Origin of the sequence: Methylocystis sp. B8 (genome assembly GCF_005771425.1) — a bacterium.
GTDB lineage: Bacteria > Pseudomonadota > Alphaproteobacteria > Rhizobiales > Beijerinckiaceae > Methylocystis.
Window position 1 is genome coordinate 897,501 of sequence record NZ_VBTZ01000001.1, and the last position, 55,098, is coordinate 952,598.

The 55,098-nt window shown below is 61.7% G+C and carries 53 protein-coding genes, 1 tRNA gene, 2 rRNA genes and 1 pseudogene (2 of these 57 running past the window's edge); 27 read left to right on the forward strand and 30 right to left on the reverse strand.

Going from position 1 to position 55,098, the window contains the following annotated elements:
- From FEV16_RS04280 to FEV16_RS04290, 3 genes are all read left to right on the forward strand, one after another.
- Positions 1-1,491: ribosomal RNA gene (locus FEV16_RS04280) — 23S ribosomal RNA — on the forward strand (it extends 1,327 nt beyond the left edge of the window).
- A gap of 72 nt (positions 1,492-1,563) precedes the next feature.
- Positions 1,564-1,679, forward strand: a 5S ribosomal RNA gene (rrf, locus tag FEV16_RS04285).
- 136 nt (positions 1,680-1,815) lie between these two features.
- Positions 1,816-1,892, forward strand: a tRNA-Met gene (locus tag FEV16_RS04290).
- A gap of 24 nt (positions 1,893-1,916) precedes the next feature.
- Here FEV16_RS04290 and FEV16_RS04295 read toward each other — a convergent pair.
- The 3 genes from FEV16_RS04295 to FEV16_RS04305 form a co-directional block, all read right to left on the reverse strand.
- On the reverse strand, positions 1,917-2,123 hold the full coding sequence (locus FEV16_RS04295; RefSeq protein ID WP_138166319.1) for a hypothetical protein: 207 nt from the start codon (positions 2,121-2,123) through the stop codon (positions 1,917-1,919).
- Entirely contained in the window at positions 2,104-2,820 is a 717-nt protein-coding gene (locus FEV16_RS04300) for a hypothetical protein (protein ID WP_138166320.1), read from the reverse strand. The genes FEV16_RS04295 and FEV16_RS04300 overlap by 20 nt, the downstream gene beginning before the upstream one ends.
- A gap of 118 nt (positions 2,821-2,938) precedes the next feature.
- Positions 2,939-3,331: a DUF983 domain-containing protein gene (locus FEV16_RS04305; protein WP_246657163.1), complete on the reverse strand. Its 393-nt coding sequence runs from the start codon at positions 3,329-3,331 to the stop codon at positions 2,939-2,941.
- Between the two features lie 142 nt (positions 3,332-3,473).
- On the opposite strand from FEV16_RS04305, the gene FEV16_RS04310 reads away from it, so the two are divergent.
- The gene (locus FEV16_RS04310; protein WP_246657164.1) at positions 3,474-5,735 is read left to right on the forward strand and encodes a ComEC/Rec2 family competence protein; all 2,262 of its coding nucleotides are present in this window, start codon (positions 3,474-3,476) and stop codon (positions 5,733-5,735) included.
- A 113-nt stretch (positions 5,736-5,848) separates the two neighbouring features.
- Here the strand turns inward: FEV16_RS04310 and lexA are convergent, their stop codons facing one another.
- Positions 5,849-6,559, reverse strand: a complete 711-nt coding sequence (gene lexA / locus FEV16_RS04315; RefSeq protein WP_138166321.1) for a transcriptional repressor LexA — start codon at positions 6,557-6,559, stop codon at positions 5,849-5,851.
- Between the two features lie 218 nt (positions 6,560-6,777).
- On the opposite strand from lexA, the gene gltX reads away from it, so the two are divergent.
- Both gltX and FEV16_RS04325 read left to right on the forward strand, forming a co-directional pair.
- Complete coding sequence (gene gltX, locus FEV16_RS04320) at positions 6,778-8,202, forward strand: glutamate--tRNA ligase (protein ID WP_138166322.1); 1,425 nt, start codon at positions 6,778-6,780, stop codon at positions 8,200-8,202.
- A 289-nt stretch (positions 8,203-8,491) separates the two neighbouring features.
- Positions 8,492-9,778, forward strand: coding sequence for a citrate synthase (locus tag FEV16_RS04325; protein WP_138166323.1), 1,287 nt, complete (start codon positions 8,492-8,494; stop codon positions 9,776-9,778).
- Here the strand turns inward: FEV16_RS04325 and FEV16_RS04330 are convergent.
- Positions 9,754-10,260: an SRPBCC family protein gene (locus FEV16_RS04330; protein ID WP_138166324.1), complete on the reverse strand. Its 507-nt coding sequence runs from the start codon at positions 10,258-10,260 to the stop codon at positions 9,754-9,756. The genes FEV16_RS04325 and FEV16_RS04330 overlap by 25 nt on opposite strands.
- Positions 10,261-10,395: 135 nt before the next feature.
- Between FEV16_RS04330 and FEV16_RS04335 the strand changes: the two genes are divergently transcribed.
- Both FEV16_RS04335 and FEV16_RS04340 read left to right on the forward strand, forming a co-directional pair.
- A complete protein-coding gene (locus tag FEV16_RS04335) occupies positions 10,396-11,892 on the forward strand; it encodes a YcjX family protein (protein ID WP_138166325.1) in 1,497 nt (498 codons plus the stop codon).
- 73 nt (positions 11,893-11,965) lie between these two features.
- Positions 11,966-12,193: a dodecin gene (locus tag FEV16_RS04340; protein ID WP_138166326.1), complete on the forward strand. Its 228-nt coding sequence runs from the start codon at positions 11,966-11,968 to the stop codon at positions 12,191-12,193.
- A 33-nt stretch (positions 12,194-12,226) separates the two neighbouring features.
- On the opposite strand, the gene FEV16_RS04345 is transcribed toward FEV16_RS04340, so the two are convergent.
- Entirely contained in the window at positions 12,227-12,622 is a 396-nt protein-coding gene (locus FEV16_RS04345; protein WP_138166327.1) for a hypothetical protein, read from the reverse strand.
- 254 nt (positions 12,623-12,876) lie between these two features.
- On the opposite strand from FEV16_RS04345, the gene rplS reads away from it, so the two are divergent.
- Positions 12,877-13,260 carry a 50S ribosomal protein L19 gene (gene rplS, locus FEV16_RS04350; RefSeq protein ID WP_138166328.1) on the forward strand — a complete coding sequence of 128 codons (384 nt, stop codon included), beginning with the start codon at positions 12,877-12,879 and terminating at the stop codon, positions 13,258-13,260.
- 56 nt (positions 13,261-13,316) lie between these two features.
- On the opposite strand, the gene FEV16_RS04355 is transcribed toward rplS, so the two are convergent.
- Entirely contained in the window at positions 13,317-13,730 is a 414-nt protein-coding gene (locus tag FEV16_RS04355) for a VOC family protein (RefSeq protein ID WP_138166329.1), read from the reverse strand.
- Complete coding sequence (locus FEV16_RS04360; protein ID WP_138166330.1) at positions 13,730-14,728, reverse strand: small ribosomal subunit Rsm22 family protein; 999 nt, start codon at positions 14,726-14,728, stop codon at positions 13,730-13,732. The genes FEV16_RS04355 and FEV16_RS04360 overlap by 1 nt, the downstream gene beginning before the upstream one ends.
- 108 nt (positions 14,729-14,836) lie before the next feature.
- Here FEV16_RS04360 and leuC point away from each other — a divergent pair, with 108 nt between their 5' ends.
- Positions 14,837-16,252 (forward strand): 3-isopropylmalate dehydratase large subunit, encoded by a 1,416-nt coding sequence (gene leuC / locus FEV16_RS04365; protein WP_138166331.1) that lies wholly within the window; start codon positions 14,837-14,839, stop codon positions 16,250-16,252.
- Positions 16,253-16,289: 37 nt separating this feature from the next.
- Here leuC and FEV16_RS04370 read toward each other — a convergent pair whose 3' ends face one another.
- Positions 16,290-16,568 (reverse strand): hypothetical protein, encoded by a 279-nt coding sequence (locus FEV16_RS04370; RefSeq protein WP_138166332.1) that lies wholly within the window; start codon positions 16,566-16,568, stop codon positions 16,290-16,292.
- Between the two features lie 96 nt (positions 16,569-16,664).
- Between FEV16_RS04370 and FEV16_RS04375 the strand changes: the two genes are divergently transcribed.
- Entirely contained in the window at positions 16,665-17,078 is a 414-nt protein-coding gene (locus FEV16_RS04375; RefSeq protein WP_138166333.1) for a metallopeptidase family protein, read from the forward strand.
- A 3-nt stretch (positions 17,079-17,081) separates the two neighbouring features.
- On the opposite strand, the gene FEV16_RS04380 is transcribed toward FEV16_RS04375, so the two are convergent.
- From FEV16_RS04380 to FEV16_RS04390, 3 genes are all read right to left on the reverse strand, one after another.
- Entirely contained in the window at positions 17,082-17,219 is a 138-nt protein-coding gene (locus tag FEV16_RS04380) for a hypothetical protein (RefSeq protein ID WP_348639965.1), read from the reverse strand.
- Between the two features lie 73 nt (positions 17,220-17,292).
- Entirely contained in the window at positions 17,293-19,728 is a 2,436-nt protein-coding gene (locus FEV16_RS04385; protein ID WP_138166334.1) for a TonB-dependent siderophore receptor, read from the reverse strand.
- Between the two features lie 430 nt (positions 19,729-20,158).
- Positions 20,159-20,521, reverse strand: coding sequence for a hypothetical protein (locus tag FEV16_RS04390; protein WP_138166335.1), 363 nt, complete (start codon positions 20,519-20,521; stop codon positions 20,159-20,161).
- A gap of 117 nt (positions 20,522-20,638) precedes the next feature.
- Here FEV16_RS04390 and FEV16_RS04395 point away from each other — a divergent pair, with 117 nt between their 5' ends.
- Positions 20,639-22,147: an AMP-binding protein gene (locus FEV16_RS04395; protein WP_138166336.1), complete on the forward strand. Its 1,509-nt coding sequence runs from the start codon at positions 20,639-20,641 to the stop codon at positions 22,145-22,147.
- An 89-nt stretch (positions 22,148-22,236) separates the two neighbouring features.
- On the opposite strand, the gene FEV16_RS04400 is transcribed toward FEV16_RS04395, so the two are convergent.
- Positions 22,237-22,713, reverse strand: coding sequence for an integration host factor subunit alpha (locus FEV16_RS04400; protein WP_138166337.1), 477 nt, complete (start codon positions 22,711-22,713; stop codon positions 22,237-22,239).
- Between the two features lie 537 nt (positions 22,714-23,250).
- On the opposite strand from FEV16_RS04400, the gene FEV16_RS04405 reads away from it, so the two are divergent.
- Positions 23,251-23,544, forward strand: a complete 294-nt coding sequence (locus tag FEV16_RS04405) for a hypothetical protein (RefSeq protein ID WP_138166338.1) — start codon at positions 23,251-23,253, stop codon at positions 23,542-23,544.
- Between the two features lie 99 nt (positions 23,545-23,643).
- Here the strand turns inward: FEV16_RS04405 and FEV16_RS04410 are convergent, their stop codons facing one another.
- Positions 23,644-24,030: an AprI/Inh family metalloprotease inhibitor gene (locus tag FEV16_RS04410; protein WP_138166493.1), complete on the reverse strand. Its 387-nt coding sequence runs from the start codon at positions 24,028-24,030 to the stop codon at positions 23,644-23,646.
- 180 nt (positions 24,031-24,210) lie between these two features.
- Between FEV16_RS04410 and hemN the strand changes: the two genes are divergently transcribed.
- The 3 genes from hemN (at position 24,211) to FEV16_RS04425 (ending at position 27,135) form a co-directional block, all read left to right on the forward strand.
- Positions 24,211-25,557 carry an oxygen-independent coproporphyrinogen III oxidase gene (gene hemN / locus FEV16_RS04415; protein ID WP_138166339.1) on the forward strand — a complete coding sequence of 449 codons (1,347 nt, stop codon included), beginning with the start codon at positions 24,211-24,213 and terminating at the stop codon, positions 25,555-25,557.
- 23 nt (positions 25,558-25,580) lie between these two features.
- Positions 25,581-25,970 (forward strand): hypothetical protein, encoded by a 390-nt coding sequence (locus tag FEV16_RS04420; RefSeq protein ID WP_138166340.1) that lies wholly within the window; start codon positions 25,581-25,583, stop codon positions 25,968-25,970.
- A 70-nt stretch (positions 25,971-26,040) separates the two neighbouring features.
- The gene (locus tag FEV16_RS04425; RefSeq protein WP_138166341.1) at positions 26,041-27,135 is read left to right on the forward strand and encodes an AAA family ATPase; all 1,095 of its coding nucleotides are present in this window, start codon (positions 26,041-26,043) and stop codon (positions 27,133-27,135) included.
- Between the two features lie 38 nt (positions 27,136-27,173).
- On the opposite strand, the gene FEV16_RS04430 is transcribed toward FEV16_RS04425, so the two are convergent.
- The 3 genes from FEV16_RS04430 to FEV16_RS04440 all read right to left on the reverse strand — a co-directional run bounded on the left by FEV16_RS04430 (position 27,174) and on the right by FEV16_RS04440 (position 29,662).
- Positions 27,174-28,355 carry a hypothetical protein gene (locus FEV16_RS04430; RefSeq protein WP_138166342.1) on the reverse strand — a complete coding sequence of 394 codons (1,182 nt, stop codon included), beginning with the start codon at positions 28,353-28,355 and terminating at the stop codon, positions 27,174-27,176.
- A gap of 236 nt (positions 28,356-28,591) precedes the next feature.
- Positions 28,592-29,068: a hypothetical protein gene (locus FEV16_RS04435; protein WP_246657165.1), complete on the reverse strand. Its 477-nt coding sequence runs from the start codon at positions 29,066-29,068 to the stop codon at positions 28,592-28,594.
- A gap of 21 nt (positions 29,069-29,089) precedes the next feature.
- Positions 29,090-29,662: an HNH endonuclease gene (locus tag FEV16_RS04440; protein WP_171015123.1), complete on the reverse strand. Its 573-nt coding sequence runs from the start codon at positions 29,660-29,662 to the stop codon at positions 29,090-29,092.
- A gap of 246 nt (positions 29,663-29,908) precedes the next feature.
- On the opposite strand from FEV16_RS04440, the gene FEV16_RS04445 reads away from it, so the two are divergent.
- The 5 genes from FEV16_RS04445 (at position 29,909) to FEV16_RS04465 (ending at position 39,549) form a co-directional block, all read left to right on the forward strand.
- On the forward strand, positions 29,909-31,252 hold the full coding sequence (locus FEV16_RS04445; RefSeq protein WP_246657166.1) for an exonuclease SbcCD subunit D: 1,344 nt from the start codon (positions 29,909-29,911) through the stop codon (positions 31,250-31,252).
- Positions 31,249-35,019 carry an AAA family ATPase gene (locus FEV16_RS04450; RefSeq protein WP_138166343.1) on the forward strand — a complete coding sequence of 1,257 codons (3,771 nt, stop codon included), beginning with the start codon at positions 31,249-31,251 and terminating at the stop codon, positions 35,017-35,019. The genes FEV16_RS04445 and FEV16_RS04450 overlap by 4 nt, the downstream gene beginning before the upstream one ends.
- 237 nt (positions 35,020-35,256) lie before the next feature.
- A complete protein-coding gene (locus tag FEV16_RS04455) occupies positions 35,257-37,062 on the forward strand; it encodes a porin (RefSeq protein ID WP_138166344.1) in 1,806 nt (601 codons plus the stop codon).
- A 217-nt stretch (positions 37,063-37,279) separates the two neighbouring features.
- Positions 37,280-39,133 carry a porin gene (locus tag FEV16_RS04460; RefSeq protein WP_138166345.1) on the forward strand — a complete coding sequence of 618 codons (1,854 nt, stop codon included), beginning with the start codon at positions 37,280-37,282 and terminating at the stop codon, positions 39,131-39,133.
- A gap of 194 nt (positions 39,134-39,327) precedes the next feature.
- Positions 39,328-39,549, forward strand: a complete 222-nt coding sequence (locus FEV16_RS04465) for a DUF2093 domain-containing protein (protein ID WP_138166346.1) — start codon at positions 39,328-39,330, stop codon at positions 39,547-39,549.
- Here FEV16_RS04465 and lpxK read toward each other — a convergent pair.
- The 4 genes from lpxK to FEV16_RS04485 form a co-directional block, all read right to left on the reverse strand.
- Positions 39,546-40,553 (reverse strand): tetraacyldisaccharide 4'-kinase, encoded by a 1,008-nt coding sequence (lpxK, locus tag FEV16_RS04470; RefSeq protein ID WP_138166347.1) that lies wholly within the window; start codon positions 40,551-40,553, stop codon positions 39,546-39,548. The two genes, FEV16_RS04465 and lpxK, sit on opposite strands and share 4 nt — an antisense overlap.
- 27 nt (positions 40,554-40,580) lie before the next feature.
- On the reverse strand, positions 40,581-41,858 hold the full coding sequence (locus tag FEV16_RS04475) for a 3-deoxy-D-manno-octulosonic acid transferase (protein WP_138166348.1): 1,278 nt from the start codon (positions 41,856-41,858) through the stop codon (positions 40,581-40,583).
- 119 nt (positions 41,859-41,977) lie between these two features.
- Entirely contained in the window at positions 41,978-42,238 is a 261-nt protein-coding gene (locus FEV16_RS04480; RefSeq protein ID WP_138166349.1) for a DUF4170 domain-containing protein, read from the reverse strand.
- Positions 42,235-43,050, reverse strand: a complete 816-nt coding sequence (locus FEV16_RS04485) for a 3'(2'),5'-bisphosphate nucleotidase CysQ (protein ID WP_246657167.1) — start codon at positions 43,048-43,050, stop codon at positions 42,235-42,237. Before FEV16_RS04485 ends, FEV16_RS04480 begins: the two co-directional genes overlap by 4 nt.
- 222 nt (positions 43,051-43,272) lie before the next feature.
- Here FEV16_RS04485 and FEV16_RS04490 point away from each other — a divergent pair, with 222 nt between their 5' ends.
- Positions 43,273-43,803 (forward strand): DUF6101 family protein, encoded by a 531-nt coding sequence (locus FEV16_RS04490; protein WP_138166351.1) that lies wholly within the window; start codon positions 43,273-43,275, stop codon positions 43,801-43,803.
- Here FEV16_RS04490 and FEV16_RS04495 read toward each other — a convergent pair.
- The 5 genes from FEV16_RS04495 to FEV16_RS16795 form a co-directional block, all read right to left on the reverse strand.
- Positions 43,794-44,909, reverse strand: coding sequence for a GTP-binding protein (locus tag FEV16_RS04495; RefSeq protein WP_138166352.1), 1,116 nt, complete (start codon positions 44,907-44,909; stop codon positions 43,794-43,796). The genes FEV16_RS04490 and FEV16_RS04495 overlap by 10 nt on opposite strands.
- Positions 44,910-44,993: 84 nt before the next feature.
- The gene (locus tag FEV16_RS04500; RefSeq protein ID WP_138166353.1) at positions 44,994-45,869 is read right to left on the reverse strand and encodes a metal ABC transporter substrate-binding protein; all 876 of its coding nucleotides are present in this window, start codon (positions 45,867-45,869) and stop codon (positions 44,994-44,996) included.
- 3 nt (positions 45,870-45,872) lie between these two features.
- Positions 45,873-46,742, reverse strand: coding sequence for a metal ABC transporter permease (locus FEV16_RS04505; protein ID WP_138166354.1), 870 nt, complete (start codon positions 46,740-46,742; stop codon positions 45,873-45,875).
- Positions 46,732-47,520, reverse strand: a complete 789-nt coding sequence (locus FEV16_RS04510) for an ABC transporter ATP-binding protein (RefSeq protein ID WP_138166355.1) — start codon at positions 47,518-47,520, stop codon at positions 46,732-46,734. Before FEV16_RS04510 ends, FEV16_RS04505 begins: the two co-directional genes overlap by 11 nt.
- Positions 47,517-47,693 (reverse strand): hypothetical protein, encoded by a 177-nt coding sequence (locus FEV16_RS16795; protein WP_171015124.1) that lies wholly within the window; start codon positions 47,691-47,693, stop codon positions 47,517-47,519. Before FEV16_RS16795 ends, FEV16_RS04510 begins: the two co-directional genes overlap by 4 nt.
- Positions 47,694-47,955: 262 nt before the next feature.
- Between FEV16_RS16795 and rpsU the strand changes: the two are divergent.
- Together rpsU and FEV16_RS04520 are read left to right on the forward strand one after the other, a co-directional pair.
- Positions 47,956-48,168 (forward strand): annotated as a pseudogene (gene rpsU, locus FEV16_RS04515) (30S ribosomal protein S21); the annotation flags it as partial.
- A 125-nt stretch (positions 48,169-48,293) separates the two neighbouring features.
- Entirely contained in the window at positions 48,294-49,163 is an 870-nt protein-coding gene (locus FEV16_RS04520) for a tetratricopeptide repeat protein (protein ID WP_138166357.1), read from the forward strand.
- A gap of 6 nt (positions 49,164-49,169) precedes the next feature.
- On the opposite strand, the gene FEV16_RS04525 is transcribed toward FEV16_RS04520, so the two are convergent.
- Positions 49,170-49,859, reverse strand: a complete 690-nt coding sequence (locus FEV16_RS04525; RefSeq protein WP_138166358.1) for a TerC family protein — start codon at positions 49,857-49,859, stop codon at positions 49,170-49,172.
- Between the two features lie 301 nt (positions 49,860-50,160).
- Between FEV16_RS04525 and FEV16_RS04530 the strand changes: the two genes are divergently transcribed.
- The gene (locus FEV16_RS04530) at positions 50,161-50,571 is read left to right on the forward strand and encodes a PRC-barrel domain-containing protein (protein ID WP_138166359.1); all 411 of its coding nucleotides are present in this window, start codon (positions 50,161-50,163) and stop codon (positions 50,569-50,571) included.
- 109 nt (positions 50,572-50,680) lie between these two features.
- Complete coding sequence (locus tag FEV16_RS04535) at positions 50,681-51,847, forward strand: PQQ-dependent sugar dehydrogenase (protein WP_138166360.1); 1,167 nt, start codon at positions 50,681-50,683, stop codon at positions 51,845-51,847.
- Here the strand turns inward: FEV16_RS04535 and FEV16_RS04540 are convergent.
- Positions 51,828-53,006 (reverse strand): MiaB/RimO family radical SAM methylthiotransferase, encoded by a 1,179-nt coding sequence (locus FEV16_RS04540; RefSeq protein ID WP_138166361.1) that lies wholly within the window; start codon positions 53,004-53,006, stop codon positions 51,828-51,830. The genes FEV16_RS04535 and FEV16_RS04540 overlap by 20 nt on opposite strands.
- On the reverse strand, positions 53,003-53,866 hold the full coding sequence (gene dapF, locus FEV16_RS04545) for a diaminopimelate epimerase (RefSeq protein WP_138166362.1): 864 nt from the start codon (positions 53,864-53,866) through the stop codon (positions 53,003-53,005). Before dapF ends, FEV16_RS04540 begins: the two co-directional genes overlap by 4 nt.
- Before the next feature lie 133 nt (positions 53,867-53,999).
- Between dapF and FEV16_RS04550 the strand changes: the two genes are divergently transcribed.
- Positions 54,000-54,758 carry a GyrI-like domain-containing protein gene (locus tag FEV16_RS04550; RefSeq protein ID WP_138166363.1) on the forward strand — a complete coding sequence of 253 codons (759 nt, stop codon included), beginning with the start codon at positions 54,000-54,002 and terminating at the stop codon, positions 54,756-54,758.
- Positions 54,759-54,768: 10 nt separating this feature from the next.
- Here the strand turns inward: FEV16_RS04550 and FEV16_RS04555 are convergent, their stop codons facing one another.
- Positions 54,769-55,098, reverse strand: partial view of a hypothetical protein gene (locus FEV16_RS04555; RefSeq protein WP_138166364.1) — the 3' portion only. It continues 552 nt past the right edge of the window; only the last 330 of its 882 coding nucleotides appear in the window; its start codon lies beyond the right edge, outside the window — the gene reads right to left on this strand; it ends in the stop codon at positions 54,769-54,771.

Here is a 55,098-nt window from a genome sequence, read left to right on the forward strand (position 1 = left end):
TAACGAGAAACACTGTGAAAGACAGTGTCGCCGAAAGTCCAAGGGTTCCTGCGTAAAGTTAATCTTCGCAGGGTTAGCCGGCCCCTAAGGCGAGGCCGAAAGGCGTAGTCGATGGGAACCACGTTAATATTCGTGGGCCAGCAGGTGGTGACGCGTTGCGGAAGCTGTTCGGGATTACTGGATTTCTCGGGCAGCCTAGCGGCGCCAGGAAATAGCCCCTGCATTAGACCGTACCCGAAACCGACACAGGTGGACAGGTAGAGTATACCAAGGCGCTTGAGAGAATGACGTTGAAGGAACTCGGCAATTTACCTCCGTAACTTCGGGATAAGGAGGCCTTCGGTTCGGGCAACCGGATCGGAGGGGCACAGACCAGGGGGTGGCAACTGTTTAACAAAAACACAGGGCTCTGCGAAATCGCAAGATGACGTATAGGGTCTGACGCCTGCCCGGTGCCGGAAGGTTAAGAGGAGGAGTGCAAGCTCTGAATTGAAGCCCCGGTAAACGGCGGCCGTAAATATAACGGTCCTAAGGTAGCGAAATTCCTTGTCGGGTAAGTTCCGACCTGCACGAATGGCGTAATGACTTCCCCGCTGTCTCCAACGTCAGCTCAGTGAAATTGAATTCCCCGTGAAGATGCGGGGTTCCTGCGGTCAGACGGAAAGACCCCGTGCACCTTTACTGTAACTTTGCACTGGCATTCGTGTCGGCATGTGTAGGATAGGTGGTAGGCTTTGAAGCGCGGGCGCCAGCTCGCGTGGAGCCACCCTTGAAATACCACCCTTATCGTCATGGATGTCTAACCGCGCTCCGTCATCCGGAGCCGGGACAGTGCATGGTAGGCAGTTTGACTGGGGCGGTCGCCTCCCAAAGAGTAACGGAGGCGCGCGATGGTGGGCTCAGAGCGGTCGGAAATCGCTCGTCGAGTGCAATGGCATAAGCCTGCCTGACTGCGAGACAGACAAGTCGAGCAGAGACGAAAGTCGGTCATAGTGATCCGGTGGTCCCTCGTGGAAGGGCCATCGCTCAACGGATAAAAGGTACGCCGGGGATAACAGGCTGATAACCCCCAAGAGTCCATATCGACGGGGTTGTTTGGCACCTCGATGTCGGCTCATCACATCCTGGGGCTGGAGAAGGTCCCAAGGGTTCGGCTGTTCGCCGATTAAAGTGGTACGTGAGCTGGGTTCAGAACGTCGTGAGACAGTTCGGTCCCTATCTGCCGTGGGTGTAGGAGAATTGAGAGGATTTGTCCCTAGTACGAGAGGACCGGGATGAACATACCTCTGGTGGACCTGTTGTGGCGCCAGCCGCAGTGCAGGGTAGCTATGTATGGACGGGATAACCGCTGAATGCATCTAAGCGGGAAACCCACCTCAAAACGAGTTCTCCCTTGAGAGCCGTGGAAGACGACCACGTTGATAGGCCGGGTGTGGAAGTGCGGCAACGCATGGAGCTTACCGGTACTAATAGCTCGATTGGCTTGATCGCTCTCATTTATCGACGCCCATACTCGTGTGGCGCGAATGAAAGACCCTTTGCTTCGATGATGTGTTTCGCCGGCCTGGTGGCCTTCGGCGGAGCGATCAGACCCGATCCCATCCCGAACTCGGCCGTCAAACGCTTCTGCGCCAATGGTACTATGTCTCAAGACCTGGGAGAGTAGGTCGTCGCCAGGCCTGCGAAGCGCATCGGATCCTCTTCAACGATAGTTTTAAAAGCAGCGCTGCATTCGCCGTGCTGCTTTTTTGTCTTGTGGCGCTGTGTCGGCGCGTTTTGTCTTGGCGCGTGTTATTTTAGCGCGTGTTGTCTTGGCGCGGGGTGGAGCAGCCCGGTAGCTCGTCAGGCTCATAACCTGAAGGTCGTCAGTTCAAATCTGGCCCCCGCAACCAACTCTATCAAATAAAATCAAAGTGCTAGGCAAAAACGCCCAGCGCTTTTTTGTTTCCCTGGTCGGCCGAAAAGTTAGCAGCGTCGCGCCCCGCTTCGGCGGGGCGCTTCGTTTCCAAATCCTCTTTTCGAGTTGGAGCTTCGACTATGAGGAGCCAGCTTTCGGATGAATCGCCATCACGCGGCATAGCGCCGATGTCAGCTTCTCCAATTTCATTTTGACGTTGTTTCAATAGAATCCTTGGCCGTAACGGGATTGTACCAAGTCACCGGATGCTGCTTACAAATTTGATTGTTCAATTGGCCTGCTTGCGTGATGAAAGCAGTCGCGGCTGGAACTTTTGTCCCTCCAAAAGATTCACCCATAGGACAATGGCACGTAGCGAGCGGCACACCGTTCGGGGCGGAGCCCGCAATGTCACATAGAAAGCTGAAGCAGTTCGAGATGGTCTCGCCGGCATTGAGTTTTGCCGAACACCATTGCGGAGGCGCTAAAGCCTCGCGGCCCGATCGCGTCCAGTTATTTGCTTCCTGCGGTATTTCTAACTGAGGAGAATAAAGCGACCAGATTTTTTGCGAGTCCGGAGGCGAACAGGAACCTTGCATATTTCCAGCATTAACATCGGCGATGGCGTCGCCGTTGAGGATCGGACAGGTGCAATTCACTTCTGGGAAGGACGCCCAACCATTCGACGTCCTGACGCTGATCTGATTGCCCGTCGGAGAGCAGGTAGCTGCGGCGCAGAGCGCGTAAGCGCCCTTGCAAATGGTCAAATTACCGCCAAGCTTATCCCCCTCCGCGGCATGTGCGGCGCCCACCAGAGCCACGAAAGCGCCTACACCCAAAAGGATGCCAATACCGTGTGCGGCGTTTCGTCGTTTTAGGGAAAGAGAGGTGTTGCCTTTGTGCGATTGCGCCCATGCGCGCATGATAACTTCCTTTCCTAAAAAGATAATTTGATCATTTTTTGCAAAATTTACATAACACTGGAACGACGCAGCGACAATGCAGAGTGGATCGTCCCGATTTTTCAGCGCCTTTGAGCGCTCATGAACTCGGCTTCCTCGACAGCAGCCATAGCGCCGCGATGAAGAAACCCTTCGTGAGCGGGAGCAACAGCAGGGCGAGCGCGATGGTTATCGGCAGAACGATCGCCATTTCGACAGCGTAGGAGAAACGTCCGCTGGTCTCCAAAATGAAGAGGAGCGACACGACGGTAAGCGTCACGGCGCCGACCGTCAGCCAGGCGGGGCCATCGTCCGCGTCGAGGCCCATAAAGCTTTCCTGGCAATGCTCGCAAGAATCGCGCGGCTTGAGATAGCTCGCGAACAGCTTGCCGACGCCGCAGTTCGGGCATTTTCGCGTAAGTCCGCGAAGTAAGGACAGGCCTGACGATGGATCGCTCTTCATGGACGCCAAACCGGTTGCGGCGATCAACATATGATCCTCTTCCGTAGTTTCTTGCCGCGCCGCAGGCAACCGTCGAATGGCGAGAGGCGGTCCAGGGATGCAAGGCGGCGCAAGACAGGGGCCGTGGTCAGCGCTAAGCTCTTTCCCGCTTTTGAGCGGGGCCGGGCATTTCTTGAACGACATTTCGCGTACGGCTGAGACGGAGGAAGGCGGCCGCGAGCTCGCGTCGCGGCTCTTTTCGCTGCGCCTTCGAGGTTTGGCCGCAGCTTTCCACGCGTCGCTTGTGCAAGAGCGTGCGCTGCGGCGTCCGTTTCTCTGGCTGGTCGTCGCCGCGGGCGGCGGTGTGGTTCTCTATTTTTCGGCCGAGCGCGAACCCTCGGTTGCGCTTTGTCTAGGCGCGCTCGCCGCATTTGCGTTTCTCGCCGCGTTCACGCGCAATCATGCGCGCGCTCACGCGCTTTTTCTGACGCTCGCTTTCATCGCCGGGGGTTTTACTTCAGGCGCGTTGCGAACGGCGCGCGTCGCCGGGCCGATCGTGCCGCGGATCGGGATCGGAGAGTTGACGGGATTCGTCGAGGAGGTCGATCTGCGCCGCGCCGGCGCGCGGTTTATTCTGCGCGTCGCGAGCGCCGAGGGCTTCCCGGACGACGTCGTTCCCGTGCGCGTGCGGCTGACGACGCGCGGCGACCCGAATTTCTCCGCTGGCGACTTCATCGCCTTCAAGGCGCGGTTGATGCCGCCGGCGCGGGCGGCGCTTCCGGGCGGCTATGACTTCGCTCGCGACGCTTTTTTTGCGCGCATCGGCGGCGTCGGAAACGCCCTTGGGCGAGTAGAGACGATGCCGCCGCCCGAACCCGCGCCATTGTCGCTGCGCTTTTTCGCGCGCGTCGATCGCATGCGCAATGCGCTGGCGATGCGGGTCTATCGAATCGTCGAAGGCGACGCCGGCGCGATCGCAGCGGCGATGGTGACCGGCAAGCGCGACCTCTTGTCGGAAGACGCCAAGAATCTCATTCGCCGCGCCGGCATATTTCACATCATCACAATTTCCGGCGTTCAGATGACGCTCGTCGCTGGCATCTTTTTCGTCGGCTTTCGCCGTCTGCTAGCGATGTCGCAGACTCTCGCGCTCAACTATCCGATCAAGAAATGGGCGGCGGCGCTCGCCATCGTCGGCGCCATTCCTTACGACGTCGGCACGGGCTCGCGCGTCGGCACTGAGCGCGCGCTCGTGATGACTCTGATTATGCTTGCCGCCGTTCTCTTCGATCGGCCGTCGCTGTCGATGCGCAATCTCGCTCTTGCCGCGCTCGTCATCATCGCCTTCGAGCCGGAGGCGTTGCTTGGCGCAAGCTTTCAGCTCTCTTTCGCCGCGGTCGCGGCTTTGATCGCGGTCTATGAGTGGCGCGGCGAATATCTTTCGAAGCGGCGCGTCGACGATCGCGCGCCGCAAGGACGGTGGGGCGCGCTTCGCGAAAGCGTCGTCGAGCGCTTGATGCACGGGCCGGGCGCGGCGATCTTCGCAACGCTCTGCGCGACCTCCGCGACCGCATCATTCATGGCGAATGACTTTCACGAGCTGAGCCCCTATGTGCTGATCGGCAATCCGCTGACGCTCGCCATCATCGAATTCTTCGCGGTTCCCTGCGCGCTCGTCGGCGCGGCGCTCTATCCCTTGGGTCTCGACGGATTCATTTGGCGCTATCTCAAGATGGGCATCGATCTCGTGACCTATCTCGCGGGGCTCATCGCCAGCGCGCCGGGCGCGAGCCTGTCCGTGAAAGCCTTCGCGCCCTGGGCGATTATTTTTCTTACGCTCGCTGTGTTGTCGCTCGTGCTGTGGCGGACATGGGCGTGGCGTGCGCTCGCTATCCCTCTCGCTTTCATTGGATTGATGGGCGCGACGGGCGGCGCGCCCTTCGATCTTGCCGTGCCGGCGACAGGGGATTCGGCGGCCGTGCGTCTGTCGTCCGGGCAGCTCGCCGTCATGGGGCAGAGGCCGGGCGCTTTCGCCGCCGAACAATGGCTGCGCGCGGACGGCGACGCGCGTCTCTCTTCTGACGCTAAGAGCGGCGTTGCTTGTGATGATAGCGGCTGCGTGGCGAAGGCGATCGACGGCCGCTTTATCGCGCTCATTGCTGAGCGGGGCGCTTTCCTTGAAGATCGCGCGCGCGCCGCAATCGTCGTCACGCCGCTTTATGCGCCAGCAGGCTGCGCAGCGCCGATCGTGATCGATCGGCGGAAGCTCACTGAGACAGGCGCGGTAGCGTTACGATTCAAAGGCGATGGCGTCGAATGGACCGCTGCGCGCGCCATCGACGAGGATCGGCCCTGGTCTCCGGCGCCGCGCGAGCGCCGCAAACCGGCGTTTGTGCCGCTGAGCGATAAAGAGCGCAATGAGGAAGACGCGCGCGCGATGGAGCCGCTCGAGTAGAGACGGCGACTTAATCCGTCATTGCGAGGAGGCGAAGCCGACGAAGCAATCCAGGGCGCGCCCATGCTCTGAATTGCTTCGCTTCGCTCGCAATGACGGCGTTGGCGCGAAATCTAATATTTCCGCAGCAGGCTGACGAGCTTGCCCTGAATGCGCACGCGATCGGGGCCGAAGATTCGCGTTTCATAAGCCGGATTCGCGGCCTCTAACGCGATCGAGGCGCCGCGCTTGCGCAGACGTTTCAGCGTCGCCTCCTCATCGTCGATCAGCGCCACGACAATGTCGCCGGTGTCGGCGTTATCCTGCTTGCGGATGACGACCGTGTCGCCGTCGAGTATTCCGGCCTCGATCATCGAATCGCCGCGCACTTCGAGCGCGAAGTGCTCGCCGCTCATCAAAAGGTCGGGCGGCAGATTGATGGTGTGGCTGCGGTTCTGGATGGCGGAGATCGGCGTGCCGGCGGCGATGCGTCCCATCACCGGAATGGCGACCTGCTGATCGCTCTCGTCGTCGAAGCGCTCATTCAGCGGACGCACGCGGCCGAGATTCCCCTCGATGACGGATGGAGAGAACTTGCCGTTGCGTGCGCCGCCGGCCCTTGGCGTCGCCGATTCAGGCAGACGCAGAACCTCAAGCGCGCGGGCGCGATTGGGCAGGCGGCGGATGAAGCCGCGCTCCTCGAGCGCGAGAATGAGCCGGTGAATGCCCGACTTCGAACGCAGGTCGAGCGCGTCCTTCATCTCGTCGAAGGACGGCGGGACGCCCGACTCCTTCAAACGTTCATGGATGAAGCGCAATAGATCGTTTTGTTTTTTGGTCAGCATCGCCGCACCGCCTCGCTAGGCCCAATCTTTGGTTTTCGCTGAGCCGCAGCTTTTGGCTCGATAACCTAAACAAATCATGAACAGAACGATATACGTTCTTACTGCGTTCTGCAAGAGATATGTTCACGCTTTGGTTAAGCGATCGGCCTGGCTGTCTATGTCCGCTTCGCATTTCCCGTGTTAGACGGGCCAACCCAATCGAGGAATCTCCGCCGCTCATGTCACAGGTCATAACCCGCTTCGCTCCGTCGCCGACGGGCTTTCTCCATATCGGCGGCGCGCGCACGGCGCTTTTCAACTGGCTCCACGCCAGGAAGCACGGCGGCCGGATGATGTTGCGCATTGAGGACACTGACCGCGAGCGCTCCACGAAAGAAGCGATCGACGCCATCATCGACGGACTCAAATGGCTTGGCCTCGATTGGGATGGAGAGGTCGTCTACCAGTCGACCCGCGCTTCGCGTCATGCCGAGATTGCTGAAGAGCTATTGGCGCTTGGGAGGGCCTATCGCTGCTACGCCACGGCGCAGGAGCTCGAGGAGATGCGCGAGAAGGCCAAGGCGGAAAAGCGTCCCTGGCGCTACGACGGCCGCTGGCGAGACCGGGATCTGTCGGAGGCGCCCGCCGGCGCGCCCTATGTCGTGCGCATCAAAGCGCCGCGGGAGGGCGAGACGATCGTCGACGACGCGGTGCAGGGGCGCGTCGTCTTTCAGAACAAGGACCTCGACGACTTCATTCTGCTGCGCTCGGATGGCGCGCCGACCTATATGCTCGCCGTCGTCGTCGACGATCACGACATGGGCGTCACGCAAATCATTCGCGGCGACGACCATCTGACCAATGCGGCGCGACAGACGCATATCTACGAAGCGATGGGCTGGACGCTTCCGGCCTTCGCTCACATTCCGCTGATCCATGGGCAGGACGGCGCGAAGCTTTCGAAGCGTCATGGCGCTCTCGGCGTCGACGCCTATCGCGCGATGGGCTATCTGCCGGCGGCGCTGCGCAACTATCTCGTGCGACTGGGATGGTCGCATGGCGACAAGGAGTTTTTCACGACGCAGGAGATGATCGAATCTTTCGATCTCGCGCAGGTTCATCGCTCGCCCGCGCGCTTCGATTTCGCCAAGCTCGAAAATATGAATGGTCATTATTTGCGCGACAGCGATGATGACGAACTGTTCGGCTTGTTCATCGCGACGCTTCCCTATCTCGAAGGCGGCGAGGCGATTGCACATGGGCTCGACGACAAAAAGCGCGCGCAGCTGCGCGCGGCCTTGCCGGGGCTAAAAGCGCGCGCGAAGACGCTGAACGAACTTCTCGACGGCGCGGGCTTTCTCCTCGCGCATCGTCCTCTGTCGCTCGACGCAAAGGCGGCGCAACTGCTTTCGACGGAGGCGCGCGCGCGGCTTGCGACTCTCGTCGAGAAGCTTGCAGCCCTGCCAAACTGGACGGCCGCAGCCACCGAAGCCGTCGTGCGCGATCTCGCGACGGCGCTTGGCGTTAAACTCGGCGACCTTGCGCAGCCCTTGCGCGCCGCGGTAACCGGGCGCGCGACGTCGCCGGGCATTTTCGACGTCTTGGAAATATTGGGGCGCGACGAAAGTCTCGCCCGCATTTCCGATCAGGCTGTCGCCGGGTGACTCGTCCCGCTGCTGCACAAAAATCGCTGACGAATTTCCGGCGCCGCGGCGATTTCTGCGTCACAGAGGAACCGAATGGCGCCCGGCAGGCGCTTGAAACCTGTGGCGTGGCTTGACAGCCCTAGCGGTTGCTATAGCTTTTTGCGCCGCACAAATGATCCGGATGCGTATCGGCGTGCGAAGGAAGCGACGATATCGCGAAGGCGACGCAATTCATGCCTAGCGTTCGCGCCGTCGCGCCGCGAACCGGCTCGTCGCGGGCGCGGGGGCGCTTGAGAGGGGAGCGGGCATGCCGGAGAAGAACGGTATCTTCACGATCGGCGACACATCGGTCGACTTGCCGGTAATGGATGGAACGCTGGGGCCGTCCGTTGCGGACATCCGCAATCTTTACGCCGAAACCGGAATGTTCACTTTCGATCCCGGCTTCACGTCGACTGCGTCTTGCGAATCGAAGATCACCTTCATCGACGGCGAAGCGGGGATTCTGCTCTATCGCGGCTATCCGATCGAACAGCTCGCTGAACACGGCGACTTTCTGGAGACCTGTTACCTGCTGCTTTACGGCGAATTGCCGTCGGCCGCCGAGAAAGCGAATTTCGATTATCGCATCACGCGCCACACCATGGTGCATGAGCAGATGGCGCGCTTCTTTCAGGGTTTCCGCCGCGACGCGCATCCGATGGCAATCATGGTCGCCTCGGTCGGCGCGCTTTCGGCCTTCTATCACGACTCGACGAACATCGCCGATCCGACGCAGCGCATGGTGGCGTCGACGCGCATGATCGCGAAGATTCCGACGCTCGCGGCGATGGCTTACAAATATTCGATCGGCCAGCCGTTCGTTTATCCGAAGAACGATCTCGACTATACGTCGAACTTTCTGCGCATGTGCTTCGCCGTCCCTTGCGAGGAGTATAAGGTCAATCCTGTGCTGTCGCGCGCACTCGACCGCATCTTCATCCTGCACGCCGACCACGAGCAGAATGCGTCGACCTCGACGGTTCGACTGTCGGGCTCGTCAGGCGCCAACCCCTTCGCCTGCATTGCAGCGGGCATCGCCTCGCTCTGGGGGCCGGCGCATGGCGGCGCCAATGAAGCGGTTCTAAAGATGCTCGCCGAAATCGGCACGACGGACCGCATTCCGCAGTTCATCGCGCGCGCAAAGGACAAAAACGATCCGTTCCGCCTGATGGGCTTCGGCCATCGCGTCTATAAAAACTACGATCCGCGCGCGAAGATCATGCAGCGCACGACGCGCGAAGTCTTGAATGAACTCGGCGTTAAGGACGATCTGCTCGACGTCGCGCTGGAATTGGAGCGCATCGCGCTCTCCGACGACTATTTCATCGAGAAGAAGCTTTATCCCAACATCGACTTCTATTCTGGCATCACGCTCAAGGCGATGAACTTCCCGACGGCGATGTTCACTGTGTTGTTCGCGGTCGCGCGCACAGTCGGCTGGATCGCGCAGTGGAAGGAAATGATCGAAGACCAGGGCTCGCGCATCGGCCGTCCCCGCCAGCTCTATACGGGCGAGAAGCAGCGCGATTACGTGCCGATGTCGAAACGGTGATCGCGATCGCTACGGCATGCTTCGAGATATTCTCTGAGCCCCCTCTCGCCGCGCGGGGTCGTCCAATAGTGATTGAGGGCGAAAAGCGGTCGCAGGAGGGGCGCAAGAAAACGCATTCCGGGACGGTCGATTCTGACCTCGAATAGGAGAGCGACATGCACGTCGTCGCCGCGTTGCGTCAGCGTCGCGCGCCAGGCGCCATCGAGATCGCCGTAAGTGCGGACCGCCACCTGGCGCGGCCTCTCCAGTTCCACCGCCTCAACGACGAAATTGAGGGTGAAAGGCAGAAAACCGCGCACCTTGGCGCGCAGCTTTCCGCCGATTTGAGGCGTTTCGCCAGGCGTCAGCCGCTCTGCTTCGAGATAGACGCCCTTCCACCACTGCGGCAGGAGTTCGCCGCGCGCCAGCACGTCATAGACCTCGTCAATGGCGGCGTCCGGAATATCCCAGCCTTCATCAAATTTGAAAACATGCGCGGACATGGCCGCTCCCCTTTGCAAGATACTCGAGCATAACCCGCCCGAGAGCTGCTTGGATGCACGCTCTGTTCAATGTCCTCGCCTTTGGATTAGATGTGGCGTCGTCCGACTGTTGGCGGATGACTGACGGGAGCGCCCTTGTCGCAACTATCCGACCTTTTGTTCGAAACGCGCATCGCCGCCGAGAGCGTCGCCGATTTTCTCGCGGGTGGCCGCTTGCGCCTTGGCGTCACCGGCCTGTCGCGTTCCGGCAAGACGGTCTTCATCACCGCGCTTGTGCATCATCTAACGCGGGCGCTGTCGGCGCGCGCCGGGAGCAAGACTCAGCTTCCGGTGTTTCGCGCGTTCGCCGAAGGGCGCATCGCTTCGGCGCATCTCGATCCGCAGCCAGACTACAGCGTGCCGCGCTTCGCTTACGAAGATCATCTCGCAGCGCTCACCGGGCCAGACCGGCATTGGCCGCAATCGACGCGCCGCATTTCTGAATTGCGGGTGACGCTCGAATATCGCTCGAAATCATGGTCGCTGCGCAGAGGCTTCGGTCAGGGGCCAACGCGACTCGACATCGACATCGTCGACTATCCCGGCGAATGGCTGCTCGACCTGCAGCTCCTCGGCAAATCCTACGCTGATTGGTCGCGCGAGACGCTTGAGGCGGCAGGAGTCGCGGCGCGCGCGATGATTGCAAGCGAATGGCGGGGCGTGACGGCGCAGGCGGACGTCAAAGCGCGTTACGACGAAGAAACCGCGCAGAAACTTGCGCATGCCTTCACCGAATATCTGCGCCTCGCGCGCTCTGAACGTTTCGCGCTCTCAAGCCTGCCGCCCGGGCGCTTTCTGATGCCTGGCGATCTTGAGGGATCGCCGGCCTTGACCTTCGCGCCGCTTCCCGTCTCCGATGGCGAGGACCTTCCTTATCGTAGCCTTGGCCGCGAAATGGAGCGTCGATATGAAGCCTATAAGTCGGAGGTGGTGCGCCCCTTCTTTCGGGATCATTTCGCTCGGCTCGATCGGCAGATCGTGCTCGTCGATATGCTTGCGGCGCTCAATTCCGGCCCGGAGGCGGTGCGCGATCTCGAAACGGCGTTGACCGGCGTGCTGACAGCTTTTCGCACCGGCCGCGCCAGTCTGTTTTCGACGATCTTTCGCCCGAAGATCGACCGCATCCTTTTCGCAGCCACAAAGGCCGACCATTTGCATCACACGAGCCATGATCGGCTCGAAGCGATCCTGCGCCATTTGACGGCCCGAGCGATTGAGCGCGCGGAGGGAGTGGGCGCCTCAATCGATGTGATCGCGCTCGCCGCCGTGCGCGCGACGCGAGAAGCGATGGTGCGTCACGAAGGCGAACAGCTCTCCGCCATCGTCGGCACGCCAGTCGCGGGCGAACACATTGGCCATGAGATCTTCGACGGCGTGGCGGAAGGCGCCATTTTCCCGGGCGAACTCCCGGCGGATCCGCGCGACGTTTTCCGTGGCGAGGCGCTCGCCGTTTCCGAGGAAGAGGCTGAGTTCCGCTTTTTGAAATTCCGGCCGCCGGTCGCCTCGCTCGGCGCCGACCGCAGGCCCCTGCCATTGCCGCACATCAGGCTCGATCGCGCGATGGAATTTCTTTTCGGCGACAAATTGAGCTGACGCTACGCTGTCGCCAGGAATGGCCTACCTATTGCAGGCCACGCATTAAAAGTTTGAATCGAAGGAGCTTCATATGGAAAGCCATGTCTATAAGGTTGTTGAACTTGTCGGAACATCGCCGGATAGCGTCGAGGACGCCGTAGCGGCGGCGCTCAAGCGCGCCGGCGAAACTTTGCGGCACTTGCGATGGTTTGAAGTCGCGCAGATACGCGGCAACATCAATAAGGGCGTCGTCGCCGATTATCAGGTGGTGCTGAAAGTCGGCTTCACGCTCGATCGTGACGACGAGGGCATGAAATGAGCGGAAGCCGCGAGGGCTTCCGCGTCGCGGCCATTAGGACATGAACCGTCCGGCGGCTTCCGGGCTCGGAGGTTGCGCCGAGATTGTCCAGAAGCGCGCGCCAGCATCGAACATCTGCTGCGCGTCGGAGAACAGACGGCGCGTGTCCTCAGTGGTCATTTCGATGTGTTTGCTTGTCCAGTCCTGCAGAACCGTGGCGGTCTCGGAGAGGGAGCGCGATGACGTCAGCTTAGAGGCAAGTTCCGCCGTCATGCTTGCCTCCTGCTGCATGCGCGCCATCCAGCAGCGGTTGGCGTCCTGCAGACAGTCAAAGATCTTGTCGCGCGCCTCGGTGAAATCTTCCAGGCGCCGCTGGCCTTCCACAGCAACTTCCGCCGCTGCGCCGTTTGGTTTCACGCTTTCGCTACGCAGCTCTTCCTGCTGGGTCATTTCGCGTTCCTCCATGACTTGAAACGCCGGCGCCCCCACGCCGCCCCTCAAGTGGCGACTATATAACACCGCGAATAAGAAAGTCTTTTGGCGCGCCCGGGTATTTTTCCGAGCTTGCCCAGGCCAGACGCTTGTCCCAGCCGGGCGGCTCGACAAGCGGTCGCCTTTCCGCTATGGACCGGGCCTCAACTAGAACAGCGTCCCGAAACGCTCGTCGGCCTTGTAGCTAAGACGAAACGGCAGGAGTTTACGTTATGAACATTATCGAGCAGCTCGAGGCGGAGCACGCCGCCAAGCTCATCGAGGGCAAAAAAATCCCGGAGTTTCGCCCCGGGGATACGGTCGTCGTCAACGTCAAGGTGAAGGAAGGCGAACGCACCCGCGTCCAGGCCTATGAGGGCGTTGTCATTTCCCGCCAGGGTTCGGGGCTCAATGAGAGCTTCACCGTCCGCAAGATTTCCTACGGCGAAGGCGTCGAACGCGTGTTCCCGATCCATGGGCCGCTGATCGATTCCGTTAAGCTCGTGCGCCGCGGCAAGGTGCGGCGCGCCAAGCTCTATTATCTGCGCGACCGCCGCGGCAAATCCGCGCGCATCGCCGAGCGCGTCGAGACGAAGGCGAAGGCCTCGGGCGAATAACGCTAGAGGCCGGATGAACAGCCGCCCGCAGCCGCAAGGTTCCGGGCGGCTTTGTTTTAGCTCTCCAGTGGGGCGTTGAGTATCCAGCGGTGGCCGAAGGGGTCGCGTAAGGATGCGTAGCGCGTTCCCCAAAAGGAATTCGTCGGCGCCGTTTCGATCTTGCCGCCGAGTTTGCTGGCGCGGGCGCAGATGTCGTCGACTTCCTGCGACTTATCGTATTCCAGACTGACCGAAACGGTCGCGTGTTCGCCGGGCATCGGCACGCGGGTCTGACCGAATTCCGGAAAGACGTCGGCGAGCATCACCGACCCGCCATTGATCAGCAGTTCGCAATGGGCGATGCGCAACCCGTCGACGGAGGGCATGAGGGCGCGCTGCTTGGCGTCGAAGGCGCCGGTGTAAAAGGCGATCGCTGCGGCGGCGGGGCTGACGGTCAGATAAGGCGCGACCCTCGGACGTGGCTGTTTCATCAAATTTCCTCCGCCGGGGCGCGCAGCGGATCGCCCCAGTCCTTTCTCCGAATCTTCTCGTAGCGCGCCTTGTCACGCTTGGGAATGAATGTCTCGCGGAATGCTATACCGGCGCACAGCTTGAGCGAAATTCCCGCCTTGTTGGCGCGCGGCGGGGCGATAATGCGCGCCGACGGCGGGCGCGCGGCGAACCGTCCGACGGCGAGATAGGCGAACTTCTCGTCCTCGAAGGGCGCGGCGACGTCCTTGACCAGCCTATGCGCGCGCCGCCGGGGCAGCCGGACCGAGAAATGGCACCAGTCGTTCGCCGGCAGAGGGCAGGGCGCCTGATGGGGGCAGGGCGCGAGAATGTTTGCGCCAAGCGCGATTAATTGGTCTCGGACGACCATGAGCCTGGCATGGTCGCGTGGCGTTCCCGGCTCGATAATGACGAGCGCGCCGCTGGTTTGCGCCCAAAGCCGATCGATGACGGAAGGGAGGCCGGATTCGGCGACCTCGGTCAGCGCGTAGCCGATGACGACAAGGTCGAACGGGAATTCCGCGAGCGCGCGCGGCTCGGCGAAGTCGCATTCGATCGCCTTGATCGGCGCGGGAACGCCGCTGTCCTTCATCAGTTCGGGCGCGAGGCGCAAGAACAGCGCGCTGTGATCTAGGAGCGTGATCTCGGCGATGCCCGGCCACACGGTCGAAGCGGCGCAAGCGCCCGCGCCAAGTCCGCAGCCGACGTCGAGCATCCGCTTGGGCGCAAAATCGGGACTTTCCTCCTCGAGACGTCCAAGCGCAGTCACGGTGGCTGCGTAGGTCGCCGGCATGCGCGTCGCCGCATAGGCCAGCGCGTCGGTCTCGTCGCGGATTGTCTCGATTGTAGGCTTGCGCGACCGGTAGCGCTGCGACAGCTCATTCGCTCTTTCGCGCAGCGCGCTTTGAGAGCGGCCTTCGAGCCTCGTCTCGATCGCCGCCGCAAGCTGCGCAGGAAGCTCTGGAGAGGGCAGGCTCACCAGGGCCTCGGATGCGGACGGCGTCGCCAACTCTCTTCCATGGAGCTTGCGTTACGGGTAGAAGACCCTCAATTCAAGGGTCTTCCCGCGAGAGGAAAACGGACAAATATGGCATCCAACGCCGCGCCCCGCACGCTTTACGACAAGATCTGGGACGACCATGTGGTCGACCGCCAGGACGATGGCGCATGCCTGCTCTACATCGATCGCCACCTCGTGCATGAGGTGACGAGTCCGCAGGCGTTCGAAGGCTTGCGCATGGCGGGCCGGTCGGTGCGCGCGCCGGAACGGACTCTCGCCGTCGTCGACCATAATGTGCCGACGACCGACCGCTCGCTGCCGATCGAAGACCCCGAGAGCAAGGCGCAGGTGGAACAGCTCGCGATCAATGCAAGCGAGTTCCGTGTCGAATATTACGACGAGCACGACCGGCGCCAGGGCGTCGTGCATATCGTCGGCCCTGAGCAGGGCTTCACTCTGCCCGGCATGACGATCGTCTGCGGCGACAGCCACACATCGACCCATGGCGCCTTTGGCGCGCTCGCGCATGGCATCGGCACCTCGGAAGTCGAGCATGTGCTGGCGACCCAAACGCTGATCCAGAAGAAAGCCGCCAATATGCTGGTGCAGGTCGATGGCAAGCTCGCCGACGGCGCCACCGCGAAAGACATCATCCTCGCGATCATCGGCGAGATCGGCACTGCCGGCGGCACGGGACATGTGATCGAATATGCGGGCGAGGCGATCCGCGACCTTTCCATGGAAGGCCGCATGACCGTGTGCAACATGTCGATCGAAGGCGGCGCGCGCGCCGGCCTCGTCGCGCCGGACGAGAAAACTTTCGCCTATCTTATGGATCGCCCGAAGGGTCCGAAGGGCGAAGCCTTCGATATGGCGCGCAAATATTGGGAGACGCTCTATTCCGACGAGGGCGCGCATTTCGACAAGATCGTCAGGCTCGACGCCAGCAAGCTGCCGCCAATCGTGACCTGGGGCACTTCGCCTGAAGACGTCGCGACGATTGACGGTTTCGTGCCGACGCCCGAAAGCGCAAAGACGCCGCAAAAACGGGCGGCGATCGAACGCGCGCTCGAATACATGGGGCTAAAGGGCGGCGAGCGTATGAGCGACATCGAGATCGATCGCGTGTTCATCGGCTCCTGCACCAATGGCCGGATCGAAGACCTGCGCGCCGCGGCGAAGATGGTGGAGGGCAAGAAAGTCGCCGATCGCGTCAACGCGATGGTGGTGCCTGGCTCTGGTCTCGTGAAGGCGCAGGCGGAAGCGGAAGGCCTCGACAAAATCTTCGCCGCTGCCGGCTTTGAATGGCGTGAGCCCGGCTGCTCAATGTGCCTGGCGATGAATCCGGATAGACTGGCGCCCGGCGAGCGATGCGCCTCGACCTCCAATCGTAACTTCGAGGGTCGTCAGGGTTTTAAAGGCAGGACGCACCTCGTTTCGCCCGCGATGGCGGCGGCTGCCGCGATCGCCGGGCGTTTTGTCGACGTGCGGAACTGGCGCTGAAAGAATAGGGTCCGCTAACACGAACGCCTACGCCGGCCTAGTCGTGATCGTCCATGCCGGGGCGGTTGTCATCCCAATCACGGCCGCGGCGCCACTCGTCGTCGCTCCAGGGACGTGTGTCGCGCCATGAGGGATTTCTGCCCCAATAGCCGGGATGGTCGTTTTGATCGTCTTTCAAGTCCCGGTCGCGATCGTCCGCCTTCTGCGTGAGGGCTTCATCGCCAGGCGTGAGTCGTGCGATGGCGGGCGCCGAAATTGCGGAGTTCACGAAGCCAGCTGCGCCAAGCGCAAGCGCCGCGATCAATAGTTTGTTCATGAGAGGTCTCCTCCAACAATACCCTTGCCTGAACATTGCAGTCCGCCGATTGTTCCTGGGCAGTCGCGCGGTTTCGCGCGTCGCGACGAGCTGACTATGACGGAACAGCAATGGAGCCGGCTGAAACCGCCGACGCTCGAGGATTTCGAAGCGCTCGCTGATGCGGCCTATGCGGCTTTGCCGAACCGCTTTACGCGGCTCTGTGAAGGACTCGTCATTCGCGTCGAGGATTTTCCCGACGAGGAAACGCTCGACGACATGCAATGCGAAAGCGAGTTCGATCTATTGGGTCTCTTTCGCGGGCGCGGCTTGACGCTTGGCGCTCATCTCTCGGAGACGGGCGAGCAGCCCAACATGATCTGGCTCTATCGGCGGCCGATACTCGACTATTGGGCTGATAGCGAGGACACGCTCGAAGTAATCGTCACCCATGTGCTTGTGCATGAGATCGGCCATCATTTCGGATTGACCGACGCCGATATGGAAGAGATTGAACGGCGCGCCGGATAGGATTCAAGCGGGCGTGGGTTCCGCGAGCAGCGTTCCGATGATGGCGCCGAGCGCCATGTCATCCTCTTGTCCGAAGCCATGATGACGAATCTGGCCGTCGCAGGCGATGAGTATCGCCGTTGGCGGTTTTACGCATTTCATAGCGTGGCATGGTGACAGAAATCGGCCCGTCTTCTCGCGACAGCGAGTCACGGCGCGCCCGTAATCCCCTGGATCAAAACTTTGCGTTCAGGGTCACAAAGGCGGAACGAGGCGCTCCTGGCATGATGTTATTGTTGTTGTTGGCGGCCGCAAAATAGCGCGCGCCGAGAAGGTTCTCCACGTTGAGCTGCGCAGAGATTGCGTCGGTGATTTTCCAAAAGGCCGCCGCATCCATCCGAGCATAGCCCGGCACCACGACCGCATTGTCAATTGCAGGGTAGAATTTTGCGTTGTAGATCACGCCCGCGCCTAGTCCAAGAACGCCCGGTCGGTCGCCAAAGAACGGCGACACGTCGTATTTGTTCCAGAATGAAAATGTGTCGCGCGGGACGTTGGGCGTCACTTTTCCCGGAAAGATCAGGAAAGGGTCGGCGGGATCGGGAAAGGCGTTCGCGCTCAACACGCGACCGGACTGATGACCATAGCCCAGGGAAACCTGCCACTGATCGGTGACAAAGCCTACGAGCCCAATTTCTCCACCCCTTGTCCTGGTATTCGCGGCGACGGCGTTGAAAGCGTTGACCGTAACCGGCTGATTTGTCCGGTTGAGCTGATAGAGCGCCGCGGTGAGCAGAAGCAGCGGCGTGATCTGATATTTCATGCCGACTTCGAAATTCTGGAAGCCCTGGGGCGCCAGCGCCGCGAGCGAGGGCGTCAGCACGACGAATTGGTCGCTGGAGGCAGGCAGGAATGAGCGCGAATAAGCGCCGTAGAACGATAAGTCTTCGTTCGGTTTGACGACAAGACCGAGCCGCGGCGACAATTTGTTTGTTACATTTCGAATGGTCTGATTGATCGTATCAACGATTTCGCCCTCCGCCTGTTCTGCGGCCTGGCCGGCGGGGTCCGCGCCGGGGGGCAGCGGAAAATCAGCGCCGCGGAAGTTCAAGTCAAAACGATCAAAACGAACGCCGGCGATTACATCGATGTGTTTGGTGATCGCGATCTGGTCCTGAACATAGCCCGACGCCAGCATGAGATTTGTGTAACGGCGCTCGCGCCCGTCGCCATAGATCATCGGATAGTAAATTGTCGGCGCCAGGAAGGGCGCATCAACGGCGACGGCGCTGCCATCGCAGGTGATAGCGAAATTATTATCCGGCGTGCCAAAGCAGGAGAGATTGCGCTCGCTCGCAGACTTCTGATTTCCGACTTCCGCGCCAACTAGGAATGTGTGCTGAATCTCGGGAGTCATCTGCCAGCGGTAGATGAGATCCGTCTGGTTGAAGAGATTCCGACGCGGCGTGTTGTGGAGATAACCCTCTATCTCCATCTGGCCGCCGGGCGGACCTTCGAAGAGAAGGACATTCTCGCCGGGGAAGGTGTTCGCGTAACGCTTTTGATAATTGGCGTAGACCGTGTGGTTGCGGATTTCGAGTCCAAAATCGGTCTTGTGCTCGAAGTAAAGGTCGACCCAATTAACGTCCGCCTTCGAATAGTTGTTCTTCTTCGCCTCTGGATTGGCGTCTCCGAAGAACGTGTAGTTTGGAGTGAAGGCTGGATATCCTGGATAAGAACTGGCGAGGCCAATTGGGAACCCATCCAGATACGAGCCGAGGCCGACCGAAGGAACGCCGCGGTCATTGGTGCGCAAGTCGTGGAAATGCTCGTAGCTAAACGTAATGAAAGTATTCTGTTGTGGCTTCCAGGTGATTGTCGGATTTACGCCATAGCGTTCCAGCTGAAAGAAATTGCGGAAGCCGTATGAGTTTTCATAGAGCGCGTTCAGACGCACCGCGAGCGTATCGGAAACCGCCTGGCCGAAATCAATGGTTACGCGTTTGCGGCCGAAACTGCCGAAGCTCGTCTGGATGTCGCGGATCGTCTCGCCATCAGCCTTCTTGGTCACGCGGTTGACGATGCCGCCGCCGCCGCCGCGGCCGAAGATCAGGGCGCTTGGTCCTTTGAGTACCTCGACCGCCTTGATGTTGTACAGATCGCGGTAGTATTCCGCGTCATCGCGCACGCCGTCCCTGAAAAAGTCGGCCGAAGTGTTCTGGCCACGGATGGTGATCGCGTCCTTGTTGCCTTCGCCTCCGGTGACTGTCACGCCCGGCACGTAAGTGAGCGCCTGCTGAATGCTGAAGGAGCCTCGATCCTCTAGCTGCTGCTTGGTGAGGATCGTAATGGATTGCGGGATATCAAGGATCGGCGTGTTCGTCTTCGTCGCCGTTGAAGTGCCATGAGCCACATACCCCACAACGCCACTGGGCCCGCCCCCCAGAGTCTGACCTTGAGGCACAAAGGGCGTAGGTTCGAGTGAGGGGACGGCCGGCGCCGGAGCGGCATTGACCGCGTGCGTCGCGCGCGGCGTCGAGGAATGTGCGACGGTCTTTTTCCTTCCGCCGACATCGATCCTTGGGAGCGCCTGCTGTGCATACGCTGAAGGATCGGCGGAGAGAAAAGCGATCACGAAAATGCTGGCTCGGACGCGTTCCCAATTCTTCATGTGTGAGATCGACTTGGTTACGAGAGGCCTCAGGGCAAGAAAGTGAGCCGGTCGCCGCCAGAGTCCGACCAAATTTTCGATTGAGTATTGCCTTGAAAAACCTTCGTCAACAGCTTGAACAACACATTGGAAATCTTTTCAATTATATTGAACCTGTTGAGAAAAGAGGCGCAAAAGATCTTTTGTTTGAGTCTTTCTACGCTTGACTATGGCGCGAATGACACAATGAAGAGCCGCTATGACGACGCGAAGCAAAACCAAAAGGCCAAGTTTTGCCAGGGCGAACAGGCCGGACCACGCCTTCCGCCCGATTGACGCCGATCGGAAAGGTCAGCCGGTATTCGTCGATGAACGCTTCGAGTCTGCAATTGATCCTCCCGCGAAACGCTTGTTTCTTAGATAGCGCGTCTTTGGCTCAACAACGCTCGGATCATGTCCGTCGATCGTCGTCTTCGCCCGTTTCGCTTTGGCGTTCGAAAGCTTCCTTTTCAAACGGGATATTTCGATAGGCGGCGTCGTGATTGCGCAAACGCCATAGGTTCGCCAGATAGTCGCGAAGATAGATGAAATAGAAGCGCGCGATGCCGTGTCGATCGATCTGCTCCTGATGAATGAGCTCATGCTGAAAGAGCGTCTGTGAAACTTCCGACTCGTCGCCCTTAAAGAGGATCGTTCGTCCCACGACCATCCCCCGGTAATTTCGCGCGATGGGAAGCTTGAAGATCCAGTGACGATAGCGCACGCGCGGAGACTGGCGCGATCGATGGCTCGATAGACCTTGGCGCGACCACATCAGCGCGCTCTCCTTAATCCTCGTGAACCATAGCGGACATACGCCGCGCCGCGTGTCGGACTTGCCCCGGTATGGCGTCAAATGCAAGAAGATGGCGTGTCTTCGAATGCTTCCGCCATGCTCGAACCCGTTCCGCCGCGCTTTAATCTCGCCCGCTATTGCCTCGCCGAAAATGCGCGGCTACGGCCCGACGCAACGGCGCTAACCATTGTCGGCGACGCCGGCGCCCAGCGCTGGAGTCATGGCGAGCTCGATCTGAAAGTCCGACGCCTGGCGGCGGGCCTGCGCGACCTCGGCCTGCCGCAGGGTGCCCGCGTGATGATCCGTATGGGCAATGAGGCCAATGCGGCGCTCGCCTATTTCGCGTCGATCGCTGCCGGCTATGTGGCGCTCCTCGCATCCTCTCAGCTGACCTTCGAGGAGGCCGAGTTCATGGCGCGCGATTGCGGCGCCTCAGTGCTGGCGCTCGGCGCATCCTTCGAAAGCGAGCCGCATAGCGGCGACTTCTATGTTCTGCGCGGCGCCGATCTGGCGCGGCTCGCCGAAAGCGCGCCTATGCCCGACTACGTCGACACGGCCGCCGAAGATCCCGCCTATCTCGTTTACACCTCCGGCACGACGAGTAGGCCCAAAGGCGTGTTGCATGCTCATCGCGCCGCCTGGGGCCGCAGGCCGATGCGGGAACATTGGACGGGCCTTGGTCCTGGCGACGTGATGCTGCATGCCGGCGCAATCAATTGGACCTACACGCTTGGCGTCGGCGTCGTCGATCCGCTGTCGGCAGGAGCAAGCGCGGTCCTCTACAATGGCCATCCTGACCCTGCAGCGTGGCCGCGTCTGATCGAAACCTATCGCGCGACGATCTTCGCGGCCGTGCCCGGCGTCTTTCGGCAGATTCTCAAATATGGCGCGCCGGAGAGCGCGAATCTTTCGAGTCTGCGTCACGCGCTCTCCGCCGGCGCAGCGCTGCCCTCGAGCCTGCTCGCGGATTGGCGCGCGCGTACGGGCAAGGACATTTTCGAAGCGTTTGGCATGAGCGAAATTTCGACTTTCGTCTCCAGCGGACCGACAACGCCGGTGCGTCCGGATTCGCCCGGCAAGCCGCAGCCGGGCAGGGTGGTCGCGAACCTGCCGCAGGAGGGCGGCGAAATCCCCCTTGGGCCGGGCGAAACAGGCTTGCTCGCCGTGCGTCGTGACGACCCTGGAATGATGCTCGGCTACTGGAATCGTCCGGAGGAGGAACGCGAGTCATTTCGTGGCGAGTGGTTCGTCTCCGGCGATCTCGTCGAGTTTGACGCTGACGGCTACATGTGGCGCCACGGCCGGGCCGACGAAGTCATGAACGCTGGAGGCTATCGGGTCTCGCCCGCCGAAGTCGAGAAGCGGTTGCTTGAGATTAGCGGCGTTGTCGAGGCTGCGGCGGCGGAGCGGCCGGGCCGCGACGCAACCGCTACGATTATCAAGGCCTATGTCGTGACACGCGACGGCGCGAAGCACGACGAAGCGTCAGTCCTCGAATACTGCCGCACGCATCTTGCGGCCTACAAATGTCCGCGAGCGGTCGTGTTTCTCGACGCGCTTCCGCGCAACGCCAACGGCAAGCTCAATCGCGCCGCCCTGCCCTAAAAATAGAGGGCCCGATTGTCCGCCGGGGCGTACGGCGAACGATCGGGCCCCAGGTCCGCTCACAGGGAGGAGAGCGGACTACCGTGAATTCACGGGGCCGACGCTCTTACGAGGTCGGCGCCTGCATGTTGACGCGCAAGGCGGCCGCGGGCGCGCTTCTTGACCTTGGTCAGCGGAAGCTTGCCGTTGATGGCGGCTTTCATATTCGGCGACGCCTTGAAGGTGATGACGCGGCGCGCTTCGATCGGCACAGGCTCGCCAGTGCGTGGATTGCGACCGGCGCGCTCGCGTTTCGTTCGCACCAGGAAAGACCCGAAGTCGTGCAGCTTGAGCGACTCGCCGGACGCGAGCGTCGCCGCCATCTCCTCGAGCACAAGGTCGGTCAGGCGCTTGGCTTCCCTGCGGGACATGCCTTCGATCCTGCGATGGATGGCCAGCGCAATGTCCTCGCGCGTGAGAGTCCCGCGCGAACCGCCTTCTTGCGACGACGCTTCATGTTCGACGTCCTCGCCATTGGCGCATGCGACGAAGGGCTTCATCATTTCTTTTGGGTTGGCGATCGACATTAGCGCTCTAATCCCCAGTTTTTGGCCGAAGCGGAGCCTTGACTTACCGCTTGCCGGCGAAGGGATTGCGCGAACTTGCGTCGGAGCCTGCTTGCTCCGGAGCGCCCAGCGTGGCCGAAAGCGCAATGCGCATAAGCTTCGACGACATCCGCGCGTTCCAATTTGACGCAAACTAGCGCAATATCACGTTATTCTGCAGATTGCGTGCTAACGCCGGCCATCTGGCCGCTCCTCAGCTGAAGGCAGGTTGCACACTGTTTTTTCGGGAAATTGGTCCGCCGGGCAGGTTAAAGAAATATTCGTGAGGTGTCCCTTTTTGGGACGTCCCAGGTAAGAAAATGATTGATTTGGACGAATATGATACGCGTTCGGGCGGCGCCGCCAGAATGTAAACAGGTAAAATCAATTGCCGTGCCGTTGCCGCAAAGCTGACTGACGGATGAATGCCGCGGCCATGTCCAGTTCAGACGGCTTGCGCCATGTTATGCGGGTTAAGCGCAGGGAGACGACCGGCGTTTCCGGGGATCGGAGCTAGACATGTCGCGACAGCCTTTCGCCCTCGCTTTCATTCTGGCGCTCACGGCCCTTACGGCCGCGGCGTGGGAAGACGAGGGGCGTCGCAGCTGCGCTCCCTGTCGAAGCGAAAGCTTTGGTCACGGCTATGACCCTTTCGACGATGGCACGGAGGCATGGTTTGCGCCTAACGTCGGTTCCTGGCCCGATCACTCCGACGCTTATTATGGATACGGCGAGTGCCGTTTCCTACGGGAGCCTATTCCTGGTCAGCGGGGCGAGGTCGTCGACTATCGCCGGGTACGAGTCTGCAATTAGTCGACGATCGCGTCACGCTATCCGTCGCCGGCACCCCGCCCCTCTCGCACGGCGACGGGCGTAGAGCCTCCCGGAGCAATCCGGGAGGCTTTTTTCTCGTTATAGCGGCTTGAGACCGAGCGCCTTTCCTTCCTTGGCGTCGCGTCGCCAGACGCCGGAGGCGTCCTTGTCGAAGTGCGCCTTGTGCCCCTTGCGGGCGGTGAGCACGAGACGTCCCCGATCGAGTCCCCAGCCGATCGGATCAAAAATGACGACGCCATTGTCGCGGCAGGCCGGAGCGAGTTGCGCTTTCAATCCGGCGCGGCCGCGCACGCGCGAGTCGAGCGTCAGCATGCAGCCCGTGTCCTTGTCTCCTTCGCGGAGAATTGAATAGCGGCCGCCGGCATCCGTCGCCCCGGCGGCAAGCGCGAGCGGCGCGGAGACGCTCGCAGCGGCGATAAGGCAGAACCCCAGCAAGTGCGGCCGTCGCCAGAAAAACATCGCCATTTGCGCCATTACTCCCCACTCGTTGTGAAATCGGGCGCAGTTTGCCTTTTTCGCGGCCACCGGCCAAGCCGATTTCGCGAGAGGCCCGCGTCAAAGTGCGGCAGGTGTCGCTTTTGCGCGGCAAGCGGCGTCGCGCTATCAATTTGAGCCACGCCGCGAGGCGGCGAGGGAGTCAAAAGAATGGACCCAGCGTCGCTGGCTTTGGCTGAACGATCCGCGCCGCGCTACACGAGCTACCCCACCGCGCCGCATTTTTCCAAGTCAATTGGCGATGGCGAGACGCGGATGTGGCTCATGAGTCTCGACCCGCATGCGTCGCTCTCCCTCTACTTCCACGTGCCGTTCTGCACGGCGATCTGCGCTTACTGCGGTTGTCACACCAAGGCCGTGCGCCAGGACGCGCCGCTTGAGTCGTACGCGCAGACGCTCAAGCGCGAAATCGTTCTAATGGCCGATGCGACGCGCGCACGGCACATCACGAGCATCCATTGGGGCGGCGGCACGCCTGGCATTCTTGGGCCTTTACGTTTCACGGCGATCGTTTCAGTTCTGCGTGACCATTTCGAACTTTCCGACGAGACGGAGCACGCGATCGAACTCGATCCGCGCATTCTGAACGCCGACCTCGTCGAGGCGCTTGCCGCCGTCGGAGTCAACCGCGCCTCGCTTGGCGTGCAGGACCTCAACGCGCATGTGCAGGAGGCGTCAGGCCGTATACAGCCCTATGAGACGGTGGCGCGCGCCGTGACATTGCTGCGCGGCGCCGGGATCACGGCGATCAATTTCGATCTGATGTACGGACTGCCGAAGCAGAGCGTCGAAGACGCAGCGCGCACCGCCTCGCTTGCCGCGTCGCTCGACCCGCAGAGGCTCGCAGTCTTTGGCTATGCGCATGTGCCCTGGTTCAAATCGCACCAGAAGCTGATTGACGCGGCCGCGCTGCCCGGCGCCGGCGAGCGGCTAGCGCAGGCGGCCGCCGTGCGCGATACGCTCGAAGACGCAGGTTTCGAGGCGATCGGGCTCGATCATTTCGCGCGCCCGGACGATCCGCTGGCGATCGCCGCGCGCGAAAAGCGCATGCGCCGAAATTTTCAAGGATACACGATCGACGCGGCCGATGCGCTGTTGCCGTTTGGCGTCTCGTCGATCGGGCGTCTTCCGCAAGGATACGTCGGCAACGCGACCGATCTCGCGGGCTGGCGGCGTGCGATAGAATCAGGACGTTTCGCCACGACGCGCGGCGTCGAATGCTCGCGCGAAGATATCGCCCGCGCCGATCTTATCGAACGGCTGATGTGCGATTTCGAGGTCGACTATGGCGCCCTAGCTGTGCGCCACGGCTATGCGGAAGATTTTTTTGACGCGGCCCAGTCGTCGCTCGACGCGCTGTGGAACGACCGCGTCGTCAACATGGAAGGACGGCAGGTACACGTCACCGAACGCGGAAAGCCTTTCGTTCGGCTTGTCGCCGCCGCTTTTGACGCTTACTTGCAGACTTCGCCAGCCCGCCATTCCTCGGCGGTATAAAGCCGTTCCGCAAGGAGGCGTTGATGACGCCGCTAACTCTTTTTCTTGCAAAGCTGATCGGCGCTTACGCTCTGATCATGTCCGCCTGGATGCTGGTCCGCAGGGACGTGGCGCTGCAGATGATCGAGAGCATCTCGCGCGAGCCGGTCGCCATCGCTTTTATCGGTATGATACGGCTTGCGATTGGACTTGCTATCGTGATCGGACATGACATTTGGAGCGATGCCGCCGCGGCGCTCGTTTCGCTTGTCGGCTGGCTCACGCTGATTAGCGGCGTGTTGACGCTATTTTTGCCGCCACAGACCGTGCGTGATATCTTCTCTAAGATGGGCTACGAGAAGCGCTATCCAGTTTTCGCGCTCGTGTCCTTTGCGCTTGGCGGCGCGCTGTTGATCGCGGGCTTCAGCGCCTAACGTAAATATTGGCGCTTGTTCGTTGGCGGCGCCTCCGCCATCGTGACGTCTCGATTCGACTCCGCAGCCCATGCCTCTCTGGACGCCCGAACAGGATCAAGCGCTGATCGCCGTCGCGCGCTGGCTCCAAACGCCCGGCGCGCCCCAGGTGTTTCGCCTTTTCGGCTTCGCTGGAACCGGCAAATCGACGCTTGCGCGCCATCTCGCTGAACAAGTTGACGGCGACGTCGCCTTTGCGGCCTTCACCGGCAAGGCGGCGCTGGTCATGCGCTCCAAGGGATGCAAGGACGCGCGCACGATACACAGTCTCATCTATCGCGCGACCGATACGGAGACCGAAGAGCCTTCCTTCGTTCTCAACGACGACAGCGACGCGGCGCATGCGAAGCTCATCGTCATCGACGAATGTTCGATGGTCGACGAAGAGCTCGGCCGCGATCTTCTCTCCTTCGGCAGAAAAGTTCTCGTGCTCGGCGATCCGGCGCAATTGCCGCCAGTCAAAGGCGGGGGCTTCTTCACCGAAGCCGAGCCTGACGTGATGCTGAGAGAAGTGCATCGTCAGGCGGCGGACAATCCAATTATTCGCCTTTCAATGGCGATCCGCACAGGCGTGGGCGTTGAGCAGGGCGTCTTTGGAGAGACGCGAGTCGTCCGCCGCGACTCGCTCGATCCCGCGCTCGTCACCGGCGCAGACCAGGTGCTGGTCGGATTGAATAAGACCAGGCGCGCCTATAACGCGCGCCTGCGTGAGCTGCGCGGCTTTACCAGCGACTTGCCGCAGTCTGGCGAGAAGCTCGTCTGCTTGCGCAACAATCGCAAGAAGGGGCTTTTAAACGGCGCGTTGTTTACGGTGAAGAGCGCCGGCGCACTGCGCCGCGGCAAGGTCAGAATGCTCGTGACGCCGGAAGAAGGCGAAGGCGTAAAGTTTCAGCGCGTCGCGGTCATTCCGCAATTATTCGGCGCCGAAAGCGACGTGCCGTATGCGTTGCGCAAGGACTCAGATGAGTTCGATTTTGGCTATGCGCTCACCGTGCACAAAGCCCAGGGCTCGCAATGGGACGACGTGACGCTTTTCGACGAATCCTTCGCTTTCCGCGAGCATCGGGCGCGATGGCTTTATACGGGCGTGACTCGGGCGGCGAAGAAACTGACGCTGGTCATGTGATGAATTCGTCGCCACAAACCTAAAGCGGGCTTTAGGATTTACTTCCCCCACGCGTCGATAGCGTCGGCGAAAACGCGTTCGCCGGACGGGCCTTTTTCCATATTGATCGTCGCTGCGCGCCCATCGGCGAGCTGCATCGGCAGATCAATAGCCATCAGCGACCGCAACAAGAGAAGATTGCGCGACTCGCGGTCGCCGCGCATCAGACCGATGAGAAAATTGTTCTCGGTGATTGGCACGGGAATCCCGGCGACCTTTTCCCCCGACTGCGCATCGGAGCGGCGCATTTGAATGGGACCGATCGCTTTAACGCCGCCGATTGGACTGCCGGGCGCAACCTTGAACGACACGTTGATGGTATGCGAGGCGGAAAGCGTCGCGTCGGTGTTCTTGCGAAACAGCAGCGTCATCTTCAGTTTCGCGTCGGGGATATCGATGTCGCCGCGGATTGCCGATCCCACGGGTTCGCCAGGTCCGCCGACGTTCTCAAGCCGCCAGACGGCGGAACCGTTGTAGATCCTGTCGACTTTTGTGGGTTCAGTGAGTGAGCCGACCCACATTTCCGCCTTTTGCGCCACAGGCACGGCCGGAGCGCGCGGGGGCGGCGTTTTGACCGTTTCCCCTCCGGCGCCCACGCGATCGTCGATTTTCCCGGCTTCAGGTCCGCTGGCGCTCGACTGCTCCGGTTTCAGCTTCTCCAAATCTTCCGGCCGTTCACGCAGTTGCCAGGCAAGCGTTCCCACGACTGCGACAAGCGCGACGACGACGCCGGCGATCGAAAACATGAGGCGCTTCGAGCGCTGCGGTTTCGGCGCGGGCGGCAACGGCGCCGGAGGCCTTTGCGGTTCGCGGGGCAAGGCCTCTTCTTCGCCTGCGGCGTGGGAAGACGGCGTCTTTCGCCAAGATTCGTCTTCGTCTTCGATTGTGGCGCGCGCGGCGGGTTTGGCGGTTCTCGCGAGCTGTTGGGCGCGTTGCGTTGTGGTTTGCGGTCGCGGCGCATGCGCGTCCTTTGCAGCGTGCTCGGTCTCGACTCGCTTGATTGCTTCTTCCAGAGCGCGACCTTCTGCGGCGATATCGGCTTCTGCGACCGGCGGCTGGATGCCGCGCAATTGATTGAACAGCGCTTTGCGGGCGCGTTCATAAACCGTCTGGCGCGTGTCAGGCGTCGACTGCGGCAGAGCGGCGACCGCCCTGGCGATCAGAGAATGGTAGTCTGCCATGTCAGGTTATGAGCATTTCCGGCTTTGGGCGTCAATCCTGGCTCCCTTCAGAGTCCAAGAAAATCAGGGGATTTTGGGGCGCCAAGCATTGGCGTGAGGAACGTCGCATTCATGCGACCCGCTCGAAATGGCGCTCGCGTGCTGGGACGAACAATCGCAACATTGCCACATCGTCGATGCTTTCGACGCCCGTGGGCTTAGCTTCGGCGAATTGTGCGTTCCGAACGCGCCATCTACTAAGCGCGCGCCGCAATGCGCCAGTAGATCGCTCCGGCCACTGCGCCGGTGAGAAAGAACAATAGCGCGATCCGCAATTCGAGCGGGCTCGCTTCGCGAGCGCGATCGAGACCCATTGCGGCGCGAGCGATCCATGGCGATGCGCCTGCAAGCGTCGCGCTCACACCGGAATACCAGATAAGCGAGCGTGCGCCGGCAATCGCTCCAATCAAGGCGGCGACGGCGAGGGGCGCCGCACAAGTGGCGATAATGATCGCCCAAACGATGAAGCCGAATGTCGAGAAAGGATCGTTCAATCCGGCCTCGGGCACATCCTGTTCGAGGAAGGCGAATAGGCCGCCCATCGCGGCCGAGAAGCCCGCTTCCCGCGTTGCAGGGTCGAAAAGCGCGGAAATGAAAAGAAAGATGGCGCCGACGCCGACCGCGATAAGGAAGCCGAAAACCATGACAACGATGCGGCGAATCACGAAAGCCACCTTGAAGGGAACGCCGCGATTTTAAGGTTCGAGCACCGAATCCCAGTAGAGATAGTCCATCCAGCTTTCGTGCAGATAATTTGGAGGAAAGAGCCGGCCGTTGCGATGAAGATCAGCGATGGAAGGTTGATAAGGCGCCTGCGCCGGCGACATGTGCGCCTCCTTCGGAAGGCGGTCCCCCTTGCGCAAATTGCAGGGCGAACACGCCGCGACGACGTTTTCCCACGTCGTCGCGCCTCCTTTCGATCGCGGAATGACGTGGTCGAACGTCAGTTCCTCATGTTCGCCGCAATATTGGCAGGTGAACCGGTCGCGCAGAAATACATTGAATCGCGTGAACGCCGGCTGACGCGTCGGCCGCACATATTCCTTGAGCGACACGACGGACGGCAATCGCATTTCGAAGCTAGGGCTTTTGACGGTCTTGTCGTATTCCGAAACGATGTTCACGCGATCAAGAAACACTGCCTTGATCGCGTCCTGCCACCCCCAGAGAGAAAGCGGATAATAGCTCAGCGGCCGATAGTCGGCGTTGAGCACAAGTGCTGGACAGGCCTGTGGCGAAACAGTTTGTTGACGAAAGTGAACGGTCACCCTGGCAGCCTCTCCGATTGAGAAGGGGCCTCGCGGACCGCGCCAAGGTCCAGCCCTTTGCGATGCCGCATATTTTACAGGCAGGACGACAGTGTTGTGAAGGCCCCTGCCATCCGCGGGCGGCGACGTAAACCCTTGAGCTCCGAGAGGGAAAATCACAAAGAAATCGTTGTTTTGCAAATAATGCCTTCAATCCGAATGTAATTTCAAGCATATAAGCTTTGCTGTGCGCCAAGCTCGACTACTGTGGCTAGCGTATCAATTGAAGATCATCTGTTGCCTGCCACGACCAATGCGCTTGCTTCCGCCGAATTAATTGATCCGGACGCCGCGCCTAGTGTGGCGCCGCGCCTTGCCGGGTCTGTCCGCCTGTTGCCTACTTACGGAGTGATTCGCCTGCTTCACACCGCTGACTGGCATCTGGGCGCGACTCTGCAGGGTTGGTCGCGTGAAGCGGAGCACTGCGCCGCGCTGGCGCAACTCGTCGCCATCGCGAGAGAGCGAGCGGTCGACGCTGTGGTCGTGGCGGGCGACGTTTTCGACAGCCTCAATCCGTCGGCAGATGCGCAGCGGCTGCTCTACGATACGTTGCGCGACTTGCGCGCCGCCTGTCCGCATGCGCGCATCGCGCTCGTTGCTGGCAACCATGATCCGGCGGCGCGGCTCGAAGCGCCGCGCGCATTGTTCGAGATGGCGGATGTCATGTCGATCGGCGCCTTCGCGCGACGCGATGGCGCCTTCGACGCGCGTGCGCATCTTTCGCCGATCCGCGATGCGAGCGGCCGCATCGGCGCGCATCTGCTCGCCTTGCCCTATCCGCGCGCGGCGGATTTGCCTATCACGGGCGAAAGCGCTGTCGGCGCCGTCCGCGAGACCTATCGTGAAGCGGTCGAAAGCGCGCGGCGGGAGATCGGAACGGCGCCGCTCGTCGTCACCGGCCATCTTCACGTTTTGGGCGCGCTCGAATCGGAAGGCTCCGAACGACGGATCCTCATCGGCGGCGAACATGCCGTTCCTTCAGACATCTTTCCGCCCGATGTCGCTTACGTCGCGCTTGGCCATCTGCATCGCTCTCAGTGGGTCGGTCGCGAAACAATCCGCTATTCCGGCTCGCTCATTCCAATGTCGAAGACCGAAATCGATTACGCGCATGGCGTCAGCATCGTGGAGATCGATGACGCCGGCGTTATCGCGATCGAACATGCCGCCTTCAATCGTGTCGTCCCTCATTTGCGCGTACCGTCGCGCGGCGCCTTGTCCATTGCTGAACTTGAGTCAGCGCTTGAAGCGCTTGCCCTGAACGCATCGGCGCCGATCGAGGCATGGCCCTTCGCGCATCTCGCGATCAAGGTCGATGGGCCGGCCGTTGGGTTGAAAGCCGAGCTCGACGCCATTTGCGAAAAATTTCCGTTGCGCGTTGTTTCGACCAGCGTCGAGCGCCCACAAGCGCAGCTTACGGCGCCAGCTTCGCTGCGACTTGCGGAACGCAAGCCCAGCGATTTGTTTCGAGACGCCTACGAGCAGGCCCATGGCGTGGCCCCGACGGACGATCATTTCAACTGTTTTGAGCGTCTTCTACAGGAGGCGTGACATTGCGCATCCTGGCGATCAGAGGCGCCAACCTCGCCAGTCTCGCGGAAGGCTTCGCGCTCGACTTCGATAGCGAGCCGCTGCGCTCGGCGGGCCTCTTCGCCATCACCGGGGAAACCGGCGCTGGCAAGTCAACCATTCTCGATGCGATCTGTCTCGCGCTCTACGACAAATTCCCGCGCGTCGTCGTAGCCGGCGCAAGCGAAGGGGCGCCTGATCCTTCCGGAGAGACGCTGGGCCCAGGCGACCCGCGCGCGATACTTCGCCGCGGCGCCGGGCGCGGCTTCGCCGAGGTGGATTTCATCGGCAAGGATGGGCTGCGTTATCGGGCGCGCTGCGATCTTCAACGCGCGCGCGGCAAAGCGGCGGGCGCGCTGCAAAAGCGTGGGCGTTCGCTATGGCGCATCGACGAGACAGGCGAGATCATCGCGGCGATTGAGAGCGGCATAGAGCCCGTCAACGCCCGCGTCGTCGAACTGACCGATCTCACCTTCGACCAGTTTCGCCGCACCGCGCTTTTGGCGCAGGGCGAATTCGACGCCTTTCTGCGCGCCGACGCGAAGGAGCGCGCCGAACTTTTAGAAAAGATCACGGGCGCCGAAATCTATGGCGCGCTTTCGAGGCGAGCTTACGAGCGCTGGCGCGAAGCGGAGCAGGCGGCGACGCTTGTCGAACGCCGCCTCGCCGAGGTTGGCGTGATGTCGGAAGAGGAGCGCAGCTCGATTGAGGCCGAGCTTCTCGCGATCGAAGCGGAACGCGCGAAGGTCGCTGTGAAGCGCGCTGAAACAGTTGAGACGCTCGGAAAACTCGATGCGCTGGCGCAGGCGCAAGTAAAGCTTACGCAGGCGATGTCGGGGCGGGAAGTAGCCTTACGCGGGCTCGAGGCTGTGGCGCCGTGGCGTGAGACGCTTGCGGCGCTTGCATGCGTCGAACCGCTGCGCGCGCCGCGCGACGAAATGCGCCGCGCCGAGGAAGCCAAAGAACATGCGACGCGCGTAGCCATTGAGGCCCGAACGAAGGCTGACGCGGCGCAAGAAGAATTCATCGTTGAAGAAGCGCGGGCGCGGTCAGCGGCAGAGGCGTGCGCCGTAGCGGAAACGGAGATCGCGCGTTTCGCGCCGATCTGGACCGAGGCGGCGGCGCTCGACGCGCGCCTCGCCAATTTGGCGCAGGAGGAATTAAGGGCGCGGAGCGTCGCGGAGGATGCCGCCCGCGGTGCGGACACGAAACGCGCCGAACGCGCCGAAAGGATTGAACGACTCGCCGGCATCCAGCGCGAGAAAGAGGCGGCGGTCGCTGACCTTGAGCGCCTCGCTCCGGCGCGGCCGCTAAGTGAACGCTGGCCAGAAATCGAGGAATGGCTGACGAAGCGCGCCGAACTTTCGCAGGCGAAGCGCGCGTCTGACCGCGCATTTGCATCGGCCATCGCCGACCACAAACGGAGCGAAGCGACTCTTGCGGATTTTGGTTCGCGAGATGCGCAGGATCGAGCGGCTAATGAAAAGCTGACGGCGCAGATCGAAGAGCGTGATCGCGCGCTCGTCGCGCTCGATGAACCGGCGGCGTTCGCCCGCGCCGATGGCCTCACGCGGACGGCCGAGCTCATAGAAGGCTTGCGCAGATATGCGCGCGCCCATGACGATGCTGAGGCCGCAGCGGCGTCGGCGCATCAGGACATTGCGCGCTGCGCGCAAGACGAAGCTGCGCTTTCACAAAGCCTGGAAGAGCTTCGCGCAAAGCGTTCGCAACATGCGGAGCAAAGCGTCGACGCCGAGCGTCTCGGTGAACTGGCGGACGCGGCGGCGGATCCACACGCCTTACGATTGCGCGCGGCGCTCAGCGATGATGTGCCATGTCCTGTTTGCGGAGGGCGTGAACACCCCTTCGCCAAAACGCATTACGCGGCGAGCGAATTGATCGACGCCTTGCGCGCGCGGCGAGACGAGTCGCGGCAAACGCTTCGCAGAATTGACGAACAGATCGTCGCCTTGAGCGCGCGCGCGGCGGAAGCGCAAGCGCTTCACCGAGACGCGTCACGCCGGGCGGCGGAAGCGCAAGTCGCCCGCGCGCGCGCCGAGACGGAATATGCGTCATTGCTGCGCGCTGACTGCGCACGCGATTTGGCGCGTGAAAATGCGCCGCCGACTTCAGTCGCATCTGCTTCTTCGCGGCTCGCAGAACTGGCGGGAGCAGTCGCGAGCATGCGCGAAGCCAGTAATCAAAAGCTCCTCGCTACGCGTCGGCTGCGTGAAGAGCGGGATCGGCTGCGCGGAGAGCGCGACGCGATTCGTCTGGCGCTCGACGCGCGCCAAATCGAGCGTGCGGGACTCGCAAAATCGCTGGAAGCTTTGCGCGAAGCGCGCGTAAGGTCGCAAGCCGAAGGCGCGGGACTCCTCGAGCGTCTCGAGTCGCTTGATCGGTCGCTTGCGCCTTATCTGCAGCTTTGCGACGTCTCGGCTGCGGATCTCGACCACGACGCGACGTCCGTGCGCCGGCTGCTCGAAGCTGCGGGTGCCCGCTATCGTGAGGCGCAAGTCCGATCGGATGAACTTTCAGCGACGCTTGCCGAGATCGGCCTGAAGGCTGAGCGCCTTGCCGCAGAAGCGGATGGCGCCTCGGCCCGCGAGGCTGAAGCAAAATCCGAGCATCAGGCGCGCGCAAAGAATCTCGCTGCGGCGCGCGACGAGCGCATGCGGCTTCTCGAAGGAGAAGCGACGGCCGTGCATCGTGCGCGCATGGAGAGTCGTTACAAGGCGGCGATTGAGACGCGCGATGCCGCGCGCGAACGCCTCGCTGAAGCTCACCAGGCGCGGGCCACATGCGATGCGCATCTCACCGCTCATGCAAGCGCGGAACAGGTCGCGACGATTCACGCAGAGCAAGCGGGCGCGGCCTATCTAGCGACGCTCGGAGCCGCGGGATTCAATGAGGCGACCGCAACGCCTCTCCTTGTGATGTCGCGCGAAGAGCAGGCGGAAATGCGTCGGGCGGTTCAAGCCGCAGAGGCCGAATGCGCCGCGGCTGAAGCCGCCGTCTCGGCGCGGCAGGCGGACCTTGACGACGCGCGCGCCATCGCGCCTGCCCAGACGTCGCGCGAAGAACTTGCTGCGCAGGAAAAGGACATCGCAATTCGCCTCGATGAATTGTCGGCGCGGCTCGGAGCGCTTCGCGAGCGGCGCGCGAAAGACGGCGAAGCGCGGGGACGCGCGGCGGCCCTTGCGGCGGAGCTCAATGACGCCCGCGCCAACGGCAGACTGTGGAGCGAGATCAATGAAGCGATCGGTTCGGCGAGCGGCGACAAATTCCGCCGTTTCGCCCAGGCGGCGACGCTGGAGCATCTGGTCGCGCTCGCGAACTTGCGTCTGGCGTTGCTAGCGCCGCGCTACGCCCTGGAGCGATCGGGCGACGCCGGCGCGCTCGGCCTGCAAATCGTCGATCGCGATCTGGGAGACGAGCGCCGTTCGACCCGCTCGCTTTCGGGCGGAGAGCGCTTCCTGGCGTCGCTCGCCCTCGCTCTGGCGCTCGCCGGGCTCGAAGGGCGCAATTCCTTCGTCGACACCCTGTTCATCGACGAAGGTTTCGGCGCGCTGGACTCTGCGACGCTGGACGTCGCCATAGACGCTTTGGAGACTCTCCAGGGGCAGGGGAGGCGCGTGGGCGTGATCAGCCATGTCGATTCGCTGCAACAGCGCATCGCGACCAAGATCTGCGTTGAGCGACGCGGTGGGGGAATCAGCGTGGTTCGGCTGCGCGCGGCGGGCTTGTGAGTGAGGGCGCCGGGTCGCTGGCGGCGAACTAGTCAGTAACTTTATAGGCTTAAGGCGCAGGCGACGGCGGCCGGAAACGTCGGAAAAACAATTTCGAAGGCCGTTTGAACTGTGGCGATGGCGCCACAGGCTTAGCCTCTTGTGATGTCACACTGAGCTGCAACCCCTAATTGTCACGGCTCTGTCATTCAGCGTCGGCTTCACTGCGCCCCGAGATTTAACCGGGGGACTAAACCTATGAAGCTTGGAGTTGGACAACGCGCGCTCGCCATCGCGGCGTTCGGCTTATTTACGACGGCTTCGGCCGCTCCGGCCGCGGCTGACACTGCGTCCGAAATCCGCGCGCTCAAAGAGCGCCTGCAGGCGCTTGAGGCGCAGGTCGCCAAGCAGAAGGCGGAGGTCAAGCACGCGACCAACATCGCCAACGCCGCAACCGCGGCGACCGTGAAAGGCCCGCCGGGCCCGCCGCCTCCGCCGCCTGTCTTCGTGAGCTTCAGGAACGGCTTGTTCGTGGAAACCGCGGATAAGGCCTATAGCTTCAAAATCGGCGGCCGCATCCAGGTCGATGGCGGCGGCATCAGCTATCCGATCGGCGTTCCGAACAACTTCGGATACAAGGGCTTCACCAGTTTCCGTCGCGTCCGTCTCGAGGTCGAAGGCGTCGCCGCGAAGATCTGGTTCTATAAGCTGCAGTATGACTTCGCCGGTTCGACCGGTTCCGGCAACGCGCTGGGCGGCATCCGCGACGCCTATCTCGGGCTGCAAGTTCCCGGCACCGAAACTCCTTATACCAAAGGTCCCGTCTGGGTCCAGGTCGGCTCAATCTATGAGCCGTTCAGCCTGGAGGCGCTCAACTCGTCGAAATTCACCGACTTTATCGAACGTCCGCTGTCGGTTGAGGGTTTTGCGCCATTCCGTCATGTCGGCGCAACCGTCGCGACGCGTGGCGAAGACTGGACGGCCAAATTTGGCGTATTCTCGACGAGCTTCGAGGACAATATCAACAACCCCACTTTGATCAGCGCTCCGGCGACCTTCTGGGCGCCGGTTCCGCGCGGCGGCGGCCAATATTTCGATCTGACCGGCCGTTTGACCTACGCGCCGCTCAAGACCGAGCATGAACTGGTCCATCTGGGCGTCGCCGGCCGTTATCACCAGCCAAACGACGCCACCGGCATCAGCGACGATCGTATGCTGCGCGTCGGCAACCGCCTGCGTTCTGAAGCGAACGTCCTCGGCATGCAAACGCTCGGCACGCCGGACCTTTCTTGCAGCACAGTAACGTTCCCGGTGGCCGGCCTTCCGGGCAATGGCATTATCGGAACCACGACCGGCCTGTCGGGCAAATGCGTGAACAGCGAATTCCAGTATGGCTTCGAACTGGCCGGCGCCTGGGGTCCGCTGTCGATGCAGGCTGAATATATCGGCATGCAGGTCAATCGTAGCTCGAACAAGCTGCTGCAGTCGGCGCTCCTCGGCAACTTTGCGCCGGGCGGCTCTTCGGCGTTCTTCAACGGCTTCTATGCTTATGGCCAGTGGTATATCACCGGCGAGGAGCGCGCCGAAGCGTATAGCGTTAAGGACAAGAACGGCGCTTCCTTTGAGCAGGTCAAAATTCTCAATCCTCTCAGCAAGGGCGGCTACGGCGCCGTGAGCCTTGCCGCCCGGTACAGCTCGATCAATCTCAACAGCGGCCGCTGGTCAGGTTCCGGCCTCTTCAACATGCTGGGCTTTACGACGATCCTCGCGCCGAACACGCTGAACTCCGCGCTCGTCGCCAATCAGGCGGGCATCGCCGGCGGTCGGCAGGAGAATACGACGCTGGGCCTGAACTGGTATCCGGATAACGGCTTCCACTTCCAAGCGAACTGGACGCATGTGCTGCATTGGTCCGCGCCGCTGGGCGCAACCTCCGCGGCGGCCTTCGCGACGTCGTCGGTATTCGCCGGTGTTATTCCCCCAGGCTTGGTTGCTCTCCAAGGCAGGTATCAAAGCAGCGCGCATCCGGACCTGTTCGAAGTCCGCGCTCAAGTTTACTGGTAGAAAACCATCCCCAAGCCGGCCCGCCGAGCCCTTGGCCCGGCGGGCTTTTTCGCGCTTTCAAAGAGATCGGCCCGTGACGGCAAGCTTCGCCAACAGCGCGCGCTCGACCCTCCGCTAAGGCATTTATTAAGGGTTATTATCTGTTAAGGTTTTAGTCGCACCTTGTCTGCCGAACGCAAACGTAAGCGCGAGGCTGGACTTGGCAATTCGGCGGGCGATGCAAGCCCTCGCCCTGACGACGCTCGGGGTGTTGCTTTCCATGAGCAGCGCGCGAGCAGCCGATAGCGCCGCCATTGAGGAGCGGCTGCGCTTGCTGGAAGCGCAGATCGCCAAACTTCGTCCGCTAGAGGCGGAGGTGGCTAAGCTTCGTCAGGAGGCGCGCCAGGCGAAAGCGCAGGCGAAAAGCGCCACGAACATCGCCAATGCTGCGGTCGTCAAGGAGCCTCCCGGACCGGCTCCTCGGCCGCCGGTGTTTGTCAGCTTTAAGAATGGCCTCTTTGTCGAGACGGAAGACAAGGCGTACAGCTTCAAAATCGGCGGCCGAATCTTGATCGATGGCGGCGGCATTGCTCTGCCGCTCAATGGCTTCGACAACCAGGTCGGCGGCCGGCAGCTGCGCTTGGAGGTCGAGGGCAGGGCTGCGAGCATCTACTTTTACAAGCTGCAATATGATTTTGCAGGAACCGGGCAGGTGACCGGCAACAATCAGGCGCTGAGCGGAATTCGCGACGCCTATTTCGGCATTCAAAGTCCGCTGTTCGCCCTGCCCTTCGCCAAGGATCCGGCCTACATCATGGTCGGCAGCATGTTCGAGCCCTTCAGCCTCGAAGCGATCAATTCCTCAAAATATCGCGACTTCATCGAACGCTCGCTTGCCGTCGACACCTTCCAGCCTGATCGCCATATTGGCCTCGCAGCCGGCGCTTACGGCGACGATTGGTCGTTCAAAGGCGGCATTTTCAGCACCAGCTTCGGCGACGCGAGCCAGAATCCAGCTCGCGGTTACCCGGCCACCTGGGGAATTCCGCGTCTTTATATCCCCAATGTGGGCGGCGGCGGTCCTTTCCCGTCCAACACCACTTGGTTCCAAGCCACCGGGGGCGGGCAGTATTTCGACCTGACAGGCCGCTTGACCTATGCGCCGATCCACAATGAGCATGATCTCATCCACGTGGGCGCTTCTGGCCGCTATCACCAGCCAAACGACTCCACGGCGGCGAATGACGATCGCGTTCTTGCGCTGGGCAATCGCGTCAGATCCGAAGCCAATATCCTCGGCCAGGGGCTCATCGGCACGCCGGACCTTTCCTGCGGCGCGATCGTTGGCCCAATCCCGCAAAACATCTTCAACAGCTCCGCCTTCTCGGGAAAATGCACTAAGAGCGTGGAAGCCTTTGGCGTGGAGCTCGTGGCGTCGCATGGACCATTCAACATTCAGGCCGAATATTTCGGCGCTCTTTATAATCGCGACCAAAATGCGATCAACCGCGCGACCTATTTGACATCAGCCGCTGCGGCAACTGGCATTATCCCGGTTAACGGCTCTCAAGTTCCGTTCAATCCCGGCGGACGTTCGGCATATTTTGACGGTTACTACGTCCAGGGCACCTATTGGATTACGGGCGAGGAACGCGCCCAGTCCTATGACATCCACGATAAGAACGGCGCGACCTTCGGTCAGCTCAAGATCAAAAATCCGCTCAGCGCTGGCGGATATGGCGCCTGGGGTTTGGCTGCCCGGTTCAGCTCCGTGGACCTCAACAACGGGCCCTACAATGGGAACACTCTTTATAACCTGCTCGCTTTGACGACCCTGGTCACGCCGAACCCGTTCGCGCGAACATATATCGCCAACGCCGGGATTAGCGGCGGTCGTCAGCAGGATCTTACGATCGGCGTAAACTGGTATCCGGACGTGGGCTTCGCGTTTCAGGCGAATTGGACGCGCGTGATGAATATCGTCGCGCCGTTGAACCTCTATAACGGCGGTCAATTCCCCATTTTGCTCGGCGCCAACTATACCGGCGCGCATCCCAATCTGTTTGAGGTTCGCGCCAAGGTCTACTGGTAAACCCGGCGACCGAGACGAGGCCTGCCGCGCCCAAGCCTGGCGGGCTTTTCTTTGCGCATTTGCGGATGATATGGTTTTGGGGATTGAAACTCGCCGAAAGGGAGCGTTCGAGTCTGCCGATGAGGTCGCTCGTGACGACGCTCAGGCGCCTAGTAGGGCGTCCATTTCCCCGGCGCTACGGCTCGAGAACGCGCATGAACCGCTATGAACGTCAGCCTCAACCTGCAGACGAGGCCGTCGTCGAATATCTCGATGGCGAATATCGCGTGCGCAAACCGGGCGCCTATGTGAGATGCGCCGTGACCGGCGAGCCAATTCCGCTCGAAGATTTGCGCTACTGGAACGTCGATCTGCAGGAACCTTATAGCGGGCCGCACGCCAAGCTGATGCGGCTTGGCGTGAAGAAGCCCGACTAAGCGCTAGTTTGGCGCGCTTCGTCGTCGGCTTCAAGCAACTTACAAAGCGCCTTATCCAGAACGGCGGCGTCGTCGAAAACGAGGGCGATAGGCAAGGTGTCGACGCCGAGCGTCGCAATCTGATCGCCCATTCGCGCCGCATCTTTTTCAGTCGTGACGAGCCGAGCGTTATGCTCGTGTCGCAACCTCGACAGCGTCTCATAATCGCTTGGCGCAAATCGGTGGTGATCGCCGAATGAGACCCTCGCCGTGACGTCGGCGCCGCATTCCACCAGCAGATTGAAAAATTTCTCGGGCCGCGCGATGCCGGCGAAGGCGACGACGCGCGCCCCTTTCATCGCCTCGGCGGCGCGCGCATCGGGCGTCAGCTTCGCGGCGACAATTGGTTTCTTCGCGCGTGCGGCGACGTCTCGACCGCGCGCGCCGTCGCCGACGAGGACCAGGAGATCCGCCGCCGCAAGCTGTGCATCGAGCGGCGCGCGCAATGGTCCTGCGGGCATGCAGCGACCGTTGCCGGCGCCATAATTTGAATCGACGGCAATGATCGTTAGGTCGGGCGCGATGCGATGGCTATGAAAACCATCGTCGAGAATGAGTACGGTCGCCCCCAGACGTTGCGCCAGGCCTGCGCTGGCAATGCGGTCGGCGCCGACGATCGTTGGCGCTACGCGCGCAAGAACTAGCGCTTCGTCGCCAACGTCGTCTGCGTTGTGACGATCGAGATCAACGGCGAGAGGGGACGATCCTCCACGCTTCCGACGATAGCCGCGCGTAAGCAGCGCTGGCCGCTCGCCTACCGCTTGGAGACACTCCGCGAGGACGATGGCGAGAGGCGTCTTGCCGTCTCCGCCGGCCGTCAGTCCGCCGACCATGACCGTCGGCAAATTGGCGCGTGGCGCCTCGCGTATGAGTCGCTTGCCCGCGAGAGCTCCATAAACGGCGCCGAGCGGCGACAGGAGTCGCGCTATCGCGCCGTCATCGCGCCAGAACGCGGGCGCGCGCATTTCAACGAGCAAGAGGGCGCGCGACGCTCATTGCTGCGCGACCGCCATTTGCGCGAGGTAGGGCTCGACGGCGGTCATGATGCCGCGCGAAGCGCCGCCGAGTTTCTCGACCGTTTCCGCTGCCGCGCGTCCCATCTTGCGCATGCGCGCCGGTTCCGCGAGCAGATAATGCGCCGCCCGCGCCAGCGAAGCCGCGTCTGTCACGCGTGCAGCAGCTTTTGCATTTGCAAGCTCTCCATAAACTTCAGTGAAGTTTTCGACATTGGGACCATGAAGAATCGCGCAGCCGAGCTTCGCCGGCTCGATCGGATTTTGTCCGCCGCCGGGAAGCAGCGACTTGCCCATCAGGACAACTCCGACGCTTCGGAAAATGAGACCGAGTTCGCCGACGCTATCGACAACATACACGCTGACGTCGCGGCGCGGCTCGCTCTCTTGCGAACGCAACGCCGCGCTCAGTCCGCGAGCGCGCGCGGCTTCGACAATCTCCACGCCGCGCTCCCGGTGACGCGGCGCGATGATCGTCAGCAACGTCGGCGTTTGCGCGGCCATCTCGACATGAGCGTCGAGCACAATGTCCTCTTCGCCGGGATGCGTAGAGACCGCCGCCCAAGCCGGGCGCGCGCCGATGGCGCCGTTAAACTCCGCAAGTTTTGCGGAATCGGCGGGCGGCGGGGGCACGTCGAATTTCAGATTGCCGGCGATGCGCACGCAACGCGCGCCGAGCGCCAAAAAGCGAGCCGCATTGTCAGAGTCCTGGGCAAGACAAAGATCGACAGCGCCAAAGATGGATTTTGCCGCGCCCGGAATGGCGCGCCAGCGTTCCGCCGATTTGCGCGAAATGCGGGCGTTGGCGAGAACGAGCGGCGCGCCGCGCGCACGCACCGCAGTCACGATATTGGGCCAAAGCTCCGACTCAGCGAAGACCGCGATGTCGGGACGCCAATGATCCAGGAATCGATCGATGAATTTCGGCGCGTCAAGCGGCGCATATTGATGAAAGGCGCCGGCCGGCAAACGCGCGCTAAGGACGCGCGCGGAAGAGACGGTGCCGCTTGTGACGAGCACTTCGAGTCCGCGCTGAATGAAACGGTCGATGAGCGGCAGCAGCGAGAGGCTTTCGCCGAGACTCGCGCCATGCAGCCAGACGAGTCGTCCGTGCGGGCGCGAGCGATTTGACTCGCCCATGCGTTCGGCAAGCCGCTCAGGATCTTCCTTGCCAAGCTTCGCACGCCAATTGAGCAGCGTGCTGGCGAAGGGCGTCGCCGCGATCGTCGCCAGCCGATACAATTTCAGAAGCGACATGTTTCCTGCTATCTGTGCTCCGGTCCTCACGAGCCATCTGAATGCGTCCTCTCCGCGCATCGGGCCAACCGGAATGAACATTATATCGTTGGTAAAACCGGCAAATTTTGGAACACGGATTATAGCTCCTCCACGTCCGGATCGAGCAGCCGGTAGAGATGCACGACGAAGTAGCGCATATGCGCATTATCCACCGTGGACTGCGCCTTCGCTTTCCAGGCGGCGAGCGCACTGTCGTTATCTGGATAGATGCCGACGATGTCGAGCTTGCTCGGGTCGCGAAACGTGACGCCGTCGAGCGTCTCGAGTTCTCCTCCAAACACGAGATGCAGCAGCTGCTTCTCTTGCTTTACCGAGGGCGCCTGCGTCGTCTTGTTCATAATTTTCCTTCCAGGACCTCTCGCGCCAGCGCGAGGCTTTCATCGAAGAGCGAATTTGGAGCCGCAATGAGCATGTCGCGGGCGAGCGACGCGCGATTATAGGTGAGCGCAACGCCTTCCGGCTCGCTCAACATGGCCCCCGCTTCTTCGAGGAGAACGTCCGCGGCGGCAATGTCCCAGTCGCGCGCATTGGGCCCCGCGACGACAATATCATGCCGGCCGGAGGCGATGTCGGCAAGTCGCAGCGCGAGCGAAGGCGTACGCGGCGCCATCACAAATCCTTGCGGCGACCGGGCCAGCCGGTCCTGCATCGCGCGAGGCGCGACGAGCGCCGCGCCGGCGATTTCCGCGCGCTGAGGCGCAATGAGAGGAGATCCATTGAGAAAGGCCCCCAGCCCACGGCCGCTGACATAGGTCTCCCCAAGCGCCGGCGCGTGGATGACCCCGGCCACGGGCCGGCCGCCAACAACCAGAGCGATGGACACCGACCAGCGCGCGTCGCCACGCGAGAACGCCACAGTTCCATCGATTGGATCGACGACGATCAAGGCGTCGCTCTCAAGTCGATCGTGGGTGTCGACGCTCTCTTCGGAGAGCCACGCGGCTTCTGGCGCGATCCGCGCCATCTCCTGGAACAGGAAACGATCAACAGCGAAATCCGCCTCGGTGACCGGCGAACCGCCGCCCTTGTAGGACACCGCAGCAGTCGTCCGCTGGCCCATGCGGAAATAGGCCATGGCGATGTCGCCGGCCTTGCGCGTGACGCTCTCGAGTTCAGGAAGAAAAGCGGCGAGTTCTGCCTGTTTGGCCATCATTGCGAGGAGTAGGCGAGGCGTTGGCGGCCCGCAAGCAGGCGCGTTGCGGAGAATAGGAGCAATTTGAACGAATTCATTTCCATGGACTTCACCCTCATCGCCTAAATCATGCAAGAAAGCAATGATTTACGCGGCGTTCACCAGGCTTTTTAGCGCCTTCGCGAGAAGGCTGCGGCAAGTTGGGCGCCGAAAAAGAATTCAAACCGCAAGGAGCCATCGATGGTTGAAGCCGACGCCACGCGCAAGATCGAGGAAAAGGTTTACGTTCAGCGCGATCGGCGCGCCGACGGCGGCGCCCGCCGCGTCCGAATGACCCGAAACGACGTGTTAATCGCGCGTCGTTTGAGTGGCGTCGCCATGGTCATCTCGGTGCCTGTCAGCGCCTACTGCGGCGTCGCCCTCGACGTGCAGCCCGGAGAAGATGGATCGCCACGCTACGTCCTGTCGCTCGCGCACAGTGACCCGGACCTCGATATTCTTCTCGGCGAAACTCAAGACTGCGGCGCCGTCGCCGCTGACTGGCGTCATTGGTCGGCTTGGCTTGGACTGCCCCGCGTCACCGAAGAGGAAGGCGAGTTGCAGACGCTCGACGGCGCGGCCGAAGAGGTAGTCGCCGCTTCCGTGCGACGCCGCTGCGCGAGCATTGTGCGTAAGCGCCGTCCGCGATTTCTCATTCGCCGCAAGGCGGGGGACTCGCGCCGCATGAAGGTTGTCCATGCAAAAGAGCGCGAGATCATTTCCTATGAGTGAGCCGCCCCGAGGACGATCTTCTCGAAGCCCTCGCGGATCTCCTGTTCCTTCAGCTTTCTGCCGATGAAGACGAGGCGTGAGTCGCGCTTCTCGCCTTCCTTCCATTCTCGCTGCAAGTCGCCGTCGAGGATCTGATGGACGCCCTGAAAAACGAAGCGCCGAGGTTCGTTCTTGAAGGCGATGATTCCCTTGCTGCGCAGAATGTCCGGGCCTTCACGTTGAATAAGGTCATTGAGCCAGGGGACGAAGCGTTCAGGGTCGACCGCGCCTTCGTGGCGGATCGAGATGGAATGCATCTCGTCGTCGTGAAGATGCTTCATACGGCCGTGATTGGCGTGATGTTCCTCATGTTCGTAATGATGTTCATGATGGTCGTGACCGTGATGGTCATGGCCGCAATTTGGTCCACACTCATGATCATGGTCGTGATGCGCATGGTCGTGATCATGGCCCGACTCTTCCGCTTTGAGGAAGGCCGGCTCGATCTCGAGAATCCGGTCGAGATCGAAGGCGTTGCGCTCCAAGACCGCCTGCAGGGGAACGTCCGACCTCACTGTGCGATGCAAAGCGGCGTAAGGATTGATCGCGCGGATGCGGCCTTCGACTTCTTCGAGCTCTTCGTCTGAAACGAGATCGGTTTTGTTGAGGACGATTACGTCGGCGAAGGCGATCTGACTTTTTGCCTCCGGCGCGTCTTTCAGCCGCTCGCCGAGCCATTTGGCGTCGGCGACCGTCACCACCGCGTCGAGCCGCGCCGCCTCCTTGACGTCAGCGTCCATGAAGAAGGTCTGCGCCACGGGCGCAGGATTGGCGAGGCCCGTCGTTTCGACGACAATCGCGTCGAACTTGCCGCGCCGGCGCATCAGCCCTTCGATAATGCGAATGAGATCGCCGCGCACGGTGCAGCAGATGCAACCGTTATTCATCTCGAAGACTTCTTCGTCGGCGCCGACGACAAGATCGTTGTCGATGCCGATCTCGCCAAACTCATTGACGATGACGGCATAGCGCCGGCCATGCTGCTCGGTGAGGATGCGGTTGAGAAGCGTCGTCTTGCCGGCGCCGAGATAGCCGGTGATGACGGTGACGGGGATTTTGTCTGTCATTCTTTCTCCTGCGGAGAAGGGCAGTCAGCAGTGGGCAATCGGCAGTCATCCGAATACTGATCTGCCGAAAACCGACTGCCGCTCTCACGGCGCTAAGGCTTTGGCCAGTTCTTTCACATTATGGCGCATCATGTCGATATAGGTTGTGCCATCGCCTTTCGCATCAGACAGCGCATCGGAATAGAGCGTGCCGCCCATTCGGGCGCCAGTCTCGCTCGCGATGCGCTTGGCAAGGCGAGGATCGGCGACATTCTCTATAAAAACTGCGCCCACTTTGTGCGCCCTAACAGCGTCGATAATCCTTGCGACATCGCGGGCGCTGACCTCGGCCTCCGTTGAAACGCCCTGCGGCGCGATGAATTCGACGCCATAACGCGCGGCAAAATAGCCGAAAGCGTCATGCGTCGAAACCACGCGGCGACGCTCCTTCGGAACGGCGGCGATCGCCTGCTGGATTTCCGCGTCAAGCGCGTCAAGTTTGGCGAGATAGGCGTCGGCGTTCGCCTTATAGGTCTGCGCGCCTTCAGGGTCAGCGGCCGTCAGCGCTTCCCGGATCGCTTCGACATAGACCTTCGCATTCGCAACGTCCTGCCAGGCGTGCGGATCTTGCCCTTCCTCGTCCTTCCGAGCGGCGACGCCATTGCCAAGAGTGACGACTTCGCCCTTGCTTTTCGCAGCCCTCGTCAAACGATCGAGCCAGCCCTCGAAGCCAAGCCCATTGACGAAAATAAGCCGCGCCTGCGCGATGCGACGGCCGTCGGCGGCGCTGGGCTGATAGACGTGGGCGTCGCCGTCGGGGCCGACGATCGTGGTCACTGACACGCGGTCGCCGCCAACCTGACGCACAAAATCGCCGATGATCGAAAAACTGGCGACAACTGGAATTTTCTGCGCCTCCGCCTTCGCCGGCGTAACAAGCGCTGCGAGGGAAAGCGCCAGCGCGTCGCGTCGTGTGAACATCGCTTATCCTTCAAGATGCCGGCGCGGCCGTCTTAGGCGCAATACGCCGCCGGCGCGGCCGAAAATCATCGAGAGAAAATAGATTACGCCCGCGGCGAGAATTATGGCGGGTCCAGTCGGCGCGCTGGTCTCATTGGAGAAGACGAGACCGCCGTAACAGCAGAGCGCGCCGATGCCTGCCGCGAGCGGCAAAGCGACGGCGAGATCGCGTGTCCACAATCGCGCCGCCGCCGCGGGAAGCATCATGACGCCCACGGCCATCAGCGTGCCAAGCGCGTGAAAACCTGCGACGAGATTGAGCACCACCAGCGCGAGGAAGAGGAAAGGCGTGAATTCGCCGAAAGCGCTCGTCTGGCGCAAAAATAGCGGGTCGAGCGTGTCCATCACCAACGCCCGATAGAAGAGCGCCATCAGGACGAGCGTCACGGTCGAGACGCCGACGACCATCAGAAGCGCAGCGTCGTCGAGACCGACGACCGAGCCAAAGAGCACGTGAAGTAAGTCGACGTTCGAGCCGCGAAGCGACACGAGCGTCACGCCCAACGCCAGCGAGACGAGATAGAATGCCGCGAGCGACGCGTCCTCGCGCAGCGTCGTAAACCTTGAGGCTGCGCCAGCGGCGAGCGCCACGACGAGGCCGGCGACGAGACCGCCAAAGGTCATCGCCGGCAAGGAAAGGCCGGCGACGAGATAACCAACGGCGGCGCCAGGCAGAATGGCATGAGACAGCGCGTCGCCCGCAAGCGACATGCGTCGAAGAATAAGGAATACGCCGAGCGGCGCGCCCGACAGAGCGAGCGCCAGCGAGCCGACGAGCGCGCGTCGCATGAATTCATAATCGGCGAATGGCGTGACGAAGACGTCAGTGAACATGGAATTTATCTTCGGCGCCTAGCTCGTCGTCGCGCACACATTCGCGGGCGCGCGCGTCGAAGGCTTCCGACATGGCGCGGGCGCGAATGAGATTCTTCTCGCAAAGGGCGTCGCGCGTGTCGCCCCAAAAGATGCACTCGCGGGCGAGCAGTAGCGTCCGCGGAAAGGCGCGGCGCACGATGTCCAATTCATGCAGAACAGCGACGATGGTGCGCCCCTCGGCGCGCCATTTGGCGATCAGCGCCAGCAGATCGTCTATCGTGGCTTCATCGATCGCGCCAAAAGGCTCGTCGAGAAGAATGATCGGCTGATCCTGGACGATAAGCCGCGCGAATAATGCTCGCTGCATTTGACCGCCGGAGAGCGTTTCGAGCGTTCGCGATTCGAAACCGACAAGTCCGACCGTTTCGATCGCGGCGGCGACCCGCGCGCGCTCGGCTGCGTTCAACGCAGCCAAAAGGCCGATCCGCGCAAGAGCGCCCATCGCCACGAAATCCCGCACATTGATTGGGAAGGTGCGGTCGACGTCCACGACCTGCGGCAGATAGGCGGTCGCGCGGAAGGGCGAGCCTCCGAAATAGATGGCGCCGCCAAGCGGCGTGAGCAGCCCGGCGAGCGCCTTAAGCAGAGTCGATTTGCCGGCGCCATTTGGGCCGCAGACGGCGAGGCCCTCTCCGGGCGCGATTTCGCCGTCGAGGTGATGAACCGCGGGTCGACGATCGTAGCCCAGCGTGAGATTGACGAGCCGGATCGCCGGCGCGTGAGCGACCGCGTTCAATGCAGCGCCCAATAGGCGCCTGCCCACAGCGCCGCAAGAAGCAGCGCCACGACGGTTAAACGGGAGCCGGCCGACGTTCCGAGAGCTGAGAGCCGCGCCTTTTCACCGCCAGCGCCTGCGACGGGAGCTTCGGCGTGCGCATGCTGGGGCAGGGCGCGTTCATGCGTCGTCATATTGAACATGGCCAAATGTTATATTGTAACGCCGACAATGAACAAGACGGCCGACGCGCTTTTGGACGTCCATTGGCGCCTGGCCGCTGGGGCGTAAGTATAGGCGGAGGCGCGTTTGCGCCAATTGGCCGTGGACAGGGAAGGGCGACTCTGTTATCTCCTGCCGCACGGGTCAGGCGCTCCGCTAGCGCCCGGCAGCCTATTCCCTATTCGACCGCTTGCCGACGGTTCCGTCGCGGCGCGGCAAACACAGGATGGATACGTGCAAGTTCTCGTTCGCGACAACAATGTCGATCAGGCTCTCAAGGCTCTGAAAAAGAAGATGCAACGTGAGGGCATCTTTCGCGAAATGAAGCTGCGCGGTCATTATGAAAAGCCATCCGAGAAGCGCGCGCGTGAGAAGGCCGAGGCGGTCCGCCGCGCTCGCAAGCTGGCGCGCAAAAAGCTCCAGCGTGAAGGCCTGCTCCCGGTAAAGGCCAAGGCGGTCGGGCGCTGAACCAGCCGCCTCGTCGAATTCTCGCCGAATTGCGGGCGCTTTTTTAAGAATTGCCCGTCGAAAAGATAGCGAGACGAATTTGCGGCTTGGGAGGATCTGAAGGCATGGTCTTTTGCCGTGCGGCGACGGCGCGTCGCCAAGCTTCGCCCAGTCGTCAGCCCCTATCGCGCAGTATTGCGGCGCTCGCCATATTCGCCCTCGCTGGCTGTGAAACCGCGAGCGGCATTCGGCCGGCCGGGCGCGGCATCGCCGAGATCGCCGACACCGACCCAAAGTCCGCCTCAGCCAACATTGATTCGCTCACCGAGGTGATTCGACGCAATCCGTCAAGCGCCGAAGCCTACAATACGCGCGGCGTCGCTTATGCCCGCGTGGGCCGCTTCCAGGAGGCGGTCGGCGACTTCACGCAGGCCGTCAAGCTCGAGCCCAATAATGCGCCGGCTTACACGAATCGCGCGCTCGCGCTTCGCCAGATGGGCCAGAACGACGCCGCGCGCGCCGACTTCGATCGGGCCATCGAGGTAAATCCCAAACATGCGCCGGCCTATGTCGGCCGGGCCAATTTGCTCCGAGCCCAGGGTAATCTCGATCAAGCGCTCTCAGATCTCGATCAAGCGATCCGCCTCAATCCGGAAAGCGCGCAGGCCTTTCACGCGAGGGGACTGATCCATCAAAAGCGCGGCGACAACGCGCGCGCCGTAACGGATTTTGACAACGCGATCGACCGCGATCCCTTCGCCGCAGCGCCTTATCAAGCGCGCGGCGAAAGCCTGGTTACGCTCGGCAAATTTGACAAGGCGGTCGAGGACTTCAACGCTGCGCTCAATGTCGATAATAAGAGCGCGCTCGCCTGGGCATGGCTCGGACTCGCCTATGATAAAAGCGGGAACAAGCCTAAGGCGCAAGAGTCGTATCAGCGCGCGTTACAGCTCGACCCGCAGCAGCCGATCGCCAAACAGGGCGCGCGGGGCTAGCGCATTCTATGCGCGTTGGTCTTCCCTCCATTGCCGGTAGATCGCGACCACAAAGGCGATCACGAGCACCAACGCGCACCCAGCGATTGACAGGCCGAGCTCAAGAGTTCCGTGGTCAGTGACATGCACATAGGTCGGCAGCGCCGGATCCGCAGCCGCCATGTCGCCCGCGACCCAGCCCAAAAGACCTGCGCCGGCCCAGACGAGCAAGGGAAACCTCTCCAGCACTTTAAGAAGCGCGCCGGCCCCGAACATCACGATCGGCACTGACAATAACAAGCCGAACACGATGAGAGTGGTCGAGCCGCGCGCCGCCGCGGCGATGGCGATCACATTGTCGAGCGACATCACTGCGTCGGCCATGATGATTGCGCCGACCGCGCTCCAGAGGTTGGGTTTGGCTTTGACGTCGGAGTGCTCAGTCTCGTCGATGAGCAATTTCACGGCGACGATGAGCAGCAGCGCGGCGCCGACGATCTTCAAATAGGGGATCGTCATAAGTTGAACGATGACCAGCGTGAACGCGATGCGCAGAACGATTCCCCCGAGCGCGCCGAGAAATACGCCCCAGCGCCGCTGACGGACCGGAAGCTGCCGGCACGCAAGCGCGATCAAAATGGCGTTGTCTCCCGATAGGAGAAGATTGATCCAGATGATCTCGAAGACTTCCCAGCTTATGGCGAAATCTAGAGACATGCGCGCCTTCCTATCGGGCGAAGCCCATTCGTGCGAAGCGGACGAGAAGAAATCCGTGGAACCGCTCCGCCTCTAAAGCAGCGTGATCATGTTTTGACGAAGACGGAAACTTGCCGCTGACGCTCGTCACGCTTTTGCGTTGCATTATCGCGTTTCCAAAGAAGAAGGAACCCGCCGCTCAGCTTATGCGGCGTCGATTTTTCTTCGCTAAGAGGAACAACGGGCCTTACCGCGTGTTTTGGCGGCTGGGCGCGGCAAATTCGACAATGGCGTCGCTTCAGCGCGCTGCAGGAGGCATACAATGGGTATGGCACAGCCAAACGCCAACCTGATATCCAGCGATAAGGTCGAAGGCACTGACGTCTATGACGCCGCCGGCAATAAGATCGGCGCGATCGACCATCTGATGATCGATCGCGTGTCGGGGGTCGTTCGTTACGGCGTCATGACGTTCGGCGGGTTTCTGGGCATAGGCGAAGGCGAACACCCTCTTCCATGGAAGTCGTTCCGCTACGACACGAATCTTGGCGGTTATGTCGCCAATGTGACGGAAGAGCAGTTGCAGAACGCCCCTGAATACGCCGGCGAAGAAAGCTGGTCGGATCGCGACTGGGAAACCAGGCTGAACAAAAACTACGGCGCGGCTCCCTATTGGGAGGATACGACCATATCGACGTCAATGCGTGACGAGCCGACGCGCGGCGGCTGGTGAAGTCCACTGACATAGGCGGTTAAAAAGGCGAAGCCAATCTAGCTTCGCCTTTTTTGCAGCTTATATCTAGTTGAAGCCTTAATTTAGAAAGATCATGAGGGCTGAATTCATGCGCATGGTTGTAGCCGCATTCCTTGCATGCTGCGCGCTCAGCGGCGGCGCCGCCGCCCAGCAGATTGCTCAGGAACGTGGCCGGGCCGAGATCGAATCCACGCTCAAACGCATCAAACTTCCCCCAGGTTTCTCGATTTCGCTCTATGCGATCGCGCCCGGCGCCCGCACCCTCGCGGTCGGTCGAGATGGTAAAGCGATCTTCGTCGGAACGGAGGAGAAAAACGCCTATGTGATTACGCCCGGCGAAAACAAGGCCGTGGCCGTCGAGCGTTTCGCGCCGTCACTGCCATTCATCATGCCGCATGGCGTGTGCTTCTCAAAGGATGGCGCGCTTTTTCTTGTCGAGCGCAACCGCGTGACGCGGTTCGATGACGCCGAAAACACGTGGCGGGATGCTGCCACGAACGCCAAGATCGTCGTCAAGTCGGGCGATCTCATTCCAAGGAATGAAGAGAGCCGCGGCCATGCTTCTCGCGTGTGTAGAATAGGTCCCGACGACAAGCTCTATATTTCGCTTGGCCAGCCGTACAATGTCGCGCCGCCCGACAAGCTCGCGTTTTATGAGAGGACGGGAATCGGCGGAATCATTCGGATGAATCTCGACGGAGCAGGGCGTGAAGTTTTCGCAACCGGCATTCGCAATTCCGTCGGCATGGTCTTCGACACGGACGGGGCCCTCTGGTTCACCGATAATCAGGTTGATTCGATGGGCGATAATCAGCCGCCGGAAGAACTTAATCGCGCGGACAGGGCGGGTTTGAATTTTGGTTTCCCTTGGTATGGCGGCGGACATGTGCGCACCTATGAATACGCCGGCGTCGAGCCGCCGAAGGACGTCGTCTTTCCTGTCGTGGAAACTGCCCCGCATGCCGCCGGTCTTGGCGTCACTTTTTATCGTGGCGACATGTTTCCCAAGGAATATAAGGGCGCCTTGTTTTATGCGCAGCACGGTTCGTGGGACCGCAGCACGCCGATCGGCGCGCGCGTGATGTTCACGGCCGCGGGAACGACCGCGAGCGCGCCTTTCGCCGAAGGCTGGAACACCGGCTCAGGATCCTACCTCGGACGGCCGGTCGACGTCGCGGAGCTTGCGGATGGCTCGCTCCTCGTCACCGACGATCAGAGTGGCGCGATCTACCGGATCACCTACCAGAAGCCGTGACGCTCGTTACAAGCGCGCGGCCGTCGTGGCCCTTGCACAACGCCTCGATCATCAGGCCGGCATCGACGCCCGGGGTGCGCGCCAGCGTGAAATCGGCGGCGCGCGCCGTTCCGCCGCGCTCTGTCAAAAGCCGCAATGTTCGGCCTCGCTGCGCGTCGAGATGGCGTCGCAGCGCGGCGTCGCCCTTTTCCCGCAATCGCGCCGCGCGCTCCTTCGTGATGTGTGGCGCGACTTGCGGCATGCGCGCCGCAGGCGTCTCTGGCCGCGCGGAAAAAGGAAAGACATGAAGATGGGTGAGGCCGCATGCGTCGACGATATCGAGCGTCGCGGCGAACATCTCTTCAGTCTCGGTCGGAAAGCCGACGATGAAGTCGGCGCCAAGGACGATATCAGGCCGTTCTTTGCGCAGCGCGTGGCAGAGATCGATGGCGTCCTGGCGCGAATGCCGACGTTTCATGCGCTTTAGGACTAGATCGTCGCCCGATTGCAGCGACAGATGGAGATGCGGGCAAAGCCGAGAGTCATCCGCGAAAGCTGCGATAAGATCGTCATCGACTTCGATGCAATCGACGGAAGAAAGGCGCAGGCGTTCAAGCGCTGGAAGTTCGCGCAGCAGCAGACGCACCAGTCGTCCAAGAGTCCAGCCTTCGCCAATATCGACGCCGTAGCTTGTGAGATCGACGCCGGTAAGAACGATCTCCTTCTTGCCGCTTGCAATCAGCGCGCGCGCTTGCGCGACAACTTCGCTCGGCGCCGCCGATCGCGCTGCGCCGCGCGCAAAAGGAATGATGCAGAAAGTGCAGCGGTGATCGCAGCCGTTCTGAATGGCGAGAAGCCCGCGCGTGCCTTCAACGCTGGCAAGCGCGCGGTTCGGCGCATGTTCGGCGACAACGCGCGTGACGCCGTCAATATTGGCGAAGCCTTGCGGATCGAGCCGCGCCGCGCAGCCTGCGACGATAATCTCGGCTCCGGGCCGCTCGCGATGCAGGCGGCGGATCGCCTGACGCGCTTGCCGCGTCGCTTCGCCTGTGACGGCGCAGGTGTTGACAACGACAGTTTCGCGTGCGCTCGCATGCGCTCTGCCGAGTTCCTGCGATTCAACCGCGTTGAGCCGGCACCCGAAGGTCACGACCTCGGCGCTGCGCAATGGCGCGTTCACGCTGCGATATCCTGAAAGATTTGAGGATCGAGCGTCGTTTCGAATTCGAATTCGACCGGCCCCGTCATCAGCACGTGATCGTCTTCACGCCATTCGATGTTGAGATCGCCGCCGGGCAGACGCAGACGCGCCGCGCGATCGCCAATGCCAGAGCGAACAGCGACGACGAGCGTCGCGCAGGCGGCAGAGCCGCAGGCCTTGGTGGCGCCGGTTCCGCGCTCCCAGACGCGAAGCAAGATGTCGTTGCGCGAAAGCATCTGGGCGAAAGAGACATTGACGCGCTCAGGAAAGAGCGGATGACGTTCAATGCGAGGGCCAAGCGTCTCGAGATCAACCTTTGCTGCGTCCTCAATAAAGAACACAGCATGGGGATTGCCCATGCTTACCGCGGAGAATTGCGCCGGAGCGCCGTCGACGGGCGGATCTAGCGTTACTTTGCGCGTGTCCTCGACGGCATGGGCGAGCGGTATCTCGCGCCAGTCAAATCGCGGACGGCCCATATCGACCGTGAAAACCGTATCAGCTTGGCGCTGCGTCTCGATGACGCCTGCGTCGGTTTCGAGACGCAGCGCGTTCTTGCCATTGCGCGCCAGCGCATAGGCCACACAGCGCGTTCCATTCCCGCAGGAGGCGGAAAGCGAACCGTCGACATTGTAGATGCGCATGAATGCGTCGTCGCCGGACTGGCGCGGCCTATGGAGCGCCATCAGCTGGTCGAAACGCAGGCCCGGCGCATTGGCGATGGCGCGGGCCTCCTGCGGCGCAAGCTCGTGGTCGCTCGCGCGCAAATCGAGAACGAGAATCTCGTTTCCCGCGCCATTCATGCGCAGAATCGGAAGATGGTCGAGCGGATGCGCCATGAGGCAGTTTTCGCCTGTTCTCGGGGACGCGCTCGTATATAGAGAAAGCCGCGCCGAAGCGCCACTGCGTCCGACCGGATGCGCGTCGCATGTGCGCGTGAAAATGCCACGATGGCCGGTTAGGGCGCTGACGATGGAAGAAGAAACGGGCTTGCTGGACAGCCTGCGACGTCATTGGCGGGCGCTGGCGATTTTCACGATTCTCGTCGCGGGCGCCGCGATCTATTCCGAACGCGCGCTGTTTCAAAGCGGCGGCGTTGAGGAGGCGGAGAAGTCCGTCGCGCCGCAAACGCCTGTGGCGCCGCCGAGCGCTGCGCCCGACAAGAAATCTAGCGAGACGAGCGACGCCAAGCCTGGAGAGGCGCAGCCCGAGGCGAAGCCGGACGATGCGAGCCCGCCAGGGAGCGCCACGGACGAAGCGGCGCAGGCGGTGATGAGCCAGACCGTGACCGTCGACGCGCGGCCCGCCGCCGTGACCAAAGGGCAGGGCAAGTGGGAGGACGCGGCCAAGACGCTCTCCGACGCGATCGCCAAACTCAACGACGCCGTCGTCAAGGCGGGACTCGCAGCCAATGGCCGCCCCATCGCCGTCTTCACCAAGACTGACGACGCCGGTTTTTCCTTCGAGGCGATGTCGCCGCTCTCTGCGGCGCCCGAAGGCGCGCCCAAACTGCCTGAGGGCGTCAGCATCGGCGCTTCGCCCGCCGGCAAGGCGCTCAAATTCCAGCATCGCGGCGCCTATGACGAGATCGAGGCGACCTATGAGGCGATCGCCGCCTATCTCGACGAGAAGGGCCTCGACACAAAGGACCTCATCGTCGAGGAATATCTCACCGATTTTAAGGGCGACGACGCGACCGTCGACGTGGACATTTATGTGTTTTTGAAGTGACTTAGCGCCGTCAGTTGGCGGCGTCGCGCCGCGATTGCTGCGAAAGTTCGGCGACGAAACAGCGCCAAAGCGACGGCGCGCTTTCGCCAAAGGCCGACTCGAATGACGGCTCGAATGCTTCGCCAGCTTCGAGCGCCCGGAGCAGGCGCAGAAACGCCGTCTCGTCGCGCCTGCGCAGCCAGCCGACAAACATGCCAGCCTGCCGATAGGCGAGCCGCTGGCGCTGAGTGAGCGCGTCGAGCGCTGGATCGCGCGGCAATTCGCGCTCGAAGCCCAGCCTCGCGAAATCGATCCAACGCCGACCGTCGAGCACGACGCGATAGCCGTCGCGGATCGCCTG

Coding starts and splice junctions, on each gene's coding strand:
- FEV16_RS04300 (WP_138166320.1), bottom strand. CDS start 2,820: ATGCGCGCATGGGCGCAATCGCACAAAGGCAACACCTCTCTTTCCCTA.
- FEV16_RS04305 (WP_246657163.1), bottom strand. CDS start 3,331: ATGTTGATCGCCGCAACCGGTTTGGCGTCCATGAAGAGCGATCCATCG.
- lexA (WP_138166321.1), bottom strand. CDS start 6,559: ATGCTGACCAAAAAACAAAACGATCTATTGCGCTTCATCCATGAACGT.
- gltX (WP_138166322.1), top strand. CDS start 6,778: ATGTCACAGGTCATAACCCGCTTCGCTCCGTCGCCGACGGGCTTTCTC.
- FEV16_RS04325 (WP_138166323.1), top strand. CDS start 8,492: ATGCCGGAGAAGAACGGTATCTTCACGATCGGCGACACATCGGTCGAC.
- FEV16_RS04330 (WP_138166324.1), bottom strand. CDS start 10,260: ATGTCCGCGCATGTTTTCAAATTTGATGAAGGCTGGGATATTCCGGAC.
- FEV16_RS04340 (WP_138166326.1), top strand. CDS start 11,966: ATGGAAAGCCATGTCTATAAGGTTGTTGAACTTGTCGGAACATCGCCG.
- FEV16_RS04345 (WP_138166327.1), bottom strand. CDS start 12,622: ATGACCCAGCAGGAAGAGCTGCGTAGCGAAAGCGTGAAACCAAACGGC.
- rplS (WP_138166328.1), top strand. CDS start 12,877: ATGAACATTATCGAGCAGCTCGAGGCGGAGCACGCCGCCAAGCTCATC.
- FEV16_RS04355 (WP_138166329.1), bottom strand. CDS start 13,730: ATGAAACAGCCACGTCCGAGGGTCGCGCCTTATCTGACCGTCAGCCCC.
- leuC (WP_138166331.1), top strand. CDS start 14,837: ATGGCATCCAACGCCGCGCCCCGCACGCTTTACGACAAGATCTGGGAC.
- FEV16_RS04370 (WP_138166332.1), bottom strand. CDS start 16,568: ATGAACAAACTATTGATCGCGGCGCTTGCGCTTGGCGCAGCTGGCTTC.
- FEV16_RS04375 (WP_138166333.1), top strand. CDS start 16,665: ATGACGGAACAGCAATGGAGCCGGCTGAAACCGCCGACGCTCGAGGAT.
- FEV16_RS04380 (WP_348639965.1), bottom strand. CDS start 17,219: ATGAAATGCGTAAAACCGCCAACGGCGATACTCATCGCCTGCGACGGC.
- FEV16_RS04385 (WP_138166334.1), bottom strand. CDS start 19,728: ATGAAGAATTGGGAACGCGTCCGAGCCAGCATTTTCGTGATCGCTTTT.
- FEV16_RS04390 (WP_138166335.1), bottom strand. CDS start 20,521: ATGTGGTCGCGCCAAGGTCTATCGAGCCATCGATCGCGCCAGTCTCCG.
- FEV16_RS04395 (WP_138166336.1), top strand. CDS start 20,639: ATGCTCGAACCCGTTCCGCCGCGCTTTAATCTCGCCCGCTATTGCCTC.
- FEV16_RS04400 (WP_138166337.1), bottom strand. CDS start 22,713: ATGTCGATCGCCAACCCAAAAGAAATGATGAAGCCCTTCGTCGCATGC.
- FEV16_RS04405 (WP_138166338.1), top strand. CDS start 23,251: ATGTCGCGACAGCCTTTCGCCCTCGCTTTCATTCTGGCGCTCACGGCC.
- FEV16_RS04410 (WP_138166493.1), bottom strand. CDS start 24,030: ATGGCGATGTTTTTCTGGCGACGGCCGCACTTGCTGGGGTTCTGCCTT.
- hemN (WP_138166339.1), top strand. CDS start 24,211: ATGGACCCAGCGTCGCTGGCTTTGGCTGAACGATCCGCGCCGCGCTAC.
- FEV16_RS04420 (WP_138166340.1), top strand. CDS start 25,581: ATGACGCCGCTAACTCTTTTTCTTGCAAAGCTGATCGGCGCTTACGCT.
- FEV16_RS04425 (WP_138166341.1), top strand. CDS start 26,041: ATGCCTCTCTGGACGCCCGAACAGGATCAAGCGCTGATCGCCGTCGCG.
- FEV16_RS04430 (WP_138166342.1), bottom strand. CDS start 28,355: ATGGCAGACTACCATTCTCTGATCGCCAGGGCGGTCGCCGCTCTGCCG.
- FEV16_RS04455 (WP_138166344.1), top strand. CDS start 35,257: ATGAAGCTTGGAGTTGGACAACGCGCGCTCGCCATCGCGGCGTTCGGC.
- FEV16_RS04460 (WP_138166345.1), top strand. CDS start 37,280: ATGCAAGCCCTCGCCCTGACGACGCTCGGGGTGTTGCTTTCCATGAGC.
- FEV16_RS04465 (WP_138166346.1), top strand. CDS start 39,328: ATGAACCGCTATGAACGTCAGCCTCAACCTGCAGACGAGGCCGTCGTC.
- lpxK (WP_138166347.1), bottom strand. CDS start 40,553: ATGCGCGCGCCCGCGTTCTGGCGCGATGACGGCGCGATAGCGCGACTC.
- FEV16_RS04475 (WP_138166348.1), bottom strand. CDS start 41,858: ATGTCGCTTCTGAAATTGTATCGGCTGGCGACGATCGCGGCGACGCCC.
- FEV16_RS04480 (WP_138166349.1), bottom strand. CDS start 42,238: ATGAACAAGACGACGCAGGCGCCCTCGGTAAAGCAAGAGAAGCAGCTG.
- FEV16_RS04485 (WP_246657167.1), bottom strand. CDS start 43,050: ATGGCCAAACAGGCAGAACTCGCCGCTTTTCTTCCTGAACTCGAGAGC.
- FEV16_RS04490 (WP_138166351.1), top strand. CDS start 43,273: ATGGTTGAAGCCGACGCCACGCGCAAGATCGAGGAAAAGGTTTACGTT.
- FEV16_RS04495 (WP_138166352.1), bottom strand. CDS start 44,909: ATGACAGACAAAATCCCCGTCACCGTCATCACCGGCTATCTCGGCGCC.
- FEV16_RS04500 (WP_138166353.1), bottom strand. CDS start 45,869: ATGTTCACACGACGCGACGCGCTGGCGCTTTCCCTCGCAGCGCTTGTT.
- FEV16_RS04505 (WP_138166354.1), bottom strand. CDS start 46,742: ATGTTCACTGACGTCTTCGTCACGCCATTCGCCGATTATGAATTCATG.
- FEV16_RS16795 (WP_171015124.1), bottom strand. CDS start 47,693: ATGACGACGCATGAACGCGCCCTGCCCCAGCATGCGCACGCCGAAGCT.
- FEV16_RS04520 (WP_138166357.1), top strand. CDS start 48,294: ATGGTCTTTTGCCGTGCGGCGACGGCGCGTCGCCAAGCTTCGCCCAGT.
- FEV16_RS04525 (WP_138166358.1), bottom strand. CDS start 49,859: ATGTCTCTAGATTTCGCCATAAGCTGGGAAGTCTTCGAGATCATCTGG.
- FEV16_RS04530 (WP_138166359.1), top strand. CDS start 50,161: ATGGGTATGGCACAGCCAAACGCCAACCTGATATCCAGCGATAAGGTC.
- FEV16_RS04535 (WP_138166360.1), top strand. CDS start 50,681: ATGCGCATGGTTGTAGCCGCATTCCTTGCATGCTGCGCGCTCAGCGGC.
- dapF (WP_138166362.1), bottom strand. CDS start 53,866: ATGGCGCATCCGCTCGACCATCTTCCGATTCTGCGCATGAATGGCGCG.
- FEV16_RS04550 (WP_138166363.1), top strand. CDS start 54,000: ATGGAAGAAGAAACGGGCTTGCTGGACAGCCTGCGACGTCATTGGCGG.